This window comes from Limnobacter sp. 130 (assembly GCF_902506325.1).
Classification (GTDB): domain Bacteria; phylum Pseudomonadota; class Gammaproteobacteria; order Burkholderiales; family Burkholderiaceae_B; genus Limnobacter.
This window is the reverse complement of the sequence record NZ_LR732328.1, coordinates 1200431-1257414: the sequence shown is the minus strand read 5'-3', so window position 1 is coordinate 1257414 and position 56984 is coordinate 1200431. Positions and strand designations below refer to the sequence as shown.

Annotated in this window: 53 protein-coding genes, 1 tRNA gene and 1 riboswitch (2 of these 55 running past the window's edge); of the genes, 21 read left to right on the top strand and 33 right to left on the bottom strand. The window is 53.8% G+C overall.

What is annotated here, in order from left to right:
- Positions 1–461, top strand: the end of a protein-coding gene (locus FRIGORI9N_RS05955) for an NAD(P)(+) transhydrogenase (Re/Si-specific) subunit beta (RefSeq protein ID WP_159568917.1). 985 nt of this gene lie to the left of the window's left edge; only the last 461 of its 1446 coding nucleotides appear in the window; the start codon falls outside the window, past its left edge; its stop codon occupies positions 459–461.
- Positions 462–533: 72 nt separating this feature from the next.
- Here FRIGORI9N_RS05955 and FRIGORI9N_RS05950 read toward each other — a convergent pair whose 3' ends face one another.
- The 3 genes from FRIGORI9N_RS05950 to FRIGORI9N_RS05940 form a co-directional block, all read right to left on the bottom strand.
- Positions 534–1409: an alpha/beta fold hydrolase gene (locus FRIGORI9N_RS05950; protein ID WP_159568916.1), complete on the bottom strand. Its 876-nt coding sequence runs from the start codon at positions 1407–1409 to the stop codon at positions 534–536.
- Complete coding sequence (gene queA, locus FRIGORI9N_RS05945; protein ID WP_201301417.1) at positions 1406–2494, bottom strand: tRNA preQ1(34) S-adenosylmethionine ribosyltransferase-isomerase QueA; 1089 nt, start codon at positions 2492–2494, stop codon at positions 1406–1408. The genes FRIGORI9N_RS05950 and queA overlap by 4 nt, the downstream gene beginning before the upstream one ends.
- Positions 2495–2508: 14 nt before the next feature.
- Positions 2509–2595, bottom strand: a tRNA-Leu gene (locus FRIGORI9N_RS05940).
- 165 nt (positions 2596–2760) lie between these two features.
- Here FRIGORI9N_RS05940 and FRIGORI9N_RS05935 point away from each other — a divergent pair.
- Positions 2761–4341 (top strand): diguanylate cyclase, encoded by a 1581-nt coding sequence (locus FRIGORI9N_RS05935; RefSeq protein ID WP_159568914.1) that lies wholly within the window; start codon positions 2761–2763, stop codon positions 4339–4341.
- On the opposite strand, the gene FRIGORI9N_RS05930 is transcribed toward FRIGORI9N_RS05935, so the two are convergent.
- Positions 4331–4564: a CsbD family protein gene (locus FRIGORI9N_RS05930; protein WP_159568913.1), complete on the bottom strand. Its 234-nt coding sequence runs from the start codon at positions 4562–4564 to the stop codon at positions 4331–4333. The two genes, FRIGORI9N_RS05935 and FRIGORI9N_RS05930, sit on opposite strands and share 11 nt — an antisense overlap.
- A gap of 118 nt (positions 4565–4682) precedes the next feature.
- Between FRIGORI9N_RS05930 and FRIGORI9N_RS05925 the strand changes: the two genes are divergently transcribed.
- Positions 4683–5612, top strand: a complete 930-nt coding sequence (locus tag FRIGORI9N_RS05925) for an NAD(P)-dependent oxidoreductase (protein WP_159568912.1) — start codon at positions 4683–4685, stop codon at positions 5610–5612.
- Positions 5613–5731: 119 nt separating this feature from the next.
- A complete protein-coding gene (locus FRIGORI9N_RS05920; RefSeq protein ID WP_159568911.1) occupies positions 5732–7363 on the top strand; it encodes a DEAD/DEAH box helicase in 1632 nt (543 codons plus the stop codon).
- Positions 7364–7378: 15 nt separating this feature from the next.
- Here the strand turns inward: FRIGORI9N_RS05920 and gluQRS are convergent, their stop codons facing one another.
- Both gluQRS and FRIGORI9N_RS05910 read right to left on the bottom strand, forming a co-directional pair.
- Positions 7379–8290, bottom strand: a complete 912-nt coding sequence (gene gluQRS, locus FRIGORI9N_RS05915) for a tRNA glutamyl-Q(34) synthetase GluQRS (RefSeq protein ID WP_159568910.1) — start codon at positions 8288–8290, stop codon at positions 7379–7381.
- 10 nt (positions 8291–8300) lie between these two features.
- A complete protein-coding gene (locus FRIGORI9N_RS05910; RefSeq protein ID WP_159568909.1) occupies positions 8301–9212 on the bottom strand; it encodes a LysR substrate-binding domain-containing protein in 912 nt (303 codons plus the stop codon).
- Between the two features lie 98 nt (positions 9213–9310).
- Here FRIGORI9N_RS05910 and FRIGORI9N_RS05905 point away from each other — a divergent pair, with 98 nt between their 5' ends.
- The 4 genes from FRIGORI9N_RS05905 (at position 9311) to msbA (ending at position 16143) form a co-directional block, all read left to right on the top strand.
- Entirely contained in the window at positions 9311–10021 is a 711-nt protein-coding gene (locus FRIGORI9N_RS05905) for a pirin family protein (RefSeq protein WP_159568908.1), read from the top strand.
- A gap of 26 nt (positions 10022–10047) precedes the next feature.
- Positions 10048–10608: a flavodoxin family protein gene (locus FRIGORI9N_RS05900; protein WP_159568907.1), complete on the top strand. Its 561-nt coding sequence runs from the start codon at positions 10048–10050 to the stop codon at positions 10606–10608.
- A 14-nt stretch (positions 10609–10622) separates the two neighbouring features.
- Positions 10623–14153: a DNA polymerase III subunit alpha gene (gene dnaE / locus FRIGORI9N_RS05895; protein WP_159568906.1), complete on the top strand. Its 3531-nt coding sequence runs from the start codon at positions 10623–10625 to the stop codon at positions 14151–14153.
- A 223-nt stretch (positions 14154–14376) separates the two neighbouring features.
- On the top strand, positions 14377–16143 hold the full coding sequence (msbA, locus tag FRIGORI9N_RS05890) for a lipid A export permease/ATP-binding protein MsbA (RefSeq protein ID WP_159568905.1): 1767 nt from the start codon (positions 14377–14379) through the stop codon (positions 16141–16143).
- Here msbA and rfaQ read toward each other — a convergent pair.
- Positions 16140–17183 carry a putative lipopolysaccharide heptosyltransferase III gene (rfaQ, locus tag FRIGORI9N_RS05885; RefSeq protein ID WP_236550841.1) on the bottom strand — a complete coding sequence of 348 codons (1044 nt, stop codon included), beginning with the start codon at positions 17181–17183 and terminating at the stop codon, positions 16140–16142. The genes msbA and rfaQ overlap by 4 nt on opposite strands.
- 153 nt (positions 17184–17336) lie before the next feature.
- Between rfaQ and FRIGORI9N_RS05880 the strand changes: the two genes are divergently transcribed.
- From FRIGORI9N_RS05880 to FRIGORI9N_RS05870, 3 genes are all read left to right on the top strand, one after another.
- Positions 17337–18470 carry a glycosyltransferase family 4 protein gene (locus FRIGORI9N_RS05880; RefSeq protein WP_159568903.1) on the top strand — a complete coding sequence of 378 codons (1134 nt, stop codon included), beginning with the start codon at positions 17337–17339 and terminating at the stop codon, positions 18468–18470.
- Positions 18470–19279, top strand: a complete 810-nt coding sequence (locus FRIGORI9N_RS05875; RefSeq protein WP_159568902.1) for a hypothetical protein — start codon at positions 18470–18472, stop codon at positions 19277–19279. The genes FRIGORI9N_RS05880 and FRIGORI9N_RS05875 overlap by 1 nt, the downstream gene beginning before the upstream one ends.
- Before the next feature lie 292 nt (positions 19280–19571).
- Positions 19572–20693, top strand: coding sequence for a porin (locus FRIGORI9N_RS05870; RefSeq protein WP_159568901.1), 1122 nt, complete (start codon positions 19572–19574; stop codon positions 20691–20693).
- 156 nt (positions 20694–20849) lie between these two features.
- On the opposite strand, the gene FRIGORI9N_RS05865 is transcribed toward FRIGORI9N_RS05870, so the two are convergent.
- Positions 20850–21239 carry a hypothetical protein gene (locus tag FRIGORI9N_RS05865; RefSeq protein ID WP_159568900.1) on the bottom strand — a complete coding sequence of 130 codons (390 nt, stop codon included), beginning with the start codon at positions 21237–21239 and terminating at the stop codon, positions 20850–20852.
- Positions 21240–21290: 51 nt separating this feature from the next.
- Here FRIGORI9N_RS05865 and FRIGORI9N_RS05860 point away from each other — a divergent pair, with 51 nt between their 5' ends.
- Positions 21291–21431: a hypothetical protein gene (locus FRIGORI9N_RS05860; protein ID WP_159568899.1), complete on the top strand. Its 141-nt coding sequence runs from the start codon at positions 21291–21293 to the stop codon at positions 21429–21431.
- Between the two features lie 3 nt (positions 21432–21434).
- Here the strand turns inward: FRIGORI9N_RS05860 and bioB are convergent, their stop codons facing one another.
- From bioB to FRIGORI9N_RS05790, 14 genes are read right to left on the bottom strand one after another with little or no spacing between them, the layout of a single operon-like run.
- Positions 21435–22430 carry a biotin synthase BioB gene (bioB, locus tag FRIGORI9N_RS05855; RefSeq protein WP_159568898.1) on the bottom strand — a complete coding sequence of 332 codons (996 nt, stop codon included), beginning with the start codon at positions 22428–22430 and terminating at the stop codon, positions 21435–21437.
- Between the two features lie 9 nt (positions 22431–22439).
- Positions 22440–23798 carry an adenosylmethionine--8-amino-7-oxononanoate transaminase gene (bioA, locus tag FRIGORI9N_RS05850; protein ID WP_159568897.1) on the bottom strand — a complete coding sequence of 453 codons (1359 nt, stop codon included), beginning with the start codon at positions 23796–23798 and terminating at the stop codon, positions 22440–22442.
- 12 nt (positions 23799–23810) lie between these two features.
- Positions 23811–24428 carry a dethiobiotin synthase gene (gene bioD, locus FRIGORI9N_RS05845; protein ID WP_159568896.1) on the bottom strand — a complete coding sequence of 206 codons (618 nt, stop codon included), beginning with the start codon at positions 24426–24428 and terminating at the stop codon, positions 23811–23813.
- Positions 24425–25225, bottom strand: a complete 801-nt coding sequence (locus FRIGORI9N_RS05840) for a methyltransferase domain-containing protein (protein WP_159568895.1) — start codon at positions 25223–25225, stop codon at positions 24425–24427. The genes bioD and FRIGORI9N_RS05840 overlap by 4 nt, the downstream gene beginning before the upstream one ends.
- A 17-nt stretch (positions 25226–25242) precedes the next feature.
- Positions 25243–25974 (bottom strand): hypothetical protein, encoded by a 732-nt coding sequence (locus FRIGORI9N_RS05835; protein WP_159568894.1) that lies wholly within the window; start codon positions 25972–25974, stop codon positions 25243–25245.
- Positions 25971–27149: an 8-amino-7-oxononanoate synthase gene (locus tag FRIGORI9N_RS05830; RefSeq protein ID WP_159568893.1), complete on the bottom strand. Its 1179-nt coding sequence runs from the start codon at positions 27147–27149 to the stop codon at positions 25971–25973. Before FRIGORI9N_RS05830 ends, FRIGORI9N_RS05835 begins: the two co-directional genes overlap by 4 nt.
- A gap of 6 nt (positions 27150–27155) precedes the next feature.
- Complete coding sequence (gene rng, locus FRIGORI9N_RS05825; protein ID WP_159569682.1) at positions 27156–28631, bottom strand: ribonuclease G; 1476 nt, start codon at positions 28629–28631, stop codon at positions 27156–27158.
- A gap of 41 nt (positions 28632–28672) precedes the next feature.
- Positions 28673–29335: a nucleoside triphosphate pyrophosphatase gene (locus FRIGORI9N_RS05820; RefSeq protein ID WP_159568892.1), complete on the bottom strand. Its 663-nt coding sequence runs from the start codon at positions 29333–29335 to the stop codon at positions 28673–28675.
- Positions 29336–29343: 8 nt separating this feature from the next.
- On the bottom strand, positions 29344–29814 hold the full coding sequence (gene rlmH, locus FRIGORI9N_RS05815) for a 23S rRNA (pseudouridine(1915)-N(3))-methyltransferase RlmH (protein WP_159568891.1): 471 nt from the start codon (positions 29812–29814) through the stop codon (positions 29344–29346).
- Positions 29815–29826: 12 nt separating this feature from the next.
- Positions 29827–30249, bottom strand: coding sequence for a ribosome silencing factor (rsfS, locus tag FRIGORI9N_RS05810; RefSeq protein WP_159568890.1), 423 nt, complete (start codon positions 30247–30249; stop codon positions 29827–29829).
- 42 nt (positions 30250–30291) lie between these two features.
- Positions 30292–30942: a nicotinate-nucleotide adenylyltransferase gene (gene nadD, locus FRIGORI9N_RS05805; RefSeq protein ID WP_159568889.1), complete on the bottom strand. Its 651-nt coding sequence runs from the start codon at positions 30940–30942 to the stop codon at positions 30292–30294.
- Positions 30943–30945: 3 nt separating this feature from the next.
- On the bottom strand, positions 30946–31857 hold the full coding sequence (gene hemF / locus FRIGORI9N_RS05800) for an oxygen-dependent coproporphyrinogen oxidase (protein ID WP_159568888.1): 912 nt from the start codon (positions 31855–31857) through the stop codon (positions 30946–30948).
- A gap of 15 nt (positions 31858–31872) precedes the next feature.
- Entirely contained in the window at positions 31873–33144 is a 1272-nt protein-coding gene (gene purD, locus FRIGORI9N_RS05795; RefSeq protein ID WP_159568887.1) for a phosphoribosylamine--glycine ligase, read from the bottom strand.
- Between the two features lie 21 nt (positions 33145–33165).
- Complete coding sequence (locus tag FRIGORI9N_RS05790; protein WP_159568886.1) at positions 33166–33891, bottom strand: YebC/PmpR family DNA-binding transcriptional regulator; 726 nt, start codon at positions 33889–33891, stop codon at positions 33166–33168.
- 141 nt (positions 33892–34032) lie between these two features.
- On the opposite strand from FRIGORI9N_RS05790, the gene mscL reads away from it, so the two are divergent.
- The 4 genes from mscL to FRIGORI9N_RS05770 all read left to right on the top strand — a co-directional run bounded on the left by mscL (position 34033) and on the right by FRIGORI9N_RS05770 (position 40031).
- Positions 34033–34473: a large conductance mechanosensitive channel protein MscL gene (gene mscL / locus FRIGORI9N_RS05785; RefSeq protein ID WP_159568885.1), complete on the top strand. Its 441-nt coding sequence runs from the start codon at positions 34033–34035 to the stop codon at positions 34471–34473.
- Positions 34474–34603: 130 nt separating this feature from the next.
- Positions 34604–34719: riboswitch (glycine riboswitch) on the top strand.
- A 53-nt stretch (positions 34720–34772) separates the two neighbouring features.
- Complete coding sequence (locus tag FRIGORI9N_RS05780; RefSeq protein ID WP_159568884.1) at positions 34773–36062, top strand: D-amino acid dehydrogenase; 1290 nt, start codon at positions 34773–34775, stop codon at positions 36060–36062.
- A gap of 46 nt (positions 36063–36108) precedes the next feature.
- Positions 36109–37926, top strand: a complete 1818-nt coding sequence (locus tag FRIGORI9N_RS05775) for a glutamine--tRNA ligase/YqeY domain fusion protein (protein ID WP_159568883.1) — start codon at positions 36109–36111, stop codon at positions 37924–37926.
- A gap of 44 nt (positions 37927–37970) precedes the next feature.
- Positions 37971–40031, top strand: a complete 2061-nt coding sequence (locus FRIGORI9N_RS05770) for a site-specific recombinase (protein ID WP_159568882.1) — start codon at positions 37971–37973, stop codon at positions 40029–40031.
- Positions 40032–40033: 2 nt separating this feature from the next.
- Here the strand turns inward: FRIGORI9N_RS05770 and FRIGORI9N_RS05765 are convergent, their stop codons facing one another.
- A complete protein-coding gene (locus FRIGORI9N_RS05765; RefSeq protein WP_159568881.1) occupies positions 40034–40594 on the bottom strand; it encodes a cob(I)yrinic acid a,c-diamide adenosyltransferase in 561 nt (186 codons plus the stop codon).
- 268 nt (positions 40595–40862) lie between these two features.
- Here FRIGORI9N_RS05765 and thiC point away from each other — a divergent pair, with 268 nt between their 5' ends.
- The gene (thiC, locus tag FRIGORI9N_RS05760) at positions 40863–42779 is read left to right on the top strand and encodes a phosphomethylpyrimidine synthase ThiC (RefSeq protein WP_159568880.1); all 1917 of its coding nucleotides are present in this window, start codon (positions 40863–40865) and stop codon (positions 42777–42779) included.
- Between the two features lie 264 nt (positions 42780–43043).
- Positions 43044–44351 (top strand): hemolysin family protein, encoded by a 1308-nt coding sequence (locus FRIGORI9N_RS05755; RefSeq protein ID WP_159568879.1) that lies wholly within the window; start codon positions 43044–43046, stop codon positions 44349–44351.
- A 65-nt stretch (positions 44352–44416) separates the two neighbouring features.
- Here the strand turns inward: FRIGORI9N_RS05755 and FRIGORI9N_RS05750 are convergent, their stop codons facing one another.
- The 3 genes from FRIGORI9N_RS05750 to FRIGORI9N_RS05740 form a co-directional block, all read right to left on the bottom strand.
- The gene (locus FRIGORI9N_RS05750; RefSeq protein WP_159568878.1) at positions 44417–45529 is read right to left on the bottom strand and encodes a CsgG/HfaB family protein; all 1113 of its coding nucleotides are present in this window, start codon (positions 45527–45529) and stop codon (positions 44417–44419) included.
- An 82-nt stretch (positions 45530–45611) separates the two neighbouring features.
- Positions 45612–45932, bottom strand: a complete 321-nt coding sequence (locus tag FRIGORI9N_RS05745; protein ID WP_159568877.1) for a hypothetical protein — start codon at positions 45930–45932, stop codon at positions 45612–45614.
- Positions 45933–46028: 96 nt separating this feature from the next.
- On the bottom strand, positions 46029–46616 hold the full coding sequence (locus FRIGORI9N_RS05740) for a hypothetical protein (protein WP_159568876.1): 588 nt from the start codon (positions 46614–46616) through the stop codon (positions 46029–46031).
- Between the two features lie 210 nt (positions 46617–46826).
- On the opposite strand from FRIGORI9N_RS05740, the gene nadA reads away from it, so the two are divergent.
- A complete protein-coding gene (gene nadA / locus FRIGORI9N_RS05735) occupies positions 46827–47978 on the top strand; it encodes a quinolinate synthase NadA (protein ID WP_371717149.1) in 1152 nt (383 codons plus the stop codon).
- Positions 47975–48841, top strand: coding sequence for a carboxylating nicotinate-nucleotide diphosphorylase (nadC, locus tag FRIGORI9N_RS05730; protein WP_159568875.1), 867 nt, complete (start codon positions 47975–47977; stop codon positions 48839–48841). Before nadA ends, nadC begins: the two co-directional genes overlap by 4 nt.
- A gap of 55 nt (positions 48842–48896) precedes the next feature.
- On the opposite strand, the gene nadB is transcribed toward nadC, so the two are convergent.
- The 5 genes from nadB to thiS all read right to left on the bottom strand — a co-directional run bounded on the left by nadB (position 48897) and on the right by thiS (position 54422).
- Positions 48897–50498, bottom strand: a complete 1602-nt coding sequence (gene nadB / locus FRIGORI9N_RS05725; RefSeq protein WP_159568874.1) for an L-aspartate oxidase — start codon at positions 50496–50498, stop codon at positions 48897–48899.
- A gap of 105 nt (positions 50499–50603) precedes the next feature.
- Positions 50604–52607 carry a bifunctional diguanylate cyclase/phosphodiesterase gene (locus FRIGORI9N_RS05720; RefSeq protein WP_159568873.1) on the bottom strand — a complete coding sequence of 668 codons (2004 nt, stop codon included), beginning with the start codon at positions 52605–52607 and terminating at the stop codon, positions 50604–50606.
- Positions 52608–52694: 87 nt separating this feature from the next.
- Positions 52695–53399, bottom strand: a complete 705-nt coding sequence (gene trmB / locus FRIGORI9N_RS05715) for a tRNA (guanosine(46)-N7)-methyltransferase TrmB (RefSeq protein WP_159568872.1) — start codon at positions 53397–53399, stop codon at positions 52695–52697.
- On the bottom strand, positions 53396–54199 hold the full coding sequence (locus FRIGORI9N_RS05710) for a thiazole synthase (protein WP_159568871.1): 804 nt from the start codon (positions 54197–54199) through the stop codon (positions 53396–53398). The genes trmB and FRIGORI9N_RS05710 overlap by 4 nt, the downstream gene beginning before the upstream one ends.
- Before the next feature lie 22 nt (positions 54200–54221).
- The gene (gene thiS / locus FRIGORI9N_RS05705) at positions 54222–54422 is read right to left on the bottom strand and encodes a sulfur carrier protein ThiS (RefSeq protein WP_201301448.1); all 201 of its coding nucleotides are present in this window, start codon (positions 54420–54422) and stop codon (positions 54222–54224) included.
- A gap of 144 nt (positions 54423–54566) precedes the next feature.
- Between thiS and arsS the strand changes: the two genes are divergently transcribed.
- A complete protein-coding gene (arsS, locus tag FRIGORI9N_RS05700) occupies positions 54567–55523 on the top strand; it encodes an arsenosugar biosynthesis radical SAM (seleno)protein ArsS (protein WP_159568869.1) in 957 nt (318 codons plus the stop codon).
- Here the strand turns inward: arsS and FRIGORI9N_RS05695 are convergent.
- Positions 55487–56854, bottom strand: a complete 1368-nt coding sequence (locus FRIGORI9N_RS05695; RefSeq protein ID WP_159568868.1) for a hypothetical protein — start codon at positions 56852–56854, stop codon at positions 55487–55489. The genes arsS and FRIGORI9N_RS05695 overlap by 37 nt on opposite strands.
- Positions 56855–56875: 21 nt before the next feature.
- On the bottom strand, positions 56876–56984 hold the 3' portion of the coding sequence (locus tag FRIGORI9N_RS05690; protein WP_008249735.1) for a rubredoxin. 56 nt of this gene lie beyond the right edge of the window; the window shows 109 of its 165 coding nt (coding positions 57–165); its start codon lies off the right edge, out of view; its stop codon occupies positions 56876–56878.

Sequence of the window (56984 nt, the reverse complement as noted above, 5' to 3'; positions counted from 1 at the left end):
TGATTGTGCCCGGTTACGGTTTGGCGGTGGCTCGTGCCCAGCACGCGCTTAAGGAACTGAGCGAGAAGCTGACCCACATGGGCGTCACAGTGAAGTACGCGATTCACCCTGTGGCAGGCCGTATGCCTGGCCACATGAACGTGTTGCTGGCTGAAGCTGAAGTGCCTTATGACCAGGTGTTCGAGATGGAAGACATCAACAGCGAATTTGCACAAACCGACGTGGTATTGGTGCTGGGTGCAAACGACGTGGTGAACCCCGCTGCGAAAGACCCCAAGAGCCCCATTGCAGGCATGCCGATTCTGGAAGCCTACAAGGCCAAAACCATTATCGTGAACAAGCGTTCCATGAACGCGGGTTATGCTGGTTTGGACAACGAGTTGTTCTACATGGACAAAACCATGATGGTGTTTGGTGACGCCAAGAAAGTGATTGAAGACATGGTGAAAGCGGTCGAATAAATTCGATCCAATCGTTGTGTATAGAGAAAGCCTGGTGAGAATTCACCGGGCTTTTTTTATTTCTGGCTGGGCTTAAACCCCAGCCAATTCCCGAATTCTTTGCACCACAAGACCGGTGTGCTCCATGGGCAAAAAGTGGGTGGCATCGGCGATTACTTCAATGCGTGCCTTGGGTAAGCGTTTTTGAATGCGTGCATGCGCAGTCGCCGGGAATGTAGAACCTTTTCCGGCCGCAAGAATATGAATCGGGCAGCCCGGGTCGCGAATCCAGCGCGAAGCGTTGGGTTCGGTGTGTTGAAAGGTCAGTGATTCCCAGTGGGGCGGGCAGGCCAGCTCCACTTCGTTGTTGTGTGCGGGCACAAAACCATGTTCAACATAAGCATGTAGCCATTCGTCACTCCAGGTACCAAAGGCTTTCTTGTTGCGGTAATTCTCAAAGGCGTCTTGGTGCGTGGGGAAACTTGCCCGCCTGCGGGCAGCTGCGGTAGCCATGGCAATTCGGTCTGCAAAGCCAAACCAGTTGGCCAAGCGAAGCGCAAAACCCTGTTTGGGGTCGAGTAGTACAGGTTCTACAAGAATAAGGCCCTTCACTTTTTCAGGGCGTTGTGCCGCAGCAGCAAGGCTGGTGGTGGCGCCAATGGAGTGGCCTGCCAGCCACATGGGTTCAGTGGCTTGGTCAAGTACGGCGACCAGGTCTTTGTAGTAGGTGGTCCAGCCCCGAAATGTGTTTGGATTTCCTGCAGATCGGCTTTCGCCGTGGCCACGCATGTCCCACGTGTGCACATCAAAATGCGGTAGCAGGTCGCGCAGAAGAGGGGTGTAGGTTTTTGCGTTAAAACCGGTGGCGTGTGCCCAGTGCAGTTTGGGTTTGCTGTCGGAATTTGACCAGCGCATCATCTGGATGGCGCTGCCATCGTGGGAAACAATGGGATAAGCAGATTCGATCATTCGGTGCGTTCAAGCCACATGGCGTCGCCATAACTGAAGAATCTGTATTGTTGCGCAATTGCGTGTTCGTACGCCTTGAAGATGTTGGATTTCCCTGCAAAAGCGGACACCAGCATCAACAATGTGCTTTTTGGCAGATGGAAGTTGGTAATCAACCGGTCAACCACCTTGAATGGGTAACCAGGCTTGATGAAAATTTGGGTGTCTCCGGCATGGCCTGTTTCGGCAAACTGCGCAGCCTGGTTCAGGCCTTCGCTGGTGTTTAAATTGCAGCCAGTTTCGGTCGCCCAGGCCTCCAGTGCCCGCAAGGAAGTGGTGCCCACTGCAACTACTTTACCGCCGTTCAGTTTGACCTTTCGCAAGGCGGCGACCACGTTGCCTGAAATTGCATAGCGTTCGCTGTGCATGACATGTTCTTCCACATTGTCGGTTTTAACCGGCAAAAAGGTACCTGCGCCCACATGCAGTGTCAGGTTGAGCAGTTTCACGCCGCGCGCTTGTAGCTGTTGCAGTAATTCTTCCGTGAAATGCAGGCCGGCCGTGGGGGCGGCTACAGCACCGGGCTCACGCGCAAACACGGTTTGGTAGCGTTCGTCGTCTTGTGCGTTGGCGCTGTGTTCAATGTAAGGGGGCAAGGGCAAGGCACCGTGTGCATCCAGCAGGTCGGGCAGGCTTAAACTGCTTTCAAGCAGTTCCAGCTCGTACATCATGTCGTGTTTGGCAAGTACCCGGGCTGTTGCCACGCCGGCCAACACCACCTCACTGCCCGGTTTGGGGGATTTGCTGGCCCGAATCATGGCGGTGAAGCGCTTGTCATCAAGGATTCGCTCAAGCATGACCTCAATTTTTCCACCACTTGCTTTTTGACCCTCAAGGCGCGCTTTCAGCACTTTGGTGTCGTTGATGACCAGTACATCGTTGGGCTGAAGCAAATTCAGCACATGGGGAAACTGATGATCTTCGATTGGATTATTTTGAGCGCAAACCAGCAAACGCGACTCACCACGGTGTTCAGGTGGGTGTTGGGCAATGAGCTGTTCTGGAAGATTGAAATCGAATTCGGACAGTTTCATGGTTGCTCTCATGTTGTCCTGGGGGCTGGTGCCGAGGGCGGGAATCGAACCCGCACGTTATCTCTAACACTGGATTTTGAGTCCAGCGCGTCTACCAATTCCGCCACCTCGGCAAGCCCGCAATTATGGCAAAAAACAATATTGAACACAACACCCCTTTGCAGAAATAAGTCATTTTTTTTTCGATTGCCGGAAATGTGCCCCTCTCGTGGGATTACTGGCTTCAACATGAGTCTGCATACTGACTGCGAATGTTCTCCAAAACGGGCTTGTTCAGCATGTCTTTCAAGTGGAAATGGTTGCTTACTACGTTTGTGGCTCAGTTGTTGCTGGGCGGCATTTTTACGTCCATTCAATACACGCACATGGGTAATTTGGCCGAGCAGGATTTGCATCGCATTCAGGAAAGTTTTCAGGCTGAGTTGTTTCAAGCCCACCTGGCCAATCAAAATCATTCACTGAGTACCCTGTCCTCCGTTGTCCGGGATTTCTACTTCCGCTACAAACCAGCCGCAGTTTGGGTCAACGTGGATGGCCAGCTGACTGACGCCATGGGCGATGTGCCGGAAAATTTATCGATGTCAGAGCCAGCCATGCTGGCGAGTTTTGAGTTGCCCAGTGCCGGGCAGCAACTCATGATTTTGTTTGATGAAGACGAGGTGTATCGCAGCCGCAACGATATGTTGTTTTATCTTGCCGGTGTTTTTCTGCTCAGTGCGCTGGCCTGTTCAATGATCTTGCTGGGCTTGAGCAATACACTTTCCGCCCGCCTGGAAGACTTGCGGACCAAAGCGATGGAATTGCAGTCGGGGAAAATTCAATCGCGAATAGAGGTCACCGGGCGGGATGAAATTTCCTGCCTTGGGGCCGCCTTTAACAGCATGGCTCAGGCCATTGAATTGCAAATGAAGGCCATGGAAGAGAGCCATGCACGTTCGGTTTCAGAGAAAAACCGGCTGGACATGCTGCTTTCGTCGCTGGCCAGTGGCGTTGCTTATCTGGATGAGCATTTCAAGTTGCTCTACATGAACAAAGCGTTGGCCAAGATGCTGAAAATCGAGGGGCTGGATACTCAATCGGCCAATCTGGAGCAGGTATTGATTCGGGCTGGAGTGGTTCGAGAACAGCGCATTCGCCTGAAAGACTTGGTCACCGACTACTTTGGCAACCACGAGATGCCGGTGGAGTTGAATTTTACCGATGGTCGGGTTCTGCAATTCCGGTTTGCGGTTTACAACGACAAAATTCAGGGAGCACATGCTGTCTTGATTGTCGATGACGTCAGTATTCGCAAAAACGTGGAAGATTTGCGCAACGAGGTAGAGCGTGACCCACTGACTGGCGTGCTGAATCGTCGCGGTTTTGAGATGACTCTGGAGGCTCGTCTTTCCAGGCTATTGCCCGGTGAAACATTGGGGCTTATGTTTCTCGACCTAGATGGTTTCAAGGCGGTAAACGACACTTTGGGCCACAAAGCGGGCGATCAGATTTTGAAGACCAGTGCAACGCTGCTTAAAGGCGCCACGCGCAATGTGGATCATGTGGCGCGTTTGGGGGGCGATGAGTTTGCAATTATCGTGGCTCGCTGCAATATCCAATTGCTCAAGAATATTGCTGAACGAATTATTGAATCCTTTGCCTGCGACAAATTGTTGGTGCGCGTGCGCCAAAATCACGGTTTGACTGTGTCCTGCAGTATTGGCGCAGCCATGCACCCTTTGCACGGGCACTCCATTCAAGAATTGCTTGAAATCAGCGATGAGCAAATGTACCAAGCCAAGAAAGCAGGCAAGAATTGTTACCGGATCGCAGGGGTGGCCAGTGAGCCCCAGGTCCGAGATGTGGTTGTCAAGGTTTGAGTTTGTTGCGTATCTGGTTCAGGCCTTTGTTGACCTCTTTGCCCAAGGCTTTGCCTGTGCTTTTCACCGTTGTTTTTGCTGTTTCAGCGGCATCCTGAGTGGCGCCTTTCAGTTTTTGAAACTGACCTTCCCGTTGCAGTTTCTTGTTGCCCGTGATCTCTCCCAGCTTTTGTTTGGTTACGCCCACGGCCATATTGATTTTGCCTTCGTATTTGCCCGCCACAATTTATCCTCCAGTCATGTGCCAGTGTAACGCCATGCCGATTTTCATGGTTAGCCCCAGTGTCGAAGCCAGCAATTAGGCGTTAGCCTTCTAGCAACTCAACCGGAGACACACGACCATGAAGATTGTTTGGCTGGAAAGCGAAACCGTACGAACCTCGTTGCCGCGCCCAAATTGCGCACACACCTGGACAGAATATCCTTTCACCACCGCAGACACGTTGAAAGAGCGGATCAAGGACGCCGAAATTCTGATCATCAACAAAGTCAAAATTGGCCCTGCCGAGCTTGACGCTGCACCCAATCTGAAAATGATTCAACTGGTGGCCACCGGTACCGACAACGTGGACAAGGCCGCCTGCGCCGAGCGTGGCATCAAGGTTAGCAATGTCGTGAACTATGGCCCCGAATCAGTGGCTGAGCACGCCATGGCTTGTATTTTGCAGCTAACGCGCCGTGTACCCGAGTGGGAAGCGCTGGTGCACGATGGCAGCTGGAGCGCGTCGCGCTTTTTCTGCCTGCACACACTGCCCATGCGTGGTTTGAACACTCAAACACTGGGTGTTTTGGGCAGCGGTGCAATTGGTGGCAAGTTGATTGAATTTGCCAAGGCTTTTGGCATGACCATTTTGCACATTGAGCGCCAGGGCGTGGACAAGCCGCGAGATGGTTATGTGACTTTCGAGCAAGGTTTGGCCCACAGTGATGTGCTGAGCCTGCATTGCCCGTTGAATGAACAAACCAAGGGCTTGATTGGCCCCGACACCATTCCCAAGATGAAAAAAGGCGCAATTCTGATCAATACCGCGCGCGGCGGACTGGTTCAGTTTGAAGCGTTGAAGCAGGCCATTGAGAGTGGTCACTTGGGTGGTGCTGCGCTGGATGTACTGGAGGTTGAACCCCCTCCGCGTGATCACCTGATGGTGAAGTGGCAACACCCACGTTGTATCATCACGCCGCACGTGGCTTGGGGTACTGAAAGCTCGCAGGCCAATGCAGGACGTTTGGCCATTAAACATGTGGACGAGTTTATTGCTGAAAACCTGTAAGCAGGGGCCAGCAATTGGCTGTTGTATGAAAAGTACATTTGCTGCACCCAGCCGGTGCAGCAGATGAATTTAAAGCGATTGCACAAATAATAAGCATCAAATAGGCTTAGAATGCGTGCATGACACAAACTGAACCGAATACCATCAGCGCAGCTGAAGAAGCCGCCCTCGCGAATGTAACCTTTGCAGACTTCGCGCTGCACCCCAGTATCCAGAAAGCCATCGACGAACAGGGGTACACCCAGCCTACGCCGATTCAGGCCAAAGCCATTCCGGTTGTATTAACCGGCATTGATGTGATGGGTGCTGCTCAAACCGGTACGGGTAAAACCGCCGGCTTTTCATTGCCCATTCTGAACCGATTGATGCCGCTGGCCACCGAGAATACCTCGCCAGCCCGTCACCCGGTTCGCGCACTGATTTTGACACCTACCCGTGAGCTGGCTGACCAGGTCGCTGCCAACGTATTTACCTATGCCAAGCACACGCCGCTGCGCTCGACCGTGGTGTATGGTGGCGTCGATATCAATCCTCAAATTCAGGCCTTGCGCCGTGGCGTAGAACTGGTGATTGCCACGCCTGGCCGCTTGCTGGACCATGTTCAGCAAAAAAGTATCAATTTGGGCCAAGTGCAGGTGTTGGTGCTTGACGAGGCCGACCGCATGCTGGACATGGGCTTCTTGCCCGATTTGCAGCGAATTATTAATTTATTGCCAAAAACTCGCCAGAATTTGCTGTTTTCAGCCACTTTTTCACCTGAAATCCAGAAGCTGGCGAAAAGCTTCATGGTGTCGCCCACTTTGATTGAAGTGGCGCGCCGCAATGCGACTTCTGAAAACATCAAGCAGGTTATCTTCGCGCTCGACAGTGAAGAAGACAAACGCATGGCCGTTTGCCACCTGATTAAAAGCAAGGCGCTGAGCCAGGGCATTGTGTTTTCCAACACCAAGTTGGGCACGGCTCGTTTGGCGATTTACCTTGAAAAGCAGGGCGTTTCGAGCACCGCAATTCACGGTGACAAAACCCAGGCAGAACGCACCAAGTCGCTTGAAGCATTCAAGGCTGGCGAGGTAACCGTGCTGGTTGCCACCGATGTGGCTGCCCGTGGTTTGGACATTGCCGATTTGCCTTGCGTTATCAATTACGACTTGCCCACCACACCTGAAGATTACGTGCACCGAATTGGCCGTACGGGCCGTGCTGGCGCCAAGGGAACGGCCTATTCATTTGTTGTAAAGCGCGATGAACGGGCATTGAAAGACATTGAAAAACTGATTGGCAAAGCCTTTGTACGTGAAGAACTGGAAGGCTTTGTGCCGGGTGTACGTGCGCCGCGTGAAGAACGCGGTGGTCGCGATGGCCGTAGCGGTTCGAGGACAGAAGGGCGTACCGAGGGTCGCAGCGATTCGCGTACTTACGAAGGACGCTCAGACCGCCGCCCCGCCCGCACGGGAGACGACGCAGCACCTGCGCGTGAACGTCGCCCTTCTCGAGACACTTCCTACCAAGGTGCGCGTTTTAACGACAACGCACCCATTCACCGAGATGCGGAATACGAGCGTTTGCGCGCCAAATTGGCACAAACACGTGTGAAAGATTCGCTGTTCAATCAGCCTTATCAGGAATCGAAAGAAGACAAGGCTGCTGCTGAAGCCGCTGCGTCGGGCCAGTCTACAGTGGGCAGTAACAAACCCAAAAACAAGAACGCTGCACCTGTTGCGTTTTTGTTGGGTGGCAATCCACGTAACTGAGCTAGAAACCGAGACCTACCGCGCGGCTTGTGCTGCCCGGTAGTTGGCCCAAACAGGGGCCGCCAATTCAAGCCACTGCTTCGTTGTAGTGGCTTTTATTTTGTCCAAACCAAAGTGCTGCCACACGGTGTTTAAATTCAGCACAGGGTCATGTTCCGGCACCGCTTGTGCCCCGGTTTGTTTGGAAAGCTTTTGACCGTCTTCGGCCAAGATCACTGGCAAATGCCAATAGGCCGGAGGTGGAACAATACCCCGGGTGTCAATCCCGCCTTGCAACGCCTTCCACAGCGCAATTTGCCGGGCGGTGGTGTCGGTTAAGTCTTCGCCGCGCACAATGTGGCTTACTTGGCTGGCCAGGTCGTCGACTACCACCACCAAATGGTAGGCCCAAAAGCCATCACCCCGTCTCAATACAAAATCACCACTGCTGGCGTTCAAGTCGTTGCTGAAGTGGCCCATCCTGTGGTCTTGCCATTGAACCGGTTCGGTCGGGCAGCGGAAACGAATGGCCCTGGCCTCTCGGCCCGTCGGCATCCCGTGCCGGCAAGTCCCGGGGTAAATGCGGTTTTCGCCAGGCTCGCGCAAGGCATTGGCTTCGTCAATTTCCTTGCGGGTGCAGGCGCAGGGGTAGGTCAGGTTCAACATGCTTAAGCGCTTCAAAGCGGCTTCATAAAACGAATGCCGTTCTGATTGCACCCACACTTCACCTTGCCATTGAAGGCCGTGGCGTATCAATGTGTGCTCAATGTGCTTAACCGAGGCGGTGTCGCAGCGCCCTTCATCAATGTCTTCAATGCGCAAAAGCCAATGGCCGCCGTGCGTTTTTGCATCCAGAAAACTGCCCACGGCCGCAGCCAGCGAACCCAGGTGCAGCGGCCCGGTGGGCGAGGGGGCAAAACGGCCAATGTAGGGGGCTTGCTTGGGCATTCGGTTGCAATCAATCTTTGGGTTGAAAATTGAGCTGTACCGTGGCCAAGTGTTTGGTCCACCAGTCCAGCGCCTTGCCTTGGCTGCCGCGCTGCCAGGCAAAGCACAAGCTGCTTTGGCGAGTTGCGTCTTCGGTTTTCTTCACAATCAATTCGCCGTTGGCCACCTCTTGTTCAATCAGGTTCCATGGCAACCAGCCACAACCCAAGCCAGCCAGTTGGGCTTTCACTTTGGTTTGAAGGTTGGGGACGGTGAGCACCGCCTGCCCACTTTGCAAACCGAAAGTCAGCGGTTTGAAATTGCGCGACGTATCACCCACGGCCACAGCGCGGTACTGGCGAATGGTATCAATGCATACGGGCTCGGGTTCGCTGGCCAGTGGGTGGTTAGGCGATACCGCGAACACAAACAGCAGCTGCCCAAATCCCTGAATGTGCAGGCCTGTGGCGCTGGCAAACTGGTTTTGATCCAGCCGGCTGCCAATCAGCAGGTCTGCCCGGCCCGAATACAAAGCCTCCCAAGTACCTGACAGCACTTCACTGGAAAAGCGCAGGCGGGTAGGGCTTTCCAGTGCGTCAAAGGCCTCTATCCAAGGAATGGCCTGCTCGAACGGCACCACAGAATCCAGCACAATTCTCAATTCTGCCTCCCATCCGCTGGCCACTGCTTTCACGCGTTTGGTTAGCGCCTCGGTGCTCTCGAGTAGCTTGCGTCCCTCCTCCAGCAGGGCTTTGCCTGCGGGTGTCAGCTTGGCCTTGTGGCCTGAACGGTCGTAAATCAGCACGTCCAGGCTTTCTTCCAGTTGCCGAAGCTGGTAAGTGATGGCCGACGGGGCCTTGTTCAAGGCCACTGCGGCAGCGGCAAAACTGCCTCGTGCTTCAATCAGTTCAAGCAGTGCAAGGCTATCCAGGTTGATGGTCATCGGGTTCAGTTTTTTTGAATGAGTTCGTCAAATTCTACGCCTTGTTTGGCTGCATGGCACCACCTACACTGAATTCATCATTCAACAGGAGGTTGAACATGTTTCAGATCAGAAAATCCAGCGAACGCGGTTATGCACAACACGGTTGGCTTGAGAGCTATCACAGCTTCTCGTTTTCCAGCTACTACGACCCCAAGCACATGGGTTTCGGCCCGTTGCGTGTGATCAATGAAGACTGGGTTCAGCCGCAGACCGGTTTTGGTACGCACGGCCACCGTGACATGGAAATTATTACTTACATGCTGGGTGGTGAATTGAGTCACCGGGACAGTTTGGGCGGCGGCTCGGCCATCAAGCCCAATCAAATTCAGCGCATGAGTGCAGGCACCGGTATTCGGCATTCTGAAATGAATGCCCACAAAACCGATGTGGCGCACCTGTTGCAGATCTGGATTGAGCCCGCAGTGAATGGCGTGGAACCCGGCTACAAAGACCACGACCTGGATGTGGCCAGTATCACCGGCCAATTGGGTTTGGTTGTGACCGGTGACAAAGCCGAGGCCGAGACCAACAACATCGCCTTGATTCACCAAGACGCGAAAATGTACGCAGGCCGCTTGAGCAAGCAAAGCGTACACCGTGAACTAGACCCCGCACGCAAAGGCTATTTGCATGTGGCCACGGGTTCAGTGACCGTGGGTGATGTGCTGCTGCAAACCGGTGATGCGCTGTTGATCAGCGACGAGCGGGAATTGAATTTTGATGTGAGCGAGCAAGCCGAAGTGCTGTTTTTCGATTTGCCAGCTTAATAGTTATAACAACGAGGGAGTTAAAAATGACACAAGTAGCAATTGTTTATCACAGTGGTTATGGCCATACAGCCAAAGTGGCGCAAGCCGTTGAGCAGGGTGCAGCAGGTGTGTCGGGTGTTCAAACACACCTGATTTCCGTGAACGATGTGAATGATGCAACGTGGGACGTATTGGCCAAGGCCGATGCCATTGTTTTTGGTTCGCCCACTTACATGGGTGGTGCGTCTGCGGACTTCAAGAAGTTTGCAGATGCCTCCAGCAAGGTGTGGTTCAACCAGGGCTGGAAAAACAAGGTAGCGGGTGGTTTCACCAATTCAATGTCCATGAGTGGCGACAAGCTCAGCACGCTTCAGTACTTTGTAACTTACGCCATGCAGCACGGCATGATTTGGGTGGGCAGCGCCACACCCGGTGCCCAAAAGCCAGGTGATGTGAATGAACTGAACCGCGTGGGTTCCTGGGTGGGGGTGATGACACAATCTGACAACGCGCCTGCGGACGTGACTCCACCTGCATCTGATCTGGAAACAGCCAAGATTTACGGCGCACGGGTTGCAGAGTTCGCCAAGAAGCTGTTGGCCTAATATAAAATGAGGGGATGACCAATTCATCCCCCTCTTTGCCTTCCACATTTGTACACCTGCGCATGCACACCGAATTCTCGGTGCTCGACGGCATGGTGCGTGTGGGCGAGGCTGTCAAGGCCGCTGCTGGCTGCGGCATGCCCGCTTTGGCCATTTCCGACCTGTCCAACCTGTTTGGCTTGATCAAGTTTTATGGCAAGGCACGTGGTGCCGGTGTTAAACCGATCGCCGCCTGCGATGTGTGGATTGAAAGCGACCGGGATGAAGAGCAACCCGCCCGCGTGCTGCTGTTGGTACAAAATCACAAAGGGTATTTACAGCTGTGCGAGCTGTTAAGCCGTGCCTTTTTGCGCAACCAGAAGCGTGGCAAAGCCACCCTGAAGTTTGAGTGGTTTGATGAGGTGGGTTGCGATGGCCTGATCGCTGTTTCAGGTTTTACCCATTCTGACATTGGTCAATTCTTGCTGGGCGGCAATATGGGCCGCGCAGAAGATTCTGCCCGCAAATTCCTGCAGTATTTTGAAGGCCGCTTCTACATCGAGCTGCAACGCGATGGCTCAACACAGGCGGAAAACCTGGTGAACTTAAGCTGCCAATTGGCGGCCAAATTGCAATTGCCCGTGGTGGCCACGCACCCCATTCAATTTTTAAAGCCTGAAGACTTCCGCGCCCACGAGGCGCGTGTGTGCATTGCGCAAGGCGAAATTTTGTCGAACCCGCGCAGGCCGCGCCGGTTTACCGAGCAGCAGTATTTCAAAACTGCGCAGGAAATGGCAGAACTGTTTGCCGACATTCCCAGCGCAGTGCGCAACAGCATACGCATTGCCCAGCGCTGTAACTTAACGCTTGAATTGGGCAAGCCCAAACTGCCCGCATTCCCCACGCCCGATGGCATGACGCTGGACGACTACCTGGTGCATTTGTCCAAGGAAGGCCTGGAAAAGCGGCTGGTGCACCTGTTCCCGAATATTGAGGAACGGGAAAAAATGCGCCCCGAGTACGAAGCGCGTTTGAAAATCGAATGCGACACCATCATCGGCATGGGCTTTCCTGGTTACTTCCTGATCGTTCAAGACTTTATTAATTGGGGCAAAAGCAATGGCGTACCCGTGGGCCCTGGCCGGGGTTCAGGCGCAGGTTCGCTGGTTGCGTATTCGCTGGGCATTACCGACCTGGATCCGCTGCGTTACGACTTGCTGTTCGAACGTTTTCTGAACCCTGAACGGGTTTCAATGCCTGACTTCGACATCGATTTTTGCCAAGACAACCGCGACCGCGTAATTGACTATGTAAAGCAGAATTACGGGCGTGATGCGGTTAGCCAAATTGCCACCTTTGGTACCTTGGGTGCGAAAGCTGTTATTCGCGATGCGGGCCGTGTGCTCGACATGCCTTACATGTACTGCGATGGTTTGTCGAAACTGATTCCCCAAACCCCAGCCGACCCCTGGGACCTTGACCGCGCCATGGCCGATGAACCCACGTTCCGAGAACGTGTGGAAAACGAAGACGAAGCCAAGGAAATTATTGCGGTGGCCCGACCCCTTGAAGGCCTGACCCGCAACGTGGGCATGCATGCTGGTGGCGTGTTGATTGCGCCGGGCAAGCTGACTGATTTCTGCCCCCTGTATTGCGCCGATGGATCCACCGATTCCGTGGTGTCGCAGTACGACAAAGACGACGTGGAAGCTGTGGGCCTGGTGAAGTTCGACTTCTTGGGCTTGCGCAACCTGACCATTCTGGATTGGGCTGTGCGTTGGGTGCGCGAAAATTACGAAGACCAGCGCGACTTCCGCTTGGAAGATTTGCCGCTGGACGACCCTGCGGTGTATCAGTTGTTCTCGGATGGCAACACCACGGCTGTGTTTCAGTCTGAATCGCGTTCTGCGAAAGACCTTGAGAAGAAACTAAAGCCCGACAACTTCGAAGACATTATTGCCTTGATGGCGCTAAACCGCCCCGGCCCTTTGGGTTCCGGCATGGTGGACGACTTCATTGCGCGTAAAAAAGAAACCTCGAAAACCGGCAAAGGGCGCGCCGAGTGGTACTTCCACCCCAAGCTGGAAGGCATCCTGAAAAGCACCTACGGTGTGATTGTTTACCAAGAGCAGGTGATGCTGGTTGCCCAGATTCTGGCGGGCTATAGCCTGGGTGGCGCTGACTTGTTGCGGCGAGCCATGGGTAAAAAGAAGCCCGAGGAAATGGCCAAGCAGCGTGAAATTTTCACGACCGGTGCCACTGAGCGCGGCGTGGACCCGGCGGTGGCCAAGCAGCTTTTCGACTTGATGGAAAAGTTTGCGGAATACGGTTTCAACAAATCGCACTCGGCAGCCTATGCGCTGATCGCCTACCACACGGCTTGGTTGAAAGCGCATTACCCGGCAGAGTTCATGGCTGCGTCCATGAGTTCCGACATGGACGACACCGACAAGGTGAAAATCTTTGTTGAAGACGCCATGGCCATGTGTCAGGTGCCCGGAAAGAAAGCGGGTACCACGGTCAACATGCTGGGGCCTGATGTCAATGAATCCAACTTCCGGTTCACAGCGGTGCGCATTGACGGCGAAAAACGCGCCAGTGCCATTCGTTATGGTTTGGGTGCGGTAAAAGGCACGGGCCAGGCAGCTTGTGAAGCGATTGTGGCCGAGCGCAATGCCAATGGCCCTTTCTCCGACTTGTTTGATTTTGTACGGCGGGTAGACAGCAAGCAGATCAATCGCCGAGTGATCGAGGCGCTGATCCGCGCAGGTGCATTCGATGCGCTGAACCCCGACCGCGTCAAATTGCTGGCCAGCTCGGGCCAGGCCATGGAGTGGGCAGCGCAGCAGGCTGCAACTGCGGCGCAGGTCAGCTTGTTTGGCGAGGCCTTGGGAGGCGATGCCCCACCTGGACTGGTGGATGTGCCCACCTGGAGCGAGCGGGAAAAACTGCAACAAGAAAAAGCTGCTTTGGGCTATTACTTCAGCGGACATCTGTTCAAGGCCGATGAAGACAAGGTTCGTCAGTTCGTTAAATTGAAACTGAAAGACCTTTCGCCGGGGCGTGATTTGGTGTGGATGGCGGGTGTCATTGCGTCGCTTCGCACCATGATGACCAAGCGCGGAAAAATGGCAATTGTGTTGCTCGACGATTCAACCGCGCAGGTGGAATTGTCGATTTTCAACGAACAATTTGAAGCCAACCGCACCCTGCTGAAAGAGGACTCCTTGTTGGTGCTGCAAGGCAAAGTGTCTGAAGATTCTTACACCGGTGGTTTGAGAATTTCTGCAGAAAACTTGCATTCATTGGCCAGTGCGCGTGCGCATTTTGTCAGCCGTTTGCGACTCAACATGAACGGGCAGTCGGATGCGGAAAGGCTGCGCGCCATGCTGGAGCCTTTCCGAGATCCAGAGCAGGGTTGTTTGGTAGAAATCGACTATCACAATGGCCATGCAGCCTGTGTGGCTCAATTGAGCAGCGAGTGGAAAGTTCGCCCGGAAGAAGACTTGCTGATTGAAATGCAGGGTTGGCTGGGTGAAGGCAATGCCAAGTGGGTGTTTGGCTGATTGATCAGCCAGTTTGGCCGAGTCTCGGTGTTGGCTAATCGCCAAACGCAGCGAATGAATCCAAACGGGGCGGTTTTCTTGAAGTTCGTAACAGGCAAACCCACTGCCGAGTTGGCCGAAGCACCACAGTTGGCCAATCTCCCAAACACGCGACGCTTGAGTTGCACCCGCTTGCAACGCACAACCGTGTAAACTTCGAGCATTCAATCCACGTTCACGCTGCATGCCCGAAATCACCGACTACACCGCCAAAGGTCTTTACAAACGCCTGTTGTCCTACAGTTTGCGTTACTGGCCATTGTTCGCCACTTCACTGGTGGCCTTGGTGTTTGCTGCCGTTACTGAACCCCTGTTCGCCAGCCTCATGAAGCCGCTGATTGACGAGAATTTCTCGGGTCAGCGAACCGAAATGGCCAAGTGGTTGCCGGTCATTATCATCGTGTTGTTTCTGGTTCGCGGCTTGGCGACCTACATCAATGAATACTGCAGTGCCAAGCTGGCAGGCCTTGTGGTTCACGACTTGCGCTTTGACATGCTCTCCCGCATTTTGCGTTTCCCGAACTCCTATTTTGTCGAGCAACCCGCCGGAAAAATCATTTCTACGGTATCGACCAACGTGGACGCCGTGACCGAGGCGGGCTTCAACATCATCACCGTGCTGATTCGCGACGGTGCCATTGTCATCGGCCTCATGGCGATATTGCTTTACACCAACTGGCAACTCACCTTGATTTGTTTTGGTATCTTGCCGTTGATTGCAATCGGTGTGTCGGTGGCTGCCAAGCGCTTGAACCGCTTCGCGCACAGCGCTCAAACTTCCCATGCCGATTTGGTGCAAAGCATTTCAGAGGTGATCGGCGCTCAAAAAATCATCAAGATTTACGGTGCCCAAAAGGTTGAAACCGAGCGCTTCATGAAAAGTGCCGATGAGATCATGAAGTCGCGGGTAAAGTTGGTGGCCACCAGCGCTGCCAACTCCGCAATTGTTCAGTGGATACTCGCCGCAGCCGTTGCCGCGGTGGTGTATTTCGCCGGTATTTTGGCTGAAAGCAATAGCATGACCGCGGGTGATTTCGCCTCGTTCATGACTGCCATGATGATGTTACTGGCCCCGGTCAAGCGCCTCACCAATATTAACCAGCAATTGCAAAAGGGTTTGGCTGCGGCTGACAACGTATTTCGCGTGGTAGATCGCTCTGTCGAGAACTCCAGCGGCACCCACACCACAGACCGCGCGCTGGGCTACATTGAATTCAATCAAGTAGGGCTTACTTTTCCCGGGGCTGATGCGCCTACCTTAAGTGATATCAATTTGTGGGTGAAGCCTGGGCAAACTGTGGGTATCGTGGGTGTGTCGGGCGGTGGCAAGTCTACCTTGATCAACTTGTTGCCCCGTTTTCTCGATCCCACAAGCGGTGTGGTCAAACTAGACAGCGTGGATTTGAAACAATGGGATCTGCAGTGCTTGCGTCGTCAAATTGCCGTGGTCACTCAAGAAAGCCATTTGCTGAACGACACTGTGCGCAACAACATTGCCTACGGCGAAATGCGGGGGGCAAGCGATGAGGCTATTTTGAACGCAGCCCGTATGGCCAACGCCCTGCCGTTTATTGAAAAACTTGAGCAGGGGCTGGACACGGTATTGGGCGACAATGGCTTGCGTCTCTCAGGTGGCCAGCGTCAGCGAATTTCCATTGCGCGGGCTTTTCTGAAAAATGCGCCGATTCTTATTCTTGATGAAGCCACTTCGGCACTCGATTCCGAAGCCGAACGCGAGGTTCAAGAAGACATGGAACGTTTGCGCCATGGGCGAACCACACTGGTCATTGCTCACAGACTGTCCACTCTGACCACAGCAGATTTCATCATCGTGCTGGATCAGGGCAAGTTGATTGAACAGGGTACTCACCAAGCGCTTTTGTCCTCGCGGGGCAAGTACCACTACCTGCATTCAATTCAGAATCAATCGCAAACCCCGTTGCAACCTTAATCCGCCAGTTTGTCCACAGCCTGAATCACCACCTCGGTGGGAATGGCTGCAAGCAAACGGGTGGTGTCGTCAGTATTAATGCTGTCTGGGTGGGGAAGTGGCCCAAAATCACCTGCATAAATCACTGTGGCCTTGTCTGACCATGGTCGCCATTCCTGTACCCAGGACGGTCCAAAAAGTGCCACTTGCGGCACTTTTAGCGCGGCGGCCATGTGCATGGGCGCCGAGTCCACACCCACATAAAATTTACTCAGTTTCAACAAGGCAGCCAACAAGGGCAGACTCATTTTGCCGCCCACATTCACCAGTTGAGCTGAATTATTCCGCAATTTGGCGCGCGCCAAACTTTCGATTTCCCCGGTCATGGCCACTTCCACCGGGTCGGGGCTACAAGTCAGCACCACATGCAAACCCTTGTTCAGCAAATGAACAACCACATCGGCGAACTTGTCGTCTTCCCAGCATTTGAATGGCCAACGTGCGGCGGGGTGAATCAATACAAATGGGCCGTTTATCTGGTGTTGCGTTAACAGTTTGTCGGCTTTGTCCAAATTCTCCGGGCTTGGGCGCAGCACCATTTCACCGCGAATGCTGCGCGGATTTACCCCCAGGGCCTGAAGGCACAGCAGATTCAACTCCACCGCATGCGCTTGCCCGCGCGGTGGCGGTGTAATTTTTTGCGTAAAACACGCATGCCACAATCCCTTGTCACGTTTGGCATATGCCATTTGCACGCGCATCGGCGCATTTGAAAACCGTGCAAGCAAGGCACCAATCCACTGGTCGGTTAAATGAATGACAGCGTCGTAGCGGGTTCGTCGTACTTGAAAAACAAGGCCAAGCTCAGCCTTGAGCCGAGCAAAACCTTTCAGCTTTCGGTCAATGCAAAGTACACGGTTTAAATGCGGATTGTTTTGCAGCAGGGGGGTGGTTTCTTTGTAGATCAGTGTGTCTATTTGCACGTCGGGAAACAGATCGTGTAATGCGTGATACAAGGCTGTAGTCAACAGCACATCGCCGTGATGCCTTAATTTAATCACCAAAATTTTTTGCAAAGTATTTCAGCCTGGTATTGATTAGAGTGAATTCACGCCCATGTGCCTGCGGTGGCGCATTAAACTGCTTGACGAGACAGAGCGGATATAAAGCGAATATAGACCGCGACTTCAACCAATTTTTGTTTTCAAATCCAAATGACCAGCATTTTTTTCTCTGAAAGTTCCAAAAACATTGGTGGTCAAGAACTGCAGCTTCTGGAACAGGCTGTGGGACTGAAAGCCAAGGGTTACACACCTTATGTGCTGTGCAGGCCTGGCAGTCGAATTTCCCAAGAAGCTTGTAAGCTGGGTTTGAACGTTGAATTTGTGGCATTTCGAAATGCCATACACCCACCGAGCGTGCTGCGTGTGGCCAACTTGCTCCGGCAGCACAAGCCTGTGGCGGTGGTGTGTCACAGCAGCCACGACGCCAATTTGTGCTCCATTACAGTTCATGCGTTGGCCAAGGTGGGGTTGCTCACGCCCAGGCCCGCACTGATTCGAATGCGCACCTACCAGCCCGGTCCGGCCAAGGCGTTCACTTACAACCAAATGTTTGATCAAACTTTCACGCCCAGCCAGGCACTGAAAGACCAACTGCTGCAAAACAGTGGCGTGTTGCCTGAAAAAATCGGGGTGCTGTACCCCGGTATCGATTTTGAAAGCATTGCCGCGGCTGCCGTGCTTGGTCTGCCCGCCGAGCTCGATACCCGTCTCAACGATCTTCAGCAACGCCCGGTGATTGCACATGCCGCCATGTTCAGGGTGGAAAAAGGGCATAGCTTTATGTTGCAGGTGGTGAAAGCATTGCTGCCAAGGTTTCCCAACCTGTTGTACGTGGCGGCTGGCGAGGGCGAAACCCGGCAAGCCATAGAAACCGAGGTAAAGCGTTTGGGCTTGGGCAAGCATGTGATACTGCCGGGCATGTTGAACCCGGTGGCGCCATTGATTAAACGTGCGGATGTGTTGGTGATGCCTTCCAGTTACGAGCCTTTGGGCATGAGTCAAATCGAAGCGTTGGGCTTGGGTGTGCCTGTGGTGGTCAGCAATGTAGGTGGTTTGCCTGAAACCGTACAAAGCGGCATCACTGGGTATGTGTGTCCCGCACCCCATGCGCCTGCTGCGCTCGAGGCCTGGGTACTGGCCCTGGGTAAGGTATTGGCCGAGCCCCACAAAGCCCGGGACATGGCAGCGCAAGGCAGGCAGGCGGTACTGGCCCAGTTTGGCAAGCAAAGCAATATTGATGGCTTGGTGGGTACCATTGAAACACCGCGCTTGGGTCGCTCCTGATGGTCGGGCCAAAACGCATTGGCGTGTGGTTTGGCCAGGGGTTGGAATGCGCGCTGGCCGCCAGAGCCATGTTGGGGCAGTTGCGGGCGGAGTATTCCGACGCAGATTGGGTGATATTGGGCCCTCGCGAGAGTCTGTTTTTGTTTGAAATGGATGAGCGGGTACCTGTCTATATTCCCCTGAAGGGACTAGAGCCCCGCAGGCCCGCGCAAACCCGCCTCTCTTATTATCTTGAAAAGCGCACCCAGTTCAAAAAGCTGCGCGGTTTGCAACTCGACCTTTGCCTTGGGGTTTCAGTGTTGGTCGATGTGCACAAGGCCAAGCAAGCAGAAGTGGAGCAATTTCAGCATGTTCAAAAAATGCTGGGTATCGACGGACATCTAATTCAGCAAGAACTGTCCTCGTTCCTTCAAATTGAACGCCCCCTGTTGCAGGCTGGGCCGCAAGCCTTGGCTTATGCAACCCAACTTTATCGCAAGGCACTTCCAAGCCAAAGCAAGGTGTTGGCCTTGCTCTATCCGGCGTCTGATCCAGCCAGTCTGAATTTGCAGTGGCAGGCAATTCAAAACAGTGTTCTTGGTCTGGGTAACAATCTACACCTGACGATCGCTGTGGTGGTTGGCGAGAATCGCCTGCTTGCCCGGTATATGACTGATCGCCGACCGGACTGGCTTCAAGTTGGCCTACCCCAGGCCATGGGCCTGATTGCCTACGCGGATCGGGTGATTTGTGACTCAGAAAAAATCACTCGAATTTGTAGCGAAATGGGCCGTTCTGACCGTCTTCTGTTGGTTAAAAGTCACAGTTAGAACGCCGTTGTCGCGTTCTGTCTCTTCTGGCCGCGGTGTGCGCTCACCGGAATTCCTAAGTTTTTCATTAACAAGGCTTTTCGCGGGTTTCAAGGCGGTTTTGATGCTTTGGTGATGGCCTAAAACTATCGGTTTGATGCGTTTCCCCTGTTGCACGTCAGCGACAAAAACGCCAGTTTCCCCATTCTCGCACCACGATTTGGTTGGTCGGCCCAAGGGTCCCCGTGTACATTGTCTCTCGTGCCGCTAGAAATGGCGGCAAAGATTCAACCAACACTAATAAGGGTGAAATATGAACAAGAAGCTAGTAGCTGCTGCTCTGGGCCTGGCATTTGCCGCTCCAGTATTTGCTGATTCATCAAACGTAACTTTGTACGGTCGTATCCACCAAGCTCTGGATCACCAGTCCTCAGACACAGCCGGCGCAGAAAGCGGCGGCAACTTCGCAATTGAAGACGTATCTTCACGCTTGGGCGTGCGTGGTACTGAAGATCTGGGCGGTGGTTTGAGCGCGATTTTCGCCTACGAATTCGGTGTAAACACTGACGAAGTGTCTGCTGCTCCAATGAGCACACGTCACGCCTATTTGGGCTTGAAAGGTGCTTATGGTTTGGCTGTTATCGGTTCACAAGACGGTGGTAACGATTCTCAGGCTCCCTTGTACAACCAGGCTTCTTTGATTGGCTCTGTATCAAACAATGGCGGTCCTTTGACAACTGTTGGTTCTACAAACGTAGGTCTTGGTCAAGCAATTACTCGTGAACAGCGCGTAGGTAACTCTTTCGGTTACGCCGGTAACTTCGGTGGCGTGCAGATTAATGCCCGTCACGCACTGGGCAATGGTACCAACGACCAGGCAAACAACACTGCAACTGGTTTGAAAGAGAACGACACACGTTCTACTGAAATCGCAGCCACTTACAAAATTGGCGCGTTGACTTTTGGTGGTGGTTTCCAGTCAATCGATTCTCAGGAAGTGACACAGAACACGTTGAACGCGACTGCTGGTGTTGAGCAAGTGATTCAGGGTGTTGTTTCTTACAACTTTGGCTCTTTCACTGTAGGTGGTTTGATTGCCCAGAAGAACCTGTATTCAGCTGCAACTAACGGCGAAGACAGCAATACTGAGTATGCTTTGACAGCATCAGTGCCTTTGACCGGTAACAGCGGTATTTTCGGCATGTACGCAGATTCTGAGCGTAACGACTCTCTGACTTCAACAACAGTTGGTGGTGTTACTACCGTGACGAACACTCCACGTGATGTTACACAGGCTCAAATCGCTTACTACTACGACTTCAGCAAGCGTACACGTACATACGTGGGTTACAACCGCCTGAATGCCGAAGTTAAGGCCTCTGGCGTAGAAACAGATACAGACAACTTCACAATTGGTCTGCGTCACAACTTCTAATTCAACGCCAAGCTTAAGCTTGGTTTGAATGCAAAGTTTGAGAAAGCCACCTTCGGGTGGCTTTTTCTATTTCAGGGTTCAGGAATAGGTTTCGGCCAATAAAAAAGCACCTGGTTTTATTCAGGTGCTTTTTTCAATCAAACCTGGTTCAGGCTATTACTGCAAATTCATGTCCAGTTGTACGCCGCACAGGGTGCTGCTGTAACGTGTGGCACTACCACTGTTGCTCATGCAACCCAGCGATGTGGTTTGTAACTGGTTTTCAGACACCTTCAAACCAAAGAACAAATCCGGGTATTTGTTGCCTTCTTCGCGGCTTAGCTTGAATACCCAGTCGCCGGTTCCCCATTGAGCGCCCATTGGGGCTTTGCTGCGGTCTTGACCCAGTCTGAAGCCATAGCCCAGGCCACCGTTCTCCGAACTGGTCCAACGACCCCATTTGCTCAGGGGGTTTTGATTGTCAATGTTCAATGTAACGCCACCAGCTTGAGCGCTGGCCAGTACGGGCATCAAGGTGACGCACACGCATAGCAGTGATTTTTTCATGTTCTTATTCCTGTCAAACAGCTGCAATTCAAGCAATTTCAGCTGTTTCGCATGCAAGGCTTTAATTATGCGCGTTATTTCTGCGTGGATAAAGCGGGAGAAGGTTGGCCTTCACCCCGCCAAACCATTGATTTGACTCAGGTATTTGAACCTGCTATTTGGGAATTTTTGATTAAAAACAAAGGGTTTTAGCGCTTAATTCTCAAGTCGCTTTAAGCCGAGTTTTTCGAATAACTTGGTGTCGCGCTCCAATTCGGGGTTGTCTGTTACCAACAGTTTTTCACCGTAGAAAATTGAATTGGCACCCGCCAGGAAACACAGGGCCTGCGTGCTCTCGCTCATGTCTTCCCGGCCTGCGGACAATCGTACAAAACTGCCAGGCATGGTGATGCGGGCCACGGCAATGGTGCGCACAAAATCCAGGGGATCAATTTCGGCGTTGTCGGCCAGTGGGGTGCCTTCCACTTTCACCAAATTGTTGATGGGCACGCTTTCTGGTGGCTCGGCCATATTGGCCAATTGGGCAATCAAACCCGCGCGTTGTGTAATTGTTTCGCCAAGTCCCACAATGCCACCACAGCACACCTTGATGCCTGCATCGCGAACGCGGTCCAGTGTGTCCAGGCGGTCTTGGTAGGTGCGGGTGCTGATAATGTCACCGTAAAAGTCGGGTGAGGTGTCCAGGTTGTGGTTGTAGTAGTCCAGCCCGGCTTCTTGCAATTGCTTGGCTTGGCTTTCTTTCAACATACCCAGCGTGACGCAGGTTTCCAGGCCCATGGCTTTGACTGCGGAAATCATTTCGCCCACTGCTTCAACCTGGTGGTCTTTGGGGCTGCGCCAGGCGGCACCCATACAAAAACGTGTGGCGCCTTTGTCCTTGGCGGCTTGGGCTGCTTTAAGTACTTCGTCGATGGGCATCAGCTTTTCAGCTTCTACGCCCGTGTTGTACTTGGCCGATTGGGGGCAGTAGCCACAATCTTCAGGGCAACCACCCGTTTTAATCGACAGCAAGGTGGATAACTGCACGGTGTTGGCATCGAAATGCTCGCGGTGTATTTGCTGCGCTTTGAAAATAAGGTCGTTAAATGGCAGGGCGAACAGGGCTTCAATGGCCTCAATGCTCCAGCGCTGTTTCTCGGTGGCGGGTGGGGCCGCCTTTTTGTTTTCAACCCAGGTAATTTGGCTTTCCATGTGCATCCTTCAGAACAATTCGCTTCCGGGGCCAGGTGCAATCAGCGTGCCCCAGCGTTGTAATACTTGTATCAGTGTTTGGTAGGCGTTTTCGAGCGTTTCAGGTGTGGTGCAGTAAGGCGGCACCCAATACACGGTGTTGCCCAAGGGGCGAACCACAATGCCCAATTCCAGAAACGTTTGGCGTATCCACTGGCTCGCATTCGAACCGTAACCCAGACCACACTGACTGTGACTGGATTTTAGCTCAAAGGCTGCCACGGTGCCGCACATGCGGGGGTTTTCAATCAGGGGGTGGCAAGCCAGGGTGGGTAGCCAGCGCTGGTGAGCGGCCTCGATGTGCCGAATATTCGCCCAAGTGCTTTCTTCATTGAACAACGCCAGGCTGGCCAAGGCTGCAGCGCAGCCCAAAGGGTTCGCCGTGTAGGAATGACCGTGCAGCAAGGCATGGCCTACCTGGTCACTTAAAAATGCGTCGTACACCGCTTGGCTGGTGAGCGTGGCCGCCATGGGCATAAAGCCCCCTGTAAGCCCTTTGGAGATGCAAATAATGTCGGCATGCCCGCCAAACTGGGCCACTTGGTCTGCTGAAAAAAGGGTGCCTGTGCGGCCAAAGGCGGTGAACACTTCATCGAAAATGACCAAAACCCCGGCTGCTTCGCAGCGTTTGCACAGTTCGGCCACGTGCGCTGCGCGCATGAAGCGCATGCCGCTGGCGCCCTGTATCAAGGGTTCCAGAATCAAGGCAGCAATTTCTTCGGCACTGGTCGCCAACAACTGATCCAAGGCGGCCAAGGCTTCTTCTTCAGTGCAGGCGCAAATGCCTGTGGGTATGAAGTCCACTTGAAACAGCCAAGGGGTGAACGGGTCGTAAAAGCCGCTGGACTTGCCAGCGGCCATGGCGCCGAAGGTGTCGCCGTGGTAGCCGCCTTCAAGCGCAACAACCCGTTTTTTGCCACCCATGCCTTTGTTTTGCCAATACTGAAAGGCCATTTTCAGGGCCACTTCAATGGCTGTAGACCCATTGTCGGAATAAAACACCTTGGCCATGGGAGCCGGTGCGTGTTGAATTAGTTTTTCAGCCAGCAATGCCGCGGGTGGATGGGTGACACCCGCAAACATGACGTGCTCCAGCTCGCGGGCCTGGTTGGCAATGGCGCGTGCAATGGTTGGGTTGCTGTGCCCATGAATGTTGACCCACCAGCTTGAAACTGCATCAAAGTACTTGTTGCCGTGGGCATCGAACAGAAATTCACCTTCGCCACGAACAACTGCCAAGGGGGGGGCGGCTGTTTGCATTTGCGTAAACGGGTGCCAGCAGTATTGGGCGTCCAGTTCAAGCAGTTTGGTGTGGGAAAGTTGTGACATGGCTGGTCGCCCTTACAGGCTGTTCAACGCGCGAAGCAAACGTTCGGGCATGCCAAAATCGGACAGAGCCTGTTCGCTTATTTCATTGAATACCGGCAATTCAGCCAAAACCGGCACTTCACCAAAATGCTGGATGGCCTCGCGGTTGGCGGAATTTACTTCGCCCACCAGGATTACGCCCAAAACAGGTACACCAGCGCCTTTCAATGCCTGCAGTGACAGGCAGGTGTGGTTAATGGTGCCAAGCCCGCTACGGGCCACCAGCAGGGCGCAGCTGCCCAAGTGTTTCATCAGGTCGAGCATGGTGTCGCGCCAGTTTAAGGGCACAAGGCTGCCGCCTGCACCTTCTACAACAAGCCTCTCGGTTTGTGGCAATTCGAAATCACTCAGCTGAATTTTTACGCCGTCGATTTCCGCAGCCTGATGGGGCGACAAAGGCTGGGTTAAGCGATGGGTTTCAGGATGTATCCGGGCATGGCTTAAGCGGGCAACCCATTCACTGTCACTGCCTCCTTCCAGACCACTTTGAACCGGTTTCCAGTAATCAGCTTCCCAGTGTTTGCACAACCAGGCGCTCACAATTGTTTTTCCGATACCGGTGTCTGTTCCCGTTACAAACAAATGCTTCACGGCCGTTCCAGGTAGTAAAAACCAATGTGGTAATTCATGGTGCAAGCCTCACCCAAGGCGGAAATCACTTTGCGCAAATTCACCGGGGTGTGGTTCAAGCGGGGTTGGTCCGCGCCAATGGCGCGAAGGCTGCGCGCAAACGACAGGCCATCGGGGTGATGGTCCAGAAAGTTCTTGGTGTGGTGCGCGGTGCTTGCTGCAATTCCTTCTGCCACGAGCGCATTCAAAATATTCTGTAAATCGGCGTCGCTGGGCAGCGGTCGAAGCCCACTGGTTTGGTCGGTGTCCTGGTGTGCCACTTCCCAGGCTTGAAATGATCCACCCAGCAGCACACTGAATGCCACCGTATTGGACACTGAAAGCCAGCGTCGAATGGCCTCTTCGATATTGCCGAACCACTGTGCGCACATTCCGGAAATGAGCAGGGAATGGTTGGGTATCCAAAGGTGTTCGACCGCCAGTTCTTCACCGTTGATCAAGTGGGTGTGCAGGCGCTCGGTGGGATACTTGCGCTTCAATTCTGTCAGCATGCCTTGCGCCAGATCGACTGCGTGCACGGCGCTTTGCGGAAATTTGTTCAGCAGGTGTTCAGTGAGAAAGCCAGTGCCACTGCCCACATCAACGCAAGCCTTGGGGTCAAATTCAGCGGGCAGCATTTGGTCCAGCCACTGACACAAATGCTGTGCCGAATGTTTTTGCACGCGTGCATGGTGATCATAATCGCGGGCAGCATTGGAGAAGCGGCGTGATGCGGCCTGGACAGAATTCAGTTTTCGCGGCAAAGCGTGTTCGGACATTTCAAGGAGGGTTGAAATTAATGCTGGCTAAGAAAGGGCAACAAGGCATCAGTATAACGCGCAGGGGCATTGGCAATGCTTGCATGTTCTTCGGAAGGCAGAATGAACAAGGTGCGGCTTTGTAGTTTCAGCGTGTTGTCGAAACAAGCCTGTGCCAAAGCCAGGGGTACGATTTGATCGACGCTGCTGGCCCAAGCGTACAACTCGGCACCATGGGAAAGGGCATGCTGCAATTCTTGTTCAGCGCTTAAATTTTGCATGCCGATCAAGTCGGCCAGCAGTGCGCGTTCATCCAGGGTGGTCCATGGGGCAATGTGACCGCAACGCTTGTGAAAGTCTGCCAGTACCTCGGGCATGTTTTCTTCGGCTTTTCGGATCATGCGCGCCAGTACCCGGTTGTTGGTGAAACGCGTGAATCCGTGCAGGCTGTACAGGCTGTGCCAACGTACAGAAAAGTCGAGTAATTTGGAAAAGCCCAGCGAATGCCCCAGACCCAGCCAAGGCACATTGGCTTGCGCCAAAACCAAGCTGTGCAAAGCCTCCGCAGGGTGGTGCACCCACTCGCCCTGTATATTGATCATCAGGCCTTGTTTGCCTTGTTCAGGAAAATAGCCTGCCTCGAAACACACAAATAGTGTGGTTTCACGGGTGTGCTTGGGTAGTGTGTCCAGCAAGGCGTTGAAGAACCGGTGGTTGTAGCCCCAGCCGTGCGCCATCAATAGCACTTGGGAAATTTCGGGTTGCTTCATGCAGCCTCCTTCCAGCGGACCAAGGCCTCCTGAAGTTGATCAAATACAGCTTGGCTGTGCCCAGTATTCAATGCAAGCCGAACCCGGGCTGCATTGGGCGGCACTGTGGGGGGGCGCACCGCAGAGGTACGGATTCCAGTCTGTTGCAAATGGCTTTTTAGTTCAAGGCAGGCGGTGTTGCTACCCACCACCAGCGGCACAATGTGGGTGTTGGAAAGCCCGGTGTCGAAGCCGAGTTGGTGCACTCGGTTGCGCAGCGTTTCAGCCGCCGATTGCAAAGCTGCACGTTCGGCATTCAAGCCAGGAATGATTTCCAAAGCTTTCGCGACTGCGCCAACAACGAAAGGCGAAGGTGCGGTGGAATACACAAACCCTGTGCACCGGTTCACCAGGTACTGTTTGAATACTTCACTGCATGCAATGTAGGCGCCACTCACACCCACTGCTTTGCTGAAGGTGCCCATGATCACCCAGTGCCCCATGGTTTTAAGTGCATCAATGGCCGGGTGGGCCAGTGCGCCCAGGCCGCGGCCCTGTGGCCCCCACACGCCAGTGGCGTGTGCTTCGTCCAGATAAACCACCGCATTGTGTTGCAGGGCAATTTCAGCCAGTTGTTCTACGGGCAGCAAATCGCCTTCCATGCCAAATACGGTTTCTGACACGATGATTCGGGGTTGGGTGGAGTCGGCATGCTTGTTCAGCAATTCAGTCAGGTGTGCCATGTCGTTGTGACGAAACCGGACTTGCTTCACACCTGCCAATTGGCAAGCGTGGTGCAGGCTGGCGTGGTTCAAGCGGTCAGTAAAAACAAGGGGTTCAACGCCGCCCCACAGACTTTTGTCCAGCAAGGCGGCAAGCCCGCTGGCATTGGTTTGGTAGCCGCTTGATAGCACCAGTGCTGCTTCGGCGTTTTTGAATTGCGCCACTTGGGCTTCCAGTGCTTCAAAACATTCCAGGTTGCCTGACAGCAAACGCGAGCCTGTTGCACCTGCGCCGTATCGCTTTGCACATTCATGGCCAGCTTCTACAAGGTCGCCACGCTGGGCCAGGCACAAATAATCGTTGCTGGAAAAGTCGAGCGCACGTCGGTCCATGGGGCAGGGCAGCAACACGCGCTTGCCGCTGTCTTGGGCCAGAAGTTCAAGGCGTTGTTGGCTGGCTTGGCTCAGGTTCATCGGCGTTCAGGTCAAAATAATGTCGTAGTGTTCCTGCACAAACAGATTATCAACTTGCAAGGTAATCGGCTTGCCCACAAATTCTTCAAGCATGCCCAGGTGTTGCGCCTCTTCTTCCAGAAACAGGTCGATCACGGCAGGGCTGGCAAGAATGCGAAATTCCTTGGGGTTGAACTGGCGGCTTTCCCGCACAATTTCCCGCATGATTTCGTAAGCCACAGTTTGTGCAGTTTTAACTTGCCCCTTGCCTTGGCAGCTGGGGCAGGGCTCACACAGCAAATGCGCCAGGCTTTCACGGGTGCGTTTGCGGGTCATTTCGACCAGGCCCAGGGCAGAAAAGTCGGTGACGCTGGTGCGGGCACGGTCGCGGCCCAGCGCTTTTTGCAATTCGTTCAGCACCGCCTTTTTGTGTTCGTCGGTGCTCATGTCGATGAAATCGATCACGATAATGCCACCCAAATTGCGCAGACGCAGTTGGCGTGCGATGGCATGTGCAGCTTCCAGATTGGTTTTAAAAACAGTTTCTTCAAAATTGCGTGCGCCAATAAAGCCACCGGTGTTCACGTCGATGGTGGTGAGCGCTTCGGTTTGATCAATGATCACATAGCCGCCCGATTTCAATTCCACCCGTCGCCCAAGGGCCTTTTGCAACTCGTCTTCAATGTTGTACAGCTCAAACAGTGGCCGTTCGCCCTGGTGTAGTTGCAGGCGGTCTTTGGTTTCCTGTGCGTAGGTTTCAGCGAAGGTCAGCAGGTTTTTCAGCGTTTCTTTCGAATCAACCAAAATTGCCTGCGTGTCCACGCTGACTAGGTCGCGCACCACGCGTTGGGCCATGGTCAGGTCTTCATAGATTAGGCTGGGCGCTGGCTTGGTGCGGGTCAATTCCAGCATTTCACGCCAGCGTGTGCGCAGGTAATTCACATCTGCAGTCAGCTCTTCATCGGTGGCTTCTTCTGCGTGGGTCCGAATGATGAAGCCGCCGGTATTTTCGGGCAGCAAGCGGGTTAATTTGGCGCGCAATTCCTCTCGCTCGCCTTCGTTTTCAATGCGCTGCGAAACGCCAATGTGTGGGTCTTGTGGCAGGTGCACCAGCATGCGGCCGGCCAGGCTGATTTGCGTGGTCAGCCGTGCACCTTTGGTACCCAGCGGGTCTTTGCTCACCTGCACAATAATGGTTTGCCCCTCGAACACCATTTTTTCAATGGCGGGTGGCGGGTTGCCATTTTGTTTGGATTGGTGGTGGTTGTAGGTGCGGTGTTCCCACAAATCAGCCACGTGCAAAAACGCAGCGCGCTCCAGGCCAATGTCCACAAAGGCCGATTGCATGCCGGGCAGTACGCGCACCACTTTGCCCAGGTACACATTGCCCACAATGCCGCGGGTCGAAGTTCGCTCAATGTGAAGTTCTTGCACAGCACCGTGCTGAACAATGGCCACGCGCGTTTCCTGCGGTGTCACGTTCACCAGTATTTGTTCGTTGATCATCTTTTGCTTCTTGGGTATTAATCGATTCTTGTTGTAGCTCAGTTGCTTTTCTGGGCCACTGTTTGGATATGGCGCATCAATTCGCTCGTTTCAAACAGTGGTAAACCCATAATGCCAGAATGACTGCCGGAAATGTGACGAACGTATTGCCCTGCGATCCCCTGAATGCCGTAAGCACCTGCTTTGTCGAAAGGTTCGCCACTGGAAATGTAGGCCTGGATGAAGGTGTCGGGAAGTGTTGAAAACTCCACGTGGGACGTTTGTACGGTGTTTGTCATTGTTGTAGTGGCACCGTGCGTATTAAGCCAGGCGCCCGCCACCGCGGTGTGAACTTCGTGGGTGGTGTTGGAAAGGCTGCTTAGCATGTCGAATGCTTCGGCGGCGCCTTGTGGTTTGCCCAGAATGACGCCGTGTAGCGCCACAGTGGTATCAGCGGCTAAAACCAATCCACTCAAACCCTGCTCGCGCATGGCGTTCAATGCAGTGTCCAGTTTTAATTGGGTAACACGCTGCACGTACAGCAAAGGGTCTTCATTCTCGAAGGGCGCTTCAAGTGCCTCGGCTTCCGGGGTGTTTTGGGCCAGAAACACCTCAACCTGAATTCCGAGTGTTTGAAGCAATTCAAGGCGGCGGGGACTGCGTGAAGCAAGCCAAACCTGGGCGGGTAAGCCACTGTGTTGGGGGCGAACAGGTGTGTTCATTGTGGGATTTATTCGCGGTGGTACGGATGCCCAATGGTAATGGAAAATGCGCGGTACAAAGCTTCCACCAATAAAACACGGGCCAGTGCATGGGGCAGGGTAAGGTCGGAAAGCCGCCACATGCCTTGGCATTGTTTTTTCAGGGTTTCGTCCAGGCCATCGGCGCTGCCAATCAGCAGGCACAGGGTTTCACTGCTGTTGTGCCATTTTTGAAGCTGCTCAGCCAGGGCCTTGCTGGTGTGGCGCTCGCCCCTTTCATCCAGCGCAAGCACACGGGCGCCGCCGGGTATGGCCGCACGAATGCGCTCGGCTTCCTTGGCGAGAATTTGGTCCACAGGCTTGCCCGCAGAACGGTCTTCAGGTTTCAGTTCTTTGATGGTCAGTTTCCAGTCGTTCGGGAAACGTTTCTGGAACTGATCAACCGCTTGTTGCGCCCATGGCTCAATTTTGTGAGACAGGGCGATGACGTGGATTTTCAAAGCCTAAATGACTTAGTTGTACTGGCTTGAATATGCTTCGGCCTGCTGCGGGAAGTAGTCCACGCCAGGCATGGGCTTGCTCAAGCTGTGCGGGTTCAGTTTCACGCGCACGGGCTTGTCACCCCAAATTTCTTCCAGATTGTAGTATTCGCGGATGGCGGGTTGCATCAGGTGAACCACCACGTCGCCCAGGTCGACCAGTACCCATTCACCTGTGTCCTCGCCCTCGGTGCTGAGCACTTCACCACCTGCTTCCTTGGTTTTTTCGCGCACATTGTTGGCCAAAGCACGTGTTTGGCGGTTTGATGAGGCTGATGCAATGATGACCCGGTCAAAAACTCCGGTGAGGTGAGTCGTGTCGAATATGGCGATATCTTGTGCCTTGATGTCTTCTAGCGCGTCGATGACCACGCGCTGCAATTTACGCAATTCCATGCAATTCCAAAGGTTTGTTAATTGCCTGAATTCTAACAACTTTCAGGGTTGGGCGCGACCATAAACTGGGTGCTGTGTCAGGTACTTGAACACGGCGGTGGGCAGGCTGGCTTCTAATTTGAATCTTGCCGTTTCCCGAACCTCGGTATTGCCTGAGTGCAGAAGCTCAAACTGCCGGCGAATTTGGGTTGAACTGATGTTCACGCTGGGCATGGGGATGCGAAACAAACGGTCTTGAAGCAAGTGTCGTTTTAAAGCCTCGGGCACTTGAAAGTCGCCCCATTGCGTGCGGTCCACCACGCCGATGCGGGCGTAATCGAACAGGCTTTGCCAATGCTTCCAGCTGGTCAGGTTGGCCAGTTGGTCGGCACCAATCACAAATGAGAATTTGCAATCGGGGTGCAGGTCAGACAGCTTTTCCAGGGTATCCACCGTGTAGGTGGGGCCCTGGTGTTCAAGCTCAAAAGGCTCTACACGCCAGGAATGCACGCCTTCAATGGCAAGTTCAACCAAGTGTTTGCGAATATCTGCGGGGGGCAGGTCAGAATTGGGCTTTTGCCAGGGTTGGCCCGCGGGCAGGAACCACACCTCGTCTGCCATGCATTGGGCCTGCGCCGAGCGTGCCATTTGCAAATGCCCCATGTGGATGGGGTTGAACGTGCCGCCGATGATGCAAATTTGCCGGCTGGCCATGGGTCAGGCAACCAACCAGTCTTTGTCCACCAAAAAATCGGTGTACAGCCTTGCTTCGGCACTACCCGCTTCGGGTTGCCAGTCGTAGCGCCATTTCACTTGTGGGGGCATGCTCATCAAAATGGATTCAGTGCGCCCGCCGCTTTGCAGGCCAAACAGTGTGCCCCGGTCGAATACCAAATTGAATTCCACATAGCGACCACGGCGATAGGCCTGAAAGTCGCGTTCACGTTCGCCGTAGGCCATGTTCATGCGACGCTCTACAATGGGCAAGTAGCCTTTCAGGAAGGCATCGCCTACGCTGCGGGTCATCGCGAAACTTTGTTCGAACCCCAGCTCGGAAAAGTCATCGAAAAACACGCCACCCACGCCGCGCGGTTCTTTGCGGTGTTTCAGGTAAAAATATTCGTCGCACCATTTCTTGAATTTGGCGTGGTAATGCGCACCGAACGGATCGAGCGCATTTTTACAGCTTTGGTGAAAGTGCTTTGCGTCTTCCTCGAATCCGTAATAGGGGGTCAAATCCATGCCGCCGCCGAACCACCACACCGATTCACCTTCCACTGTGGTGGCTGCAAACAGGCGTACATTCATGTGCACGGTGGGCACATAGGGGTTGCGGGGGTGAAATACCAGGGAAACGCCCATGGCTTCAAAGCTGGCGCCAGCCAAGCCTTGGCGGCTGGCTGTGGCCGAGCCGGGCAATTTGTCGCCCATCACGTGGCTGAAGTTAACGCCACCACGTTCAAGCAAACTGCCTTCTTCCAGTACACGGCTGCAACCGCCACCACCCTCGGCACGTTCCCAGGAGTCGTTCAAAAACGGCTTGCTTTCAAACTGACCAATGCCTTCAACAATGCTGGCTTGAAGCCCTTGAAGGTATTGTTTCACCTGATTCAGCTCAGCTGGTGTCATGTTTGTGAGTCCTGATTACTTGCGATTGATTGCCCGGTAGCCGATGTCGCTACGGAACTGCATGCCGTCGAAACTGATGGTGTCGACCAGTTCATAGGCTTTGGCCTGGGCTTGGCGCACGGTGTCGCCCAATGCGGTTGCGCACAACACACGACCACCGGAGGTAACCGCTTTTCCGTTTTGCTCAACGGTACCCGCATGGAATACAACGGCCTCGTCGCTGGCTTCGGCACGCAAGGTGATTTCATCGCCTGCGCGCGGGGTTTGTGGGTAGTTGTGGGCGGCAATCACCACGCCCAGCGCGGTGCGGCGGTCCCATTCGGCTTCCACTTGGTCGAGCGTGCCATCAATGGCATGGTCGAGCAAATTCACGAAGTCGCTTTTCAAGCGCATCATGATGGGTTGGGTTTCGGGGTCGCCCATGCGGCAGTTGAATTCCAGCACTTTGATGTCGTTTTTGTCGTCGATCATCAGGCCGGCGTACAAAAAGCCGGTGTACACCAGGCCGTCTTTTTTCATGCCGGCAATGGTGGGGTAAATGACTTCGCGCATGACGCGGGCGTGCATGGTGGGCGTAACCACCGGTGCTGGGCTGTAAGCACCCATACCGCCCGTGTTGGGGCCCAGGTCGCCATCCAGAAGGCGTTTGTGGTCTTGGCTGCTGGCCATGGCCAAGGCGTTCACTCCGTCGACCATCACGATGAAGCTGGCTTCTTCGCCTTCAAGAAACTCTTCAACCACCACGCGTGAACCGGCACTGCCCATGCTGTTGCCCAGCAACATGTCGTCAATGGCCTGGTGGGCTTCTTCCAGGCTCATGGCGACAACAACGCCTTTGCCCGCAGCCAAACCATCGGCTTTGATCACAATGGGTGCACCCTTGGCGTTCACGTAGTCGTGGGCCTTGGCCGCGTCGGTGAATGTTTCGTATTCTGCGGTGGGAATTTTGTGCCGCTTCATGAAGGCTTTGGCGTAGTCCTTCGAGCTTTCCAGTTGAGCGGCCAATTTGGCTGGGCCAAAAATACGCAAGCCACGTTGGCGGAACAAATCGACCACACCCGCGGCCAAGGGGGCTTCCGGGCCCACCACAGTAAGGTGTACCTGTTCTTTGGTCGCGAAGTCGGCCAGTTCGGCCAGGTCGCTGATGGCCACATTTTCCATTTTGGCTTCAAGGGCAGTGCCACCATTGCCGGGAGCAACAAATACTTTCGTTACGCCGGGAGTTTGGCAAATGCGCCACGCCATGGCGTGTTCGCGGCCACCTGATCCAATCACCAAAATTTTCATGTGTGTAATGCTCCGTACTTTTTATTCGTTGATGATCACGTTGGTGTAAACCTGCTGCACGTCGTCCAGGTCCTCCAGCATGTCAATAATCTTCTGCATGCGAACGGCATCGTCGCCTTCCAGTTCGGTTTCGCTGGCTGGCTTCATGGTCAGTTCCGCGTTTTCGAACTTCATGTCGGCGGCTTCAAATGCAGTTTTCAGGGTGTGAAACTCGGGCACGGGGCAGGTCACTTCGATTACACCGTCCTCCGATGTCACCACGTCGTCACCACCGTTTTCAAGAGCAACTTCCATAATCGCGTCTTCGCTGTGGCCTGGCGCGAAAATGAATTGCCCACAGTGCTTGAACATGAACGATACCGAGCCGTCGGTACCCAAATTGCCGCCGTGCTTGGTCAGCGCATGGCGAACTTCGGCCACGGTGCGTACTTTGTTGTCGGTCATGCAGTCAATAATGACGGCTGCGCCACCCACACCATAACCTTCGTAGCGAATTTCCTCGTAATTTACGCCCTCGGCTTCGCCAGTGGCTTTTGCAATGGCCCGTTGCACGTTGTCCTTGGGCATGTTGGCGTCAGCCGCTTTTTCCATGGCCAGGCGCAAACGCGGGTTCGTGGCCACATCGCCGCCGCCCACTCGGGCTGCCACGCTGACTTCACGAATGATTTTGGTCCACACCTTGCCGCGCTTTTCATCTTGGCGGTTTTTGCGGTGCTGAATGTTGGCCCATTTACTGTGTCCTGCCATGGCTCACTTTCTGTTGTTGAATCAAAGAGGTGCGATTTTATCACCACCGTGCACCTGCCGTATTGCCCTGAAAGGAATCCACGGCGATAATCTGCGCGGGTATTGGACTTTTACATTTGTATACACTCAACAGGAGGCAACGTGAGTTTGCTCAAAGACTTCAAGGCGTTTGCAGTAAAAGGCAATGTGGTTGATTTGGCCGTGGCGGTGATTATTGGTGGGGCGTTCAGCGGCATTGTGAAAAGTTTGGTGGACGACTTGATCATGCCGATCGTGGGACGTATTTTTGGCAAGCTTGATTTCTCAAACTTGTACCTTCCCTTGACAGAACTGCCCGCGGGAGTAGAGCCCACACTGGTTGCGGTAAAAGCTGCTGGAGTTCCTGTGTTGGCGTATGGCAACTTCGTGTCTGTATTGATCAACTTCATCATTTTGGCCTTCATTATTTTCATGATGGTACGTCAGGTGGCCAAGCTCACCGCTTCCTTGGCCAAAGAGGAGCCTGCAGCGCCCGCTGCACCTCCCCCCACGCCCGAGGACGTTCTGTTGTTGCGTGAAATTCGTGACTCATTGAAGAAGTAATTTAGACTGGCTTCTCCAGATTCACAGGAGTACAATCGAAGGTTGAATCTGGAGAGTAACTGGCATGTATGTTTGCCGGTTCGCCGAAGGCGCAATCCCCATGAACGCTCAGGCTTCAGTACAGGTTCAGAAATTCAAATCTGGAGAGCGCTGTGCGCGGCCAATCGCCGCGTAGGTACAGCCGCCGAAGAGGCAAGCAACGCAACCCGTTGTGAATCTTTCAGGCAAATGGACAGAGAGGGGCTACAAGGCAAATGGTTTGCCGAAAGCCCTTTTTACTGTTCGTGGAGCCTATTCTCATGAAAGCTATTGTTCTTGGTGCTGGTGTTACCGGCATTACTTCCGCCTGGTTTTTGAAAAAAGAAGGTTTTGACGTCACCGTGGTGGATCGTCAGCCTGCAGCCGGCATGGAAACTTCCTTTGCCAATGGCGGCCAAATTTCAGTTTCTCATGCCGAACCCTGGGCCAACCCCGGTGCGCCGAAAAAAGTGCTGAAGTGGCTAATGCGCGAAGATGCGCCGCTGCTGTTCCGCTTGCGCGCAGATGCACGCCAATGGCGCTGGGGCATGCAGTTTCTGCGCGAATGTACCCCTGAAAAAACTCGTCACAACATCATTCAAATGGTGAATTTGGGCACTTTCAGCCGCGACACCCTGCAAGAATTGCGTACCGAGACTGGTATTGAATACAACTGCCTGACCAAGGGCATTCTGCACTTTTACACCAACCAGCAAGAATTTGATGATGCCCTGGAACCTGCTGAAATCATGCGTGAATTCGGCTGTGATCGCAAAGTGATCAGCGCTGAAGAAGCTGTCCGCCTTGAGCCCGCCTTGGCCACTGTGAAAGACAAAATTGCCGGTGCAACATTCACCGATGCAGATGAAAGCGGCGATGCACACGTGTTTACGCAAAACCTGTCCAAGCTGTGTGCAGCCAAAGGCGTTGAGTTCAAATACGACACAGCCATTCTGGGCCTGGACACTGAAGGTGGCCAAATCAGCGGTGTGCGTGTACGCGGCGCTGATGGTCAGGTTCAAGTACTGAAAGCCGACAAGTACTTGCTGTGCATGGGCAGTTACAGCCCAATGCTGGTAAAAGACTTGGGCGTGGATTTGTTGATTTACCCTGCCAAGGGCTATTCAGCTACTTTGCAGATCGACGATGCGAGCAAGGCGCCCCAGGTTAGCCTGACCGACGACGAGTACAAGCTGGTGTTCAGCCGTTTGGGCGACAAGTTGCGCATTGCCGGCACCGCCGAATTGAATGGCTACAGCACGGAATTGAACGATGTGCGTTGCAAGGCCATTACCCGCCGCGTCATGGAACTGTTCCCCGGCATGGCCGACCCCGAGAAGGCCGTGTACTGGACCGGTTTGCGCCCTGCCACGCCATCCAACGTGCCCTACATTGGCGTGTCCAAAATTTCAAACCTGTACCTCAATACTGGCCATGGCACGCTCGGCTGGACTCACTCTTGTGGCTCAGGTCGTTCAATTGCTTCAATCATGAACGGCAAACAGCCTGAGCTGGATTTCGCATTTACTGGAATTTCTTCCAAGAAGGGCGAGGCCTTGGCCGTTGCCTAAGGCTTGTTTTTGCTAACATCAGCGCATTCGCCAACAGGATGTGCTGATGTCTGATTCTGCAAACAAAACCACCAATGCCGGGGCTGACAACGCCCCAGCTTCCAATTTCCTTCGCAACATCATTGATGCGGACTTGAAAAAGCCCGAGTATCAGTCGCGCCCATGGGCTGGTAAGCCAGGTGGTGCAGACGTACATGAGGGCGCACCTGCCGACCCTGCAGCAATACGCTTGCGTTTTCCGCCCGAGCCCAATGGCTACTTGCATGTGGGCCATGCCAAAGCCATTTGCGTGAACTTTGGCTTGGCCAAAGAATACGGCGGCGCCTGCCACATGCGGTTTGACGACACCAACCCCGAGAAGGAAAGCGAAGAATTCGCCGATTCCATACTGGATGCCGTGTATTGGCTTGGCTTCAGGTGGGAAGACTTCGGCGACGACAATCTGTATTACGCCAGCGATTACTTCGACTTCATGTACCAGGCTGCTGAATTTCTGATTCAGGCTGGCTTGGCTTATGTGGACGAACAAAATGCCGATGACATGCGCGCCAATCGTGGCACGTTAACGCAAGCTGGTGTGGATTCTCCGTTCCGCAATCGCCCTGTGGCTGAAAGCCTGACCCGCTTTCGTGCCATGCGTGCAGGCGAGTTGCCCGATGGCGCCGCCGTGCTGCGTGCAAAAATTGACATGGCCAGCCCGAACATGAACATGCGCGACCCGGCCATTTACCGCATTCGCCGTGCTTTTCACCACCGCACGGCCGATGAATGGTGCATTTACCCCATGTACACCTTCGCGCACCCTATTGAAGACGCGCTTGAGCGCATTACCCACTCGTTTTGTACGCTTGAGTTTGAAGATCAGCGGCCGTTCTACGACTGGCTTCTCCGCAATCTTGCTGCAGAGCACACTGCAGCGGATGGCAGCCTGATCAAACCCATATTGAGCCACCCACTGCCCAAGCAAGTTGAGTTTGCCCGCTTGAACTTGAGTTATGTGGTGACCAGCAAGCGCAAATTGCAGCAATTGGTAACTGAAAACAAACTCAGTGGCTGGGACGACCCCCGTATGCCCACCATCGTGGGTTTGCGCCGGCGTGGCTACACGCCTGAGGCCATTCAGCTGTTTTGCGCCCGCATTGGTGTGTCCAAGTCCGACTCCTGGATTGACTACTCAGTGCTGGAAGGCGCTTTGCGCGACACGCTCGACCCCGTGGCTCACCGTGCGGTGGCGGTACTTGACCCCATCCCGTTGATTCTGGACAACGTCGACGATGACTGGGCTGATTTATGCACCGCACCTGTTCACCCGCACCAACCGCATTGGGGCACACGCCAGTTCACGATTGGCAAGCGCTTGTGGATTGAGGCGGAAGATTTTCAGGAGAATCCCGAGAAGAAGTTTTTCCGTTTGTTCCCCGGCAACAAGGTGCGCCTGCGTTATGGCTATGTGATCGAGTGCACGGGCTGCGACAAAGATGAAAACGGCAAGGTGATTGCCGTGCATGCCCAGGTGTTTCTGGACAGCAAATCGGGTACACCCGGCGCCGACACTTACAAGGTAAAGGGCAATATTCACTGGGTCGATTCAGAGGATTGCCTGCCCGCCACCGTGCGCCTTTACGATCGTTTGTTTACCGAAGAGCATCCTGATTCTGGCGGCAAGAACTTCATGGACAGCCTGAACCCCAATTCATTGACCGAGGTGAAGGCATATCTGGAAGCGGGCTTGAAAGATGCGTGGTCTGGTACGGTCTATCAGTTCGAACGCCACGGTTATTTTGTGCCCGATTTGAAAGACCATACTCTGGAAAACCCGGTGTTTAACCGGGCCACCACCCTGAAGGACAGTTGGAGTAAATAGCCAATTCATCGGGTACACTAGCCCTCGGACTAGGTATTCAGAATATGGCAATGAATCCAAACTACAACATTCGAGGTGCGCTGCTGACCATCCTGAACGGGATGAGCCCAGACACCGAGCACGAGGCGGACATTGCCCACCTGTGCCACTTCATGGAATGGTTTCGAGAAGGAGCTCCCGGCTCCGACTTCGAAATTGAGCGGCGATTTTCCATGCTGGTGGAGGCGCTTGAGCAGTCCAATGACCTGCGTGTGCAGGTCAAGGGCTACCTTGAGCAGTTCCTGAAAGAATCGCGTTACCGGTACACCTTTGCCGAGTTGGGTATCCTTGGCAATGAAACTTTCGGTCAGGCCATGAAAAACCGGATTTTTCAGCGCCTTTTGCCCGCCACGGTTGAAGACAAAACCGTGCGTGAATCGCTCAGCCTGATGTTTACCAAATCAGATGACCACGAGTGGCTTGAATCGATCAGTGTACCTAGCTGGACCCGCCTGTTCCATGTGCTGGAGTGGCTGGACCCCGCCATGCCCCTGTGGAAACGTATCCAACACGAAATGCTTGAGGCCATGGAAATGCTGGCCGTGCGAATTGCTGCCTTGGGCATTGATTCCGAAGTGGTTCGTTGTTTGGGTATCTCAGAGCGGCATACCTCCCCATTCGTGGAGCAGCACCTGGAATTGCGCAACATGATTGGGCAGGCTCACGAGAAACTCAGCAACATGGAGCCCCTGCACGACTTGGGTGATCACCTGGATGTGTTGCTGGATCAGTGCCAGGGACAAATCAAGAAAGCCTACGCACAGGCCCGTGTTCAGGGTATTTCAGTCACTCTGAGTATGCAGTTGATTCGACTAGAGCAATCAATCAACCGCATGCGGCGCCTGTTGCAACTGCTGGGCGCCTTACCCACTGAAAACCGTGTGGGTACCTGCGTTCAATTCTTCTGTACTTTGACCCGGGAAGAAAACCGCAAACATTCAATTACCGATTTGTGGCGTGGTTTGACTGACAAACTCGCCTTGCGAATCACCGAACATGCAAGCCAGTCTGGCGAGAAATACGCCACGGAATCCCGCTCGGAATACTGGAAAATGGCCCGCGCTGCCATGGGGGCCGGGGTTATTATTGCGCTACTTTCGCTTTTCAAGGCAGGTATTTCTGATTGGCATTTGCCCCCGTTTTGGGAGGCTGTGTTTTTCAGCCTGAATTACGGCATTGGCTTTGTGATCATTCACCTGTTGGGGTTCACAATTGCCACCAAGCAGCCAGCCATGACTGCCGCCCGCATTGCGGCTGCCATCGATGCTGCCAATGGTCGGTTAAGCTCCGCTGACCGGGTTGCTGATTTGATTACCCAGGTAGCTCGAACCCAGTTTATTGCGATATGGGGCAATGTATTGCCTGCATTTGCCACAGCCACTGTGGTGGCAGTGGGCCTTACCTTCTTGCTCGGCGAATCGCCAATTGCAGTGGAGAAAGGCGAGAAAATGCTGCTGGAATTGAATCCTTTGCTTTCTGCGGCACTACCGCATGCGGCCATCGCGGGCATATTTCTGTTTTTGGCGGGTGTTATCTCGGGTTATTACGACAACCTGTCGATTTATCACCGTATTCCCGACAGAATTCGAAAGGTACCTTGGCTACGCAAGCGTCTTGGCGTGGTCCGCGCCAACAAACTGGCCGATTACTTGAGCAAAAACACGGGCGCTTTGGCGGGTAATTTTTTCTTTGGCTGCATGTTGGGTTCTGCGGGTTTTGTGGGGCTTATTCTGGGTTTGCCAATCGACATTCGGCACATTACCTTCTCGGCAGCCAATATGGCGTATGGTTTTCAAGCCCAGGAATTCATGTTGAGTGGGTTCGAAGTAGCGATTGCGGTTGTGGGTGTATTCCTGATCGGCATGGTGAACCTGGCCGTGAGCTTCAGCCTGGCGTTTTTCACCGCTTTGCGGGCACGTGGGGTTCGAAAACTGGAAAGCCTTTCCCTGGCGGGACGCATTTTCAAGCGGTTTTTCACGAGCCCAGGCGAGTTTTTCTATCCACCCAAAGAAACGGGCCCAGCCGACAGCAATGTGGTGGGCCCAGCCAAAACCGAGTCCAAGTAAGCTTATTCTTGCGGGCGGTTGAATCCCTTTTTCCATTGCACATCCCGCACGCCTTTTTTGTGGTGAATCCAGCGTGAGGCCACAAACAGGAAATCGGACAAGCGGTTCATGTAGAGCAGCAGGTCTTCAGGCTGTTTTTGTTGCTGGTTCAAATCCACCAGCACCCGCTCTGCCCTGCGGCACACCGTGCGGGCAATGTGAGCGTAAGCAGAGGCTTTGCTGCCGCCAGGCAGAATAAATTCTTCAAGGCGGGGTAGGGGTTCATTGAATTCCTTGATCAGGTCTTCAAGCCTACTCACGGCTTGCTGCGGAAATACATCAAAGCCGGGCATGCACAGGGCTGCACCCAAATCGAACAAATCATGCTGAATGCGGGTCAGTTCTGTGGCCAGGCGTTCAGGTAGCGCCTCGGTCAAGATCAAGCCAATGTGACTGTTCAGTTCATCGACATCGCCCATGGCATGAACGCGAAGATCGTTTTTGGCCAAACGGCTGCCATCGGCCAAGCCAGTGGTGCCATCGTCGCCGGTGCGGGTGGTGATTGAACTGAGTCTGTTGCCCATGAAATTGCGTGATCCGAGAAAGTTGAACAAAAAGAGCGTCTTGTGCAAACCGCGTATTGAGGTGTTGCTGGCGCGGGCCTATACTTTGAGCTTGTTTGAGTTTAACGCAGGGGTCCTGGCAAATTGTTGCCGGGTGAGAAAAACCCTCACACCTGTGCAGATAATGCTGTTTGCAGGAAGCGTTTCACTGGCCTTTCTCCTTGTGGGTGGTCGGGTGGAATGATCATGCACCCGGCACGAACACGATACACGCCCAACAGGAGTATTCATGAGCGCCAATCCAGATTTTCTAGCCGCAACCGCCAAGGTTGACGAAGCTGCGGTCAAGCCACTTCCCAATTCCCGCAAGGTCTATGTGCAGGGTTCTCGACCCGACATTCAGGTGCCGATGCGTGAAATTTCGCAAGACGACACCTCTACCTCATTCGGTGGCGAGAAGAACCCGCCAATTTATGTGTACGACTGCTCGGGCATTTACACCGACCCCGATGCAAAAATCGATATTCGCTCAGGTCTTCCGGCCATTCGCAATGCCTGGATTGACGAGCGCGGTGACACCGAGATGCTGGACGGTCCAAGTTCCGAATACGGCATTGAGCGCTTGAACGACCCCAAGCTGACCGAGTTGCGTTTTAACTTGCAGCGCAAACCCCGCAAAGCCAAGGCTGGCAAGAACGTGACGCAAATGCATTACGCACGCCAAGGCATTATTACGCCTGAAATGGAATACGTGGCCATTCGCGAAAACATGCGCCGCCAGGAATACATTGAAAGCCTGAAACACGCTGGCGGCAAAATTGGCGCCAAAATGGTTGACCTGCTGACCCGTCAACACCCAGGCGAATCGTTTGGTGCCTCGATTCCTGAGCAAATCACGCCTGAATTTGTGCGCGATGAAATTGCCCGTGGCCGCGCCATTATCCCCTTGAACATCAATCACCCTGAAGTTGAGCCCATGATCATTGGCCGAAATTTCCTGGTGAAAATCAACGCCAACATTGGCAATTCGGCTGTTTCTTCCTCGATCGGCGAGGAAGTGGAAAAAATGACCTGGTCAATTCGCTGGGGCGGTGACACGGTCATGGACTTGTCCACGGGCAAGCATATTCATGAAACCCGCGAATGGATTTTGCGTAACAGCCCCGTGCCCATTGGTACCGTGCCCATTTACCAGGCCTTGGAAAAGGTCAATGGCAAGGCTGAAGACCTGACCTGGGAAATTTTCCGCGACACCTTGATCGAACAGGCGGAGCAGGGCGTGGACTACTTCACCATTCACGCGGGTGTGCGCCTGGCCTATGTGCCCATGACAGCCAGCCGCATGACCGGTATTGTGTCTCGCGGTGGTTCAATCATGGCGAAGTGGTGCCTGGCTCACCACAAAGAAAGCTTCCTGTACGAGCACTTCGAAGACATTTGCGAAATCATGAAGGCCTACGACGTCAGCTTCTCGCTGGGCGATGGTCTGCGCCCCGGTTCCGTGTGGGACGCCAACGATGAGGCCCAATTGAGCGAGCTTCGTACTCTGGGCGAGTTGACCCAGGTCGCCTGGAAGCACGATGTGCAGGTGATGATTGAAGGCCCGGGCCACGTGCCCATGCAGCTGATCAAAGAAAACATGGATATTCAGTTGAAAGAATGCCACGAGGCGCCTTTCTACACGCTGGGCCCATTGACCACTGACATTGCACCCGGTTACGACCACATCACCAGTGGCATTGGCGCTGCACAAATTGGTTGGTATGGCTGTGCCATGCTGTGCTATGTCACGCCCAAAGAACACTTGGGCTTGCCAAACAAGAAGGACGTGAAAGACGGCATCATCACTTACAAAATTGCTGCACATGCCGCCGATTTGGCCAAGGGGCACCCTGGTGCTCAAATTCGGGACAATGCGTTATCGAAAGCACGTTTCGAATTCCGCTGGGACGATCAGTTCAATTTGGGTCTGGATCCAGACACGGCTCGTGAGTATCACGATGAAACTTTGCCCAAACAGAGCATGAAGGTGGCGCACTTCTGTTCGATGTGTGGTCCGCACTTCTGCTCCATGAAAATTACCCAGGACGTGCGCGAATACGCCGAAAAGCTGGGTGTTTCTGAAAAAGACGCCCTGAGCAAGGGGATGGAAGAGAAATCCATCGAGTTCATCAAGAAAGGGTCTGAGATTTACCACAAGACCTGATTTTTAAAAGATAAATTGACACCGCCCCGTCGTCTTTGTACGATTAGGCGGTGTTTTTTTATTACAGGAGTGCTCGGGCCTTTCCCGACCGTCTATGGATAGTTCCAGTTGTCGAAGTTGTTCAAACTTCAACTCGCCGTCAGTGGCAAACCTTTTCAAAGCGCATGTAGCGCACCAGTTCTCCAAGTCCTTCCAGCCTAAAAATGCTCGATCAAGCCTTGCGTTTGCCGCCCTTGCTTCGCCTATGGGTCAAGGAGATTCCTCATGGAAGTACTGATTCTGCTGGGTTTGATCGTGACCAATGGTTTGTTTGCCATGTCCGAGATCGCACTGGTGACAGCCAGAAAGGCGCGTTTGGTGAAATTGGCAGCAGAAGGCGACAAATCTGCTGCGGTTGCGCTCAAGTTGTCTGAAGATCCCACGAAATTTTTGTCCACCGTTCAAATTGGCATTACATCGATCGGCGTGTTGAGCGGTATTGTGGGCGAGGCCGTATTGGCCAAGCCACTTGCCCTTTGGCTGCAAACTTTCGGGTTGGAAGTGGCGCTGACCGATGTTGTTTCCACAGCCATTGTGGTGGTGGGCGTGACGTATGTTTCCATTGTGGTTGGCGAACTGGTGCCCAAGCGTTTGGGGCAGATCAGCCCCGAGGTGATTGCCCGCCTGGTTGCAAGACCCATGCAAATTCTGGCGATTGCCACGCGCCCCTTCGTGATGTTTTTGTCTTTTTCTACCCGTGGTTTGCTGCGCATTATGGGTGTCAAGGAAAACACAGACAACGGCGTCACCGAGGAAGAAATTCATGCCATGCTCGATGAGGGCTCTGTTTCTGGCGTGATTGAAAGCAGCGAACACACCATGCTGCGCAACGTATTCCGTCTGGATGACCGGCAGCTGGGTTCACTCATGATTCCCCGTTCCGATGTGCTGTACCTCGACATTCGCCTGCCCCAGGAAGAGAACCTGAAGCGAGTCATTGAGTCGGAGTACTCGCGCTTCCCCGTGGTGGATGGCAGCCTGGACAACCTGATTGGTGTCATTCATGCCAAGCAGGCGCTGGCTTATGCTGCACAGGGCAAAATGCCTGACTTCTCCACCAACTTGCAGCAATGTGTGTTTGTTCCTGAAACCTTGACGGGTATGGAGCTGTTGACCCAGTTCCGCAGCAACAACATGGACATTGCCTTTGTGATTGACGAGTACGGCGAACTTGAAGGCATTGTGACCTTGCACGATTTGATGGAAGCCCTGACTGGTGAATTTACCCCGCACAACAAGGAAGACTCGTGGGCGGTGTTGCGAGACGATGGCTCGTGGTTGCTGGACGGCGCAATTGCCATTTTGGAATTGAAAGACACCTTGAATATCAAGAGCGTTCCGGAAGAAGAGAAGGGGCGCTACCACACCTTGAGTGGCATGGTGATGCTGTTGACTGGGCGTTTGCCTGCCACCGGCGACACTGTTGATTGGGACGGTTGGCGTTTTGAAGTGGTGGACATGGACCAAAAGCGAATCGACAAGATTTTGGCCTCACCGATTCGCGAAGAAGAACAAACCGACGAATCAGCCTGATCGCCAAGCCGGCAACAAAAAAGCCTCAGCACATGCTGAGGCTTTTTTGTTGGGTGTGTGTTTGTCTATCGAATTTGTGGGCGATTGCCCCACAGCAGTTTTTCCTGCATTTCGCGGGTGGTGTTGCTTGTTGATTCTTGTGGCGCGGTTGCCGCGTTGTTGCCATTGCCAAACAAGCCTTTCAATTCAGTCACTTCACTTTGCGATGAGCCCGCGGTGTTGCGATTGCTCGCTTCGCGAATGATTTCCCCGGTGTATGGGTCGATCACAATGTTGGGGTCTTGTTTTGATGATGTTTCTGCCGGTGGCGGGGTAAGTACGATTGGGTTGTTCGCACGTGATTGAGTGGGTGATTTGGCAGTTGATTTGGCAGTTGATTTGGCAGTTGATTCAGCGGTACTTAGCCGCGCACAACTTTGCGCCGACAAATTATTCATCTCGGTCAGCATATTGAATACCGCGTGTTCAATCACCATGCGAACACCTTTTTGAATGGGTTCTTGGGTGCGCTCGGCTGAATTGATGTCGACCAAACCATCACTGAATAGTCGGAAATAGCCGCCATTTAATTCTGTGCCGATAATTTGTTTCTGAAGACTTTGTATGTTCACAACTTCAAGCGTTTTTGTATTCACGACGCGCAGGTCGACCGCCACGTTCATGACAAAGTAGCGGGCTGCGGCACCAATGAAGCGAATGGACGATTCAATGCTTCCGCTGCGAATGTTGTAGTTCACTTCTGTGATGCCACCCACAATGTGATAGTCCGAACCCGGCAGGGTGCCTGAAAAAATTTGCCGGTGTGCTTTGCTGTCAGGGTTGTCTGTAATCAACTTGTTGTCGGCGTACTTCAGTTCCATGTCGGCGATGGTGGTGTCGAATCGCTCAACGATTGGAACCCCGGTTTTTGCCAAAGCGGAAATGACCATCAAGGCAGCGCCCTGTGTGATGCGCTTGCCGTTGACCAAATCTTCCTTGCCCGTGAAGTCGCTGACCCGGCCAACCGCGAATCGTTTTGAATTGGGGCCGCGCCCGCCCACCATCGGCTTGAGGCATTCAAGCGCGGGACTGTAGCGGGTTGTGTTTTCCACCACGCTTGCGCCGTCGAAGGGGCTGACATACTCCGCTTCACTGAAGGAGGGTAGTGTTGTGCATGCACTGGCCGATGCAGCAAGCACCGAAATAAATGCAAATTTTGGAAGCGGGTAGCAGAACATAGTGGGCCTTTGTTTATTCAGTATCAGTGCGTGACGTGGGTTCTCAGAAACCGCCGTCAATCGTGGCGTTTTGAGAGCCGTTGTTGATTTGGGTCGCATTAATGACAACGGTGTTGTTGTTGCCTTCGGTTTGCACATTGATCAGGTTGCCAATGGCGGTGGATGCGAATCCCCAGCCTGGAGAGTCAACTTGGGTGCGGTTGAAATTGGCGTCGCGGCGGGTGCCTGCGGGGGAGTCAATGTCGGTTACGCTGCGCATGCCATAGGGTGTTTCGAATGAGCTGACGTTGCCTTCAAAGGTTTGGGCGAATGCGCCGCCAAAGCTGAAGGCCAGCGTGGCAATACAGATTTTGAGTAATTTCATTCGAATGGTTCCTTGGTTTCTTGAGGGGGCTTTGGGTAGGAATTCACCCCAAGCGACCTTTGGCTGTAGGTTGTCGCTTGGGGGAAAAAAGTTCAATTAAGGACGTGCACTGCCAATTGAAATGTTGTTGCCTACTGCTGTAGCAGAAGCGGTCAGGCGGGTGGGGTCCCAACGGTATTCGGCCACAGCCACGTTGTCGCTCACGTTGCACTGGGCCACTGACAATTCAGCCAGGCTGGCATTGTCCAGGTTCAGGCTGAAGTTGTTGCCAATTGAAACGGCTTCGATCAGTACTTCGCCAGTTTTGGAGGTGCTGCGCTGGGCCACATTGACGGAGGCCAGTTGATCGCCGTAATTGCTCTGTGAGACGTGACGAACAGGCACGGTCGAGGAGGCGCTGAGAGAAATGGCAATGTTGTTGCCCACTGCTTGCGCGGAGCCTGTGATATTGCCGTTGTCGCGCATGACCACGTTTTGCAGGTCAACGATTGCAGCGTTGGTGCCGATGTTGCTTTGAATGAAAATGCCGTTGTGGTTTTCGCTCAAATAATAGCTGCTGTCAAAGTCAATGTTGGCGTCGATTTCAACTTGACAGTCGTTGCCTTGACAGGTGGCAGATGCAACGGAGTGCATGGACAGCAAGGCAGCCAGAATGGATAACGATTTTAGGGATTGCTTCAACATGAAGAGTGCTCCAGGAATATTGATGAGGGCTAGAAAAGACAACGGGGATCGGGCAGTTGGGCGACGAGCGTTGTCGCATTAATCAAAATGCTCCCTTTGAGTGACGGGGGTTACCTAAAAGTTCAGATCGCCCTTCGTTCTGGGTTCACAGGATTTTCGAGGGCCAAGGGAGTAAAATATGGACTTTCCTTGTCACCAACCGAGCGTTCCGTGAATCAAGTAGACATCAAGCCTGTTGAGTTCGATTTGCCATCCCAGGCCAGCCCTGCCACAAGTTGTAAACCCTCCCAAGCGTGGGCCCGCGTGCCCCAGCAGCCCGGGCCTGAAGAAAGGGTTGCACTGAAAGCGGAAATCAAGGCTTTGCTCAAAGCGCGCGATGCCGTGCTGGTTGCGCATTATTACGTGGACGCTGAACTGCAGGATTTGGCCGAAGAAACCGGCGGTTGTGTGTCCGATTCGCTGGAAATGGCGCGTTTTGGACGCGAGAGCAAGCAGCAGAACCTGGTGGTGGCTGGTGTGCGTTTTATGGGTGAAACCAGCAAAATTTTGAATCCCGAGAAGCGGGTATTCATGCCTGATCTGGATGCGACATGCTCACTCGACCTGGGGTGTCCCTCAGAGGAGTTCAATGCTTTTTGCGATCAGCACCCCGATCGCACGGTGGTGGTGTACGCCAACACCAGTGCAGCCGTGAAAGCGCGCGCAGACTGGATGGTCACCTCAAGTATTGCTTTGGACATTGTTGGGCACTTGCATGCGCAGGGTCAAAAGCTGATTTGGGCACCCGATCGGCATTTGGGCCATTACATTCAAAAACAGACCGGGGCAGACATGTTGCTGTGGCAGGGCTCGTGCCTTGTACACGACGAATTCAAGGCGGAGGAACTGAAACTGTTGAAGGCCCAGCACCCCGAAGCCATGGTGTTGGTGCACCCAGAGTCACCAGCCGACGTGGTTGCGCTGGCCGATGTGGTGGGTTCCACCACGCAACTGATCAAGGCCACTCAAACCCCGGGTGTGAACACTTACATTGTTGCCACTGACAACGGCATTCTTCATAAAATGCGACAGTTTGCGCCAGGTAAACATTTGATCGAAGCGCCCACAGCTGGCAACTCAGCCACCTGTAAAAGTTGCGCCCACTGCCCGTGGATGGCCATGAATGGTTTGCAGAATCTGCGCGATGTGTTGAAAACCGGGTTTGATAGTGGTGTGGGCGAGGTGCAGGTGGATCTGGCACTGGGCAAGCAAGCTTACCGTTGCATTGACCGAATGCTGGATTTTGCCAAAACACATGGTATTTCGGGGCCACGTGGCCAAGGCCGCCTTGAGCAGGCGCACAAGGGAGTGGGGCCAGCATGAGTCGTTCGGAATTGTTTCAATCTTTTGGACCCGCGCTTGAACTGGCGTTGTTGAAAAATGTACACGATGCCATCGCCGAGGACATGGGCAACACCGATTGGACTGGTTTGCTGGTGCCCGAAGGAAAGCGTTGCAAAGCGCAACTGCTGTGCCGCGACAAGGCTGTGGTGTGTGGCCAAGACTGGTTCAATGGCGTGTTCAATGCGCTGTGCCCGGATTCTTTGGTGCGCTGGCAGGTTCCAGAGGGGCACGAGGTGCAAGCTGGCACGGTGGTGTGTGAAATTGATGCGCATGCCCGCCCTTTGTTGACGGCCGAGCGTTCTGCGATGAATTATTTGCAGCTGCTTTCTGCCGTGGCCACCCGCACCCGCCATTTTGTACATTTGATTGAGGGCACCAACGCGTCCATTCTGGACACCCGTAAAACCCTGCCAGGCATGCGCTTGGCGCAGAAGTATGCAGTGCGTGTGGGTGGTGGTTTGAATCAGCGCTTGGCTTTGTACGATGGCATTTTGATCAAGGAAAACCACATTGCAGCAGCGGGTGGTATTTCACAGGTGTTGGCGAGTGCCGACGCGCTGGGTGCGCCGCATGTAAGTGTGCAAATTGAAGTGGAAAGTTTGGTGCAGCTTGAAGAGGCTTTGCAGGCTGGTGCCAAGTCGGTGCTACTGGACAACTTTGGCCTTGAAGCCATGCGCGTGGCGGTTGAATTGAACAAGGGTAGGGCTGTTCTGGAAGCCTCGGGCGGAGTGAATGAGCACACGGTGCGCGCAATTGCAGAAACAGGCGTTGATCGCATTTCGATTGGATCGCTGACGAAAGACGTGACGGCGGTGGATTACTCGTTGCGGGTTCTGGATTAAGAGCCGGTTGATCCAAACCGGCCGCCCGGCAAGCGACAAGCAGTCGCTGCCGCGCTCACTTCTTCTTGGGTCGCTGCAACACCGTGGGGAATGCTTTTGGCAATGTGCCTGGATAATCGGCACTGAAGTGCAAACCACGGCTTTCCTTTCGGCTTAGTGCGCTGGTCACAATCAGGTCGGCCACGTCCACCAGGTTGCGCAGTTCCAGCAAATCCCGGCTGACCCGGAAATTGCTGTAAAACTCGAGAATTTCCTCGCGAAGCAACTGAATGCGGTGCTGCGCGCGCTCCAGGCGTTTGTCGGTTCTCACAATACCCACGTAGTTCCACATGGTTTGGCGCAGTTCTGCCCAATTGTGGGAAATCACCACCTCTTCGTCGGGGTCGGTCACCCGGCTTTCGTCCCAGTCGGGCAAGCCCATGGTTTCGCGGTGGGGTTTGGTCAAAATGTGGTTGGCGGCGGCTTGCCCCAACACCACACATTCCAGCAAGCTGTTGCTGGCCAGGCGGTTGGCACCGTGCAGGCCGGTGTAGGCGGTTTCGCCCACGGCGTACAGGCCGGGAATGTCGGTGCGGGCGTTGTGGTCGGTGACCACGCCACCACAGGTGTAATGCGCTGCGGGCACCACAGGAATGCCTTGCTTGGTGATGTCGATGCCCAGTTCAAGGCAGCGCTTGTAAATGGTCGGGAAGTGCTTTTTCAGCTTGTCGGCTGGTTCGTGGCTGATGTCCAGGTACACGCAATCCAGACCGCGTTTCTTCATTTCAAAGTCGATGGCGCGGGCCACTACGTCACGCGGTGCCAGTTCGGCACGTTCATCGTGTTCAGGCATGAAACGGGTGCCGTCGGGCAGTTTCAACAGGCCGCCCTCACCACGGACTGCTTCGGTGATCAAAAAGCTTTTGGCGTAAGGGTGGTACAGGCAGGTGGGGTGAAACTGAATGAATTCCATGTTGGAAATTCTGCAGCCAGCACGCCACGCCATGGCAATGCCGTCGCCGGTTGCTGTGTCGGGGTTGGTGGTGTAGTTGTACACCTTGCCCGCGCCACCGCAGGCCAACACAATGTAGGGGCAGGTCAGGGTGAGCACGCGCTGTGATTGCTCATCCAGTATGTACGCACCCAAAATGCCGGCTTTTTTCTCGCTCAATCGGTCTCCGGTGATCAGGTCGATCACCATGTGGTGTTCAAACAATTGAATGTTCGGGTGGTTGCGTGCCTTGGCTTCCAGCGTGGTTTGTACGGCATCGCCTGTGGCATCGGCCACATGCAGAATTCGCCGGCGGCTGTGGCCACCTTCGCGTGTCAGGTGAAAGCCGTTGGGTTCGGTGTTACTCGGGCCTTCTTCGTCTTCACGAGAAAAAGGCACGCCCTGTTCCACCAGCCAGTCGATGGATTTCGATGCATTTTCAAGAATGAATTGCACTGCATCACGTTCACACAGGCCGCCACCTGCCACCAGCGTGTCTTGCACGTGCTCGGCAACGCTGTCTGCGGGGTCGCGTACAGCGGCAATGCCACCCTGTGCCCAGCGGCTGGCAGAGTCAGACACAGAGCGTTTGCAGATAATGGCCACTTTGAGCTTGTCAGCCAATTGCAGGGCTGTGGTGAGTCCTGCTAAACCACTGCCGATGATGGCGACGTCGAACTGTTTCATTTTCACGGTGATGCTTTGGGTGTGTGAATTGTCATGTCAACATCATATCGAAGCAGAGCGCGCTCGGGTCAAATACAGCCAGATTTGAGGTGCTATTTGAAGCGTTTAGAGTTGATGAACCATTTGATCGTGATTGCCAATCAGGTGTTTCAATTTGAATTCGTCAAATGACATGGGTTTGGACAACCAGAAGCCTTGAACATAGTCGGCCCCCAGTTTTTTGACCAGTTCGTATTCGGCTTGTGTCTCTACGCCTTCGGTCGTCACCAGCAGACCCATGATGTGTCCCATTTCAATGGTTGATTCAAGAATGATTTGTCCATCGGTATCAATGTCTGCGCCCTGTACCAGGGAGCGATCAATTTTAAGTTCAGTCACCGGAAAGCGTTTCAAATAAGCCAGGGAGGAGTAGCCCGTGCCAAAGTCGTCCACCGCGATCTGAAAATGCATGGCGGCCAGTTGATTCAGTATGTCCAGCGCTTGCTCGGGGTCTCGCATCGCAGCGCTTTCGGTGATTTCCAGCACAATATGGCGTGAGGCGTCGGGTTGCTTGCTGTGCATGTGTTGCATGAAATCAATCAGGCTGAAGTCTTCCAGATCCATGGCGGACAGGTTCACCGACAGCCTGATGTTTTGATTCGCGCACAGATTGATGATGGCGTAGGTTTGTTTGAGGACCAGGCGGGTAATCTCGCGAATCATGCCTGTTTGCTCTGCAAGTTCGATAAAGGCGCCTGGCGCAATCAAACCGTGGGTAGGGTGATTCCAGCGCAACAACACCTCCGCCTGATTGATGCTGTTGGTTCGAAGGTTTAGCTTGGGCTGAAAGTACAGACAAAACTCGTCGTCGGTGATGGCCCTGCGCAGTTGGGCAATCAGCTCAAGGCGGTTGGCTGAGCGTTGTTCAAGCCGGGCTTCGAACACAATGCTGGTTTGGCGTGTTTTCTTGGCCAGTTGGCGGGCGATTTCTGCCCTGCGCATCAGTGTCTCGGGGCATTGGCCGTGCTCGGGGTAATGGGCAAGGCCAGCGTGGCTTTGAATATCCAGCTGGTAGTCTTGCACCCGCAGTGAACCGTGAAGCATGCGTTTCAGTGTGTGCTTTTTCAACATGTTTTCAAGTAGCTCTCGCGGCAACAACATGCAGAAAATATTGCCTTCAAGCCGTGCAATCACCAGGTTTTCCTGACAAATGCGACTGGCCTTGCGTGCCACTTTGATTAACACTTTGTCGGCAACATCATGTCCCAGCACTTCATTGATATTGTCCAGGTTGTCGATGCCCCAAATCACAATACTCAATGGCTCGCGGGCGCTTTGTGTTCGTTCCCTTAATGCGAGCGTCAAATACGCGCGGTTGTCCAGTCCAGTCAGCTGGTCTTTGTACGCGGTTCGCCGAATGACTTTGTCGCGTTCTTGCAGGCTTTTGGCCATGTGGTTGAATGTGAACGCCAGTTGGTTGATTTCGCCAATTGAGCTCTCGGAAAGCCGCCAATCGTAGTTACCGTCGGCCATCAGTTGCGCACTGGCGGTAATTTCGCCCAAAGGTTGGGTAATGGATTGACTGATCCAGCGACTGCACAAAGTGCTGATGACCAGCATCAGGGCGGCGAGACCAAGGAGATCCTCCAGCTGCATGTTCAACAATGAGGCATTGGGAATGTGTGTTGCCCACAAGGTGATGACCTGGCCTGCCGCGTGTTCAGGCGGAAGCATGGCCTGAAGGGCATGCAGACGGATGCCATTTCCGCATTGAAAACGACGAATTTCAGACCCGGGTAGTGTGGGCACCAATTCGCAGCCTTTGGGCCAATGCGACGTACCCTGCGCACCTTCAAGATTGCCGGAGTGGTAATAGACCGGTGTCATGGCCAGGGCGTGGTCGTGCCCTGTGTGGTCGCTGTGGTCGATGGCTTGCGCTTTGGCCGTGAGTAATTGGTCAATGTGTTCAGCATGCTGTGCGCTGAACTGATTGTTCAAAATGGCGTAAATGCAGAGCGACAGGGCCAACAAGGCGGTGACGCAAACCAATAGCGTGCGTGAATTGAGCGATATGACGGCGCTGTTGGAGATGAATGCACGCACCAGTCCGTTTTTTTGCGATGAAAGCATGCCGTATAGAATTTGCGAGGTTGAGCCTGATTAAAGCAAATTCAGGCTCGGCAAGGCATACCGCAAGAGGGGAGGTCTGTTTGTGCTTCAGCGTACCTGGTACAGGAGGTCCCAAACGCCATGACCCAATTTCAGACCTCGATTTTCGAACTTGGTCAGTGGCCTGTCGTCGGGGCGTGGTGCGAATGGCGCATCAGCCATATTTTTCCAGTGGGGTGCCACACTGAGTACATCGTGCATGTGGTGGGCGTAGTTTTCCCAGTCGGTGGCGCAGTGCAAAACACCACCTGGTTTCATTTTCTTTGCAAGCTTGGCGACAAACTCAGGCTGAATCAGACGCCGTTTGTGGTGGCGGGCTTTGCGCCAGGGGTCGGGGAAGTACAGCAGAACTTTGTCCAGGCTGGCGTCGGGAATCATGTCACGCAACACATCGACCACATCGTGTGAAATGATGCGAATGTTTTCAATGCCGTCTTCTTCGATTTTCTTGATCAGCGAACCCACGCCGGCGGTGTAAATTTCTACGCCCAGGTAGTTCACATGGGGATGTGCCTTGGCTATTTTGGCAGTGGTTTCGCCCATGCCAAAACCAATTTCCAGCCAATTGGGCTGGCCGGTGGTGCCCCATTGTTTGCTGAAATCAATTTGAGTCTGTGCGCTGTAGGCGATGCCCCATTTGGGCATGCCATCTTCCACCGCACGTTCTTGGGCGCGTGAAATATGCCCCCGACGTTTCACAAAACTTTTAATGTGCTGGTCGCGAAACGGAATGTCGGGGGTTTGGTCTGTCATTTTGAGCTGGATGAAATAACGCCTTCCACTGGGGAAGAAGGGCTGGCTGTGTAAAACTTTTTCGGCATTCTACCTGCAAGAAAGGCCTCGCGACCGGCCTGTGTAGCCAAACGCATGGCGCGCGCCATTTGTACCGGGTTTTGGGCCTTGGCAATGGCGGTGTTCATGAGTACACCGGCGCAACCCAGTTCCATGGCAATGGCTGCATCGGAAGCGGTGCCCACGCCAGCGTCCACGATCACCGGCACTTGCGCTTTTTCCAGAATCAGGTTGATGTTCCACGGGTTCAAAATGCCCATGCCTGAGCCGATCAGGGACGCCAGCGGCATAATGGCCAAACAGCCCACATCTTCAAGCTTGCGGGCGTAAATGGGGTCGTCGGAGCAATACACCATCACGTCGAAACCATCGGCCACCAGTTCTTTGGCGGCCACCAATGTTTCTTCCATGTCGGGGTACAGGTTGGTGGGGTCGCCCAGCACTTCGAGCTTGCACAGGTTGTGGCCGTCGAGCAATTCGCGGCCAAGTCGCAGGGTACGCACTGCGTCTTTGGCCGTGTAGCAACCCGCGGAGTTGGGCAGGTAGGTGAATTGGCTGGGTGAAATGTAGTCGAGCAGGCTGGCTTCGCCGGCGTTTTGGCCAATGTTGGTACGGCGTATGGCCACAGTTACAATTTCGGAGCCACTTTCAGTGATGGCCTCGCGGGTTTCTTCCATGCTGGCGTATTTGCCAGTGCCCACCAGCAAACGGCTGGTGAACTCACGGTGACCTACTTTCCATGTGTCCTTGGTGTTTTGCATGTTGGGTACTGCTCCTGATGGTTTAGCCGCCGCCCACTGCGACCACAATTTCCAGACTGGCCCCTTGGCTGAGGGTTGTGGTGGCGTGCTGGCTTTTGGGCACAATTTCGCCGTTGAGTTCTACAGCAATGCGTTTACCGGTTAACTGGAGGCTTTCCACCAAGTGGGCAACCGTGCTGTTGCTCGGTAATTCACGATTTTCACCGTTGACTGTAACTTGAATCATGGCTTGAGCGAATGAGCTTATGTAAGTTTGTTACTATCGATTAACGCGATAAATAAACTGCATCAATCTTGCTTCCGAGCATTGATTCTCTCATTATCTGAAAACGAAATAACCGCGCGGCGCACAGAAACCGGAGCCTACATGCACTCAGTAGTTCATTTGTTGAAAAGTACCACCTTCCCTAGCGTAAAGCGCTTGAACCTGGAAACCATTCAGGTCAATTTGGGTTACCTGTGCAATCAAAGTTGTACCCACTGCCATGTGAATGCAGGCCCCAATCGCACCGAGTTGATGCAGGACGAGCAAATTGATCAGCTGATTACCCTGATGAATCAGGGTTGGGTGAAAAAGCTTGATTTAACCGGTGGCGCACCCGAAATGAACCCGCGCTTCAAGCGCCTGGTGGTTGCGGCCCGCAAGGCGGGTGTGCATGTGATTGATCGCTGCAACCTGACCATTTTGAGCGAACCGGGTTATGAAGACCTTGCCCAGTTTTTGGCCGACAACGAAGTTGAAATCTTCGCTTCATTGCCGTGTTACCTCGAGGACAACGTAGACAAGCAGCGCGGCAAGGGCGTATTTGATGCCAGTATTGCGGGCTTGCAAAAGCTGAACGCCTTGGGCTATGGCGACAGGCTGCGCTTGACACTGGTGTTCAACCCGCAAGGTCCTGCCTTGCCACCCCCGCAAGAGGCGCTGGAAGCTGATTACAAGGCAGTTTTGTTTGAGAAGTTTGGTATTCGCTTCACCGGTTTGGTGACCATTACCAACATGCCGATTGCCCGTTTTGGCAGCACCTTGATCAGCAAAGGTACGTTTGAAACGTACATGAATACGCTGAAAGGCGCCTACCGGGAAAGCAATCTGGACGCGGTCATGTGCCGCAGTTTGGTGTCGATCGACTACGAGGGCACGCTGTACGATTGCGACTTCAATCAACAGTTGGGTTGGCCTGTGCGTGATTCGCAAGGCCGGGCGCTGACTTTGGCTGATTTAACTCAAACTGCACTGGATTCCATCGAAGTGGTGGTGGGCGACCATTGCTACGGTTGCACGGCGGGTCAGGGCAGCAGTTGCGGTGGTGCCTTGGCGGCTTGATTGCCCGGTGAAGCCAGCGCGGTCTGTTGGCTTTTCTCCATCAGCCGTTTGGCCAGGCGCAAGGCACTTTCAGATTCTTGCGACGCAGATTCAGCAACCTGTTCAACCTGGCTGAGCAAGTTGGACCAAGCGGTTTGATTCACGGCCATGTACTCGGCCAACTTGTTCGATTCATGTTGGCCCATATTGATTTTCTGGCTGGCCAGCACCAAACCTTCAATGGATTCTTTCAGGGCCTGCTGGCTTTGCTCCACCAATTGCTGCAATTGCCGGCTGTTTTCCGGTTCTGTCAGGGTCAATTCCATTTGCGATGCGTCAAGCCGGCCTAAAAGTTGTCGGCTTACCTCGCCAGCCTTGCGCAAACCCTGTGCCGCACTTCGAATGTCGGAGCGCAAACCTTCCAGCTGGGTTTGCATGATTTCCATGTGGTTTTCGGCCTTGGCGTTGCGTTGCTCACTGTTGAGGGTGGATTTCACCACCTGTGTACCTTGGGTAGACAACTGGTGGAATGATTTGGCGAACTGCAACACGGCACGTCCACTTTGATTCAATTCCTCCAGCTGCTGCCCAATTTGCATCAGCGTGCCACGGTGTTCCAGTTGCTGGTTGCTGTTGAGTGCTTTTAATACGCCTTCCAAAGCTGCATGCGCACCTTCCCGCTTCTGGTCGTTTTCTTGTTGGCTGTGCAGTGCCCGGCTTAACATTTGCACCCTGCGGCTTAGGGCCAGGGTTTTTCGGTGGGTGTTCCATTGAATACCCAAAGCAACGCCGATCGCTGCCAACAATGTGGTCAAGCCGAATACCAAGACCAGATAGCCGTTGGTGGCTTGGGCAATGTGCGATTTGAGTTGTGCGAGTTTGGGCAGGGTGTCAAGGCGCAACTGGATTTCCAGTTGGCGCTGCGTGTCCAGGTTTGAATCAATGCCTGCGACCGGGCGCGAGAGTGCTTCAATACTTTGCGTTAACAACACCTGCAAGGTTTGGCTGTGCAGGCCACCGAACCACTGGATCCCTTTGTTTTGCTGGCTGACCTGTTGGCCAATTCCCAGCAGGGCTTTTAAACCCTGAGGTTGCACGGTTTCACTGCCCGGGCCATTGAGCGCCAGCAATTCTTGTTGAACGCGGCCTTCCACCAGGTTGATTTGGGTCAGTTGGGTATTGCGAATGTTGTCCGATTGGCTTTTGGCAAACAAACCGGCCACCAATAAGACCAAAGCTGCGACCAGCAAGCCCGCAGAAAACTGACCCAGTTGCCGAACAAACTTGGGCCTGACCGGCGTTGGGGCGTGGTCTTCAAACGCTTTGGCAGGGTCGGCTGGTTGTTCGGTCATTGATCCATGGTTTTTTGGTTTTTAGATTTGAGTCATCTCGAAATCTTCTTTGCGGGCACCGCATTCCGGGCAAACCCAGTTTGGTGGAACATCTTCCCATTTGGTGCCAGGAGCAATGCCTTCATCGGGC

Coding starts and splice junctions, on each gene's coding strand:
- FRIGORI9N_RS05950 (WP_159568916.1), bottom strand. CDS start 1,409: ATGATCGAATCTGCTTATCCCATTGTTTCCCACGATGGCAGCGCCATC.
- queA (WP_201301417.1), bottom strand. CDS start 2,494: ATGAGAGCAACCATGAAACTGTCCGAATTCGATTTCAATCTTCCAGAA.
- FRIGORI9N_RS05935 (WP_159568914.1), top strand. CDS start 2,761: ATGTCTTTCAAGTGGAAATGGTTGCTTACTACGTTTGTGGCTCAGTTG.
- FRIGORI9N_RS05925 (WP_159568912.1), top strand. CDS start 4,683: ATGAAGATTGTTTGGCTGGAAAGCGAAACCGTACGAACCTCGTTGCCG.
- FRIGORI9N_RS05920 (WP_159568911.1), top strand. CDS start 5,732: ATGACACAAACTGAACCGAATACCATCAGCGCAGCTGAAGAAGCCGCC.
- gluQRS (WP_159568910.1), bottom strand. CDS start 8,290: ATGCCCAAGCAAGCCCCCTACATTGGCCGTTTTGCCCCCTCGCCCACC.
- FRIGORI9N_RS05910 (WP_159568909.1), bottom strand. CDS start 9,212: ATGACCATCAACCTGGATAGCCTTGCACTGCTTGAACTGATTGAAGCA.
- FRIGORI9N_RS05905 (WP_159568908.1), top strand. CDS start 9,311: ATGTTTCAGATCAGAAAATCCAGCGAACGCGGTTATGCACAACACGGT.
- FRIGORI9N_RS05900 (WP_159568907.1), top strand. CDS start 10,048: ATGACACAAGTAGCAATTGTTTATCACAGTGGTTATGGCCATACAGCC.
- dnaE (WP_159568906.1), top strand. CDS start 10,623: ATGACCAATTCATCCCCCTCTTTGCCTTCCACATTTGTACACCTGCGC.
- msbA (WP_159568905.1), top strand. CDS start 14,377: ATGCCCGAAATCACCGACTACACCGCCAAAGGTCTTTACAAACGCCTG.
- FRIGORI9N_RS05880 (WP_159568903.1), top strand. CDS start 17,337: ATGACCAGCATTTTTTTCTCTGAAAGTTCCAAAAACATTGGTGGTCAA.
- FRIGORI9N_RS05875 (WP_159568902.1), top strand. CDS start 18,470: ATGGTCGGGCCAAAACGCATTGGCGTGTGGTTTGGCCAGGGGTTGGAA.
- FRIGORI9N_RS05870 (WP_159568901.1), top strand. CDS start 19,572: ATGAACAAGAAGCTAGTAGCTGCTGCTCTGGGCCTGGCATTTGCCGCT.
- FRIGORI9N_RS05865 (WP_159568900.1), bottom strand. CDS start 21,239: ATGAAAAAATCACTGCTATGCGTGTGCGTCACCTTGATGCCCGTACTG.
- FRIGORI9N_RS05860 (WP_159568899.1), top strand. CDS start 21,291: ATGCAAGGCTTTAATTATGCGCGTTATTTCTGCGTGGATAAAGCGGGA.
- bioB (WP_159568898.1), bottom strand. CDS start 22,430: ATGGAAAGCCAAATTACCTGGGTTGAAAACAAAAAGGCGGCCCCACCC.
- bioA (WP_159568897.1), bottom strand. CDS start 23,798: ATGTCACAACTTTCCCACACCAAACTGCTTGAACTGGACGCCCAATAC.
- FRIGORI9N_RS05840 (WP_159568895.1), bottom strand. CDS start 25,225: ATGTCCGAACACGCTTTGCCGCGAAAACTGAATTCTGTCCAGGCCGCA.
- FRIGORI9N_RS05835 (WP_159568894.1), bottom strand. CDS start 25,974: ATGAAGCAACCCGAAATTTCCCAAGTGCTATTGATGGCGCACGGCTGG.
- FRIGORI9N_RS05830 (WP_159568893.1), bottom strand. CDS start 27,149: ATGAACCTGAGCCAAGCCAGCCAACAACGCCTTGAACTTCTGGCCCAA.
- FRIGORI9N_RS05820 (WP_159568892.1), bottom strand. CDS start 29,335: ATGAACACACCTGTTCGCCCCCAACACAGTGGCTTACCCGCCCAGGTT.
- rsfS (WP_159568890.1), bottom strand. CDS start 30,249: ATGGAATTGCGTAAATTGCAGCGCGTGGTCATCGACGCGCTAGAAGAC.
- nadD (WP_159568889.1), bottom strand. CDS start 30,942: ATGGCCAGCCGGCAAATTTGCATCATCGGCGGCACGTTCAACCCCATC.
- hemF (WP_159568888.1), bottom strand. CDS start 31,857: ATGACACCAGCTGAGCTGAATCAGGTGAAACAATACCTTCAAGGGCTT.
- purD (WP_159568887.1), bottom strand. CDS start 33,144: ATGAAAATTTTGGTGATTGGATCAGGTGGCCGCGAACACGCCATGGCG.
- FRIGORI9N_RS05790 (WP_159568886.1), bottom strand. CDS start 33,891: ATGGCAGGACACAGTAAATGGGCCAACATTCAGCACCGCAAAAACCGC.
- FRIGORI9N_RS05780 (WP_159568884.1), top strand. CDS start 34,773: ATGAAAGCTATTGTTCTTGGTGCTGGTGTTACCGGCATTACTTCCGCC.
- FRIGORI9N_RS05775 (WP_159568883.1), top strand. CDS start 36,109: ATGTCTGATTCTGCAAACAAAACCACCAATGCCGGGGCTGACAACGCC.
- FRIGORI9N_RS05770 (WP_159568882.1), top strand. CDS start 37,971: ATGGCAATGAATCCAAACTACAACATTCGAGGTGCGCTGCTGACCATC.
- FRIGORI9N_RS05765 (WP_159568881.1), bottom strand. CDS start 40,594: ATGGGCAACAGACTCAGTTCAATCACCACCCGCACCGGCGACGATGGC.
- thiC (WP_159568880.1), top strand. CDS start 40,863: ATGAGCGCCAATCCAGATTTTCTAGCCGCAACCGCCAAGGTTGACGAA.
- FRIGORI9N_RS05755 (WP_159568879.1), top strand. CDS start 43,044: ATGGAAGTACTGATTCTGCTGGGTTTGATCGTGACCAATGGTTTGTTT.
- FRIGORI9N_RS05745 (WP_159568877.1), bottom strand. CDS start 45,932: ATGAAATTACTCAAAATCTGTATTGCCACGCTGGCCTTCAGCTTTGGC.
- FRIGORI9N_RS05740 (WP_159568876.1), bottom strand. CDS start 46,616: ATGTTGAAGCAATCCCTAAAATCGTTATCCATTCTGGCTGCCTTGCTG.
- nadC (WP_159568875.1), top strand. CDS start 47,975: ATGAGTCGTTCGGAATTGTTTCAATCTTTTGGACCCGCGCTTGAACTG.
- nadB (WP_159568874.1), bottom strand. CDS start 50,498: ATGAAACAGTTCGACGTCGCCATCATCGGCAGTGGTTTAGCAGGACTC.
- FRIGORI9N_RS05720 (WP_159568873.1), bottom strand. CDS start 52,607: ATGCTTTCATCGCAAAAAAACGGACTGGTGCGTGCATTCATCTCCAAC.
- trmB (WP_159568872.1), bottom strand. CDS start 53,399: ATGACAGACCAAACCCCCGACATTCCGTTTCGCGACCAGCACATTAAA.
- FRIGORI9N_RS05710 (WP_159568871.1), bottom strand. CDS start 54,199: ATGCAAAACACCAAGGACACATGGAAAGTAGGTCACCGTGAGTTCACC.
- arsS (WP_159568869.1), top strand. CDS start 54,567: ATGCACTCAGTAGTTCATTTGTTGAAAAGTACCACCTTCCCTAGCGTA.
- FRIGORI9N_RS05695 (WP_159568868.1), bottom strand. CDS start 56,854: ATGACCGAACAACCAGCCGACCCTGCCAAAGCGTTTGAAGACCACGCC.